Origin of the sequence: Umezawaea sp. NPDC059074 (assembly GCF_042738955.1) — a bacterium.
Lineage (GTDB): Bacteria > Actinomycetota > Actinomycetes > Mycobacteriales > Pseudonocardiaceae > Umezawaea.
Window position 1 is genome coordinate 1 of the sequence record NZ_JBHYHC010000038.1, and the last position, 57237, is coordinate 57237.

52 protein-coding genes (1 of these 52 only partly in view) are annotated in these 57237 nt (G+C 71.4%); 22 read left to right on the forward strand and 30 right to left on the reverse strand.

The annotated features are described in order from the left end of the window. Window positions 1-3010: glycoside hydrolase family 3 C-terminal domain-containing protein (locus tag ACFWW9_RS19020; RefSeq protein WP_390379060.1), on the reverse strand; the 3010-nt coding region annotated here is incomplete at its 3' end. Between the two features lie 273 nt (window positions 3011-3283). Between ACFWW9_RS19020 and ACFWW9_RS19025 the strand changes: the two genes are divergently transcribed. Genes ACFWW9_RS19025 through ACFWW9_RS19045 form a run of 5 tightly spaced genes read left to right on the forward strand, consistent with a single transcriptional unit; the run spans window position 3284 to window position 9271 of the window. Continuing rightward, a complete protein-coding gene (locus tag ACFWW9_RS19025; protein ID WP_390379064.1) occupies window positions 3284-4285 on the forward strand; it encodes a LacI family DNA-binding transcriptional regulator in 1002 nt (333 codons plus the stop codon). A gap of 28 nt (window positions 4286-4313) precedes the next feature. After that, entirely contained in the window at window positions 4314-5546 is a 1233-nt protein-coding gene (locus ACFWW9_RS19030; RefSeq protein ID WP_390379067.1) for an ABC transporter substrate-binding protein, read from the forward strand. Window positions 5547-5563: 17 nt separating this feature from the next. Further along, window positions 5564-6442, forward strand: coding sequence for a carbohydrate ABC transporter permease (locus tag ACFWW9_RS19035; RefSeq protein WP_390379254.1), 879 nt, complete (start codon window positions 5564-5566; stop codon window positions 6440-6442). Continuing rightward, complete coding sequence (locus ACFWW9_RS19040; RefSeq protein ID WP_390379069.1) at window positions 6439-7245, forward strand: carbohydrate ABC transporter permease; 807 nt, start codon at window positions 6439-6441, stop codon at window positions 7243-7245. Before ACFWW9_RS19035 ends, ACFWW9_RS19040 begins: the two co-directional genes overlap by 4 nt. Window positions 7246-7264: 19 nt before the next feature. After that, window positions 7265-9271 (forward strand): TIM-barrel domain-containing protein, encoded by a 2007-nt coding sequence (locus tag ACFWW9_RS19045; protein WP_390379072.1) that lies wholly within the window; start codon window positions 7265-7267, stop codon window positions 9269-9271. Between the two features lie 3 nt (window positions 9272-9274). Here ACFWW9_RS19045 and ACFWW9_RS19050 read toward each other — a convergent pair whose 3' ends face one another. After that, the gene (locus ACFWW9_RS19050) at window positions 9275-10267 is read right to left on the reverse strand and encodes a LacI family DNA-binding transcriptional regulator (RefSeq protein ID WP_390379075.1); all 993 of its coding nucleotides are present in this window, start codon (window positions 10265-10267) and stop codon (window positions 9275-9277) included. A 181-nt stretch (window positions 10268-10448) separates the two neighbouring features. On the opposite strand from ACFWW9_RS19050, the gene ACFWW9_RS19055 reads away from it, so the two are divergent. Next, entirely contained in the window at window positions 10449-12128 is a 1680-nt protein-coding gene (locus ACFWW9_RS19055) for a carbohydrate-binding module family 20 domain-containing protein (protein ID WP_390379078.1), read from the forward strand. Window positions 12129-12182: 54 nt separating this feature from the next. On the opposite strand, the gene ACFWW9_RS19060 is transcribed toward ACFWW9_RS19055, so the two are convergent. The 13 genes from ACFWW9_RS19060 to ACFWW9_RS19120 form a co-directional block, all read right to left on the reverse strand. Further along, a complete protein-coding gene (locus tag ACFWW9_RS19060; protein WP_390379081.1) occupies window positions 12183-14456 on the reverse strand; it encodes a M4 family metallopeptidase in 2274 nt (757 codons plus the stop codon). An 815-nt stretch (window positions 14457-15271) separates the two neighbouring features. Continuing rightward, window positions 15272-16459, reverse strand: coding sequence for an alginate lyase family protein (locus ACFWW9_RS19065; protein WP_390379085.1), 1188 nt, complete (start codon window positions 16457-16459; stop codon window positions 15272-15274). A gap of 157 nt (window positions 16460-16616) precedes the next feature. After that, window positions 16617-17300 (reverse strand): GntR family transcriptional regulator, encoded by a 684-nt coding sequence (locus ACFWW9_RS19070; RefSeq protein ID WP_390379089.1) that lies wholly within the window; start codon window positions 17298-17300, stop codon window positions 16617-16619. Between the two features lie 121 nt (window positions 17301-17421). Then, window positions 17422-18576 (reverse strand): mandelate racemase/muconate lactonizing enzyme family protein, encoded by a 1155-nt coding sequence (locus ACFWW9_RS19075; protein WP_390379092.1) that lies wholly within the window; start codon window positions 18574-18576, stop codon window positions 17422-17424. 378 nt (window positions 18577-18954) lie between these two features. Then, window positions 18955-19692 carry an SRPBCC domain-containing protein gene (locus tag ACFWW9_RS19080; RefSeq protein ID WP_390379095.1) on the reverse strand — a complete coding sequence of 246 codons (738 nt, stop codon included), beginning with the start codon at window positions 19690-19692 and terminating at the stop codon, window positions 18955-18957. 4 nt (window positions 19693-19696) lie between these two features. Beyond that, the gene (locus ACFWW9_RS19085) at window positions 19697-20110 is read right to left on the reverse strand and encodes a VOC family protein (protein WP_390379098.1); all 414 of its coding nucleotides are present in this window, start codon (window positions 20108-20110) and stop codon (window positions 19697-19699) included. Beyond that, on the reverse strand, window positions 20107-20703 hold the full coding sequence (locus ACFWW9_RS19090; RefSeq protein WP_390379100.1) for an ArsR/SmtB family transcription factor: 597 nt from the start codon (window positions 20701-20703) through the stop codon (window positions 20107-20109). Before ACFWW9_RS19090 ends, ACFWW9_RS19085 begins: the two co-directional genes overlap by 4 nt. A 43-nt stretch (window positions 20704-20746) precedes the next feature. Then, on the reverse strand, window positions 20747-23848 hold the full coding sequence (locus ACFWW9_RS19095) for a BTAD domain-containing putative transcriptional regulator (protein ID WP_390379103.1): 3102 nt from the start codon (window positions 23846-23848) through the stop codon (window positions 20747-20749). A gap of 30 nt (window positions 23849-23878) precedes the next feature. Beyond that, the gene (gene speB / locus ACFWW9_RS19100) at window positions 23879-24862 is read right to left on the reverse strand and encodes an agmatinase (protein WP_390379106.1); all 984 of its coding nucleotides are present in this window, start codon (window positions 24860-24862) and stop codon (window positions 23879-23881) included. Between the two features lie 25 nt (window positions 24863-24887). Beyond that, complete coding sequence (locus ACFWW9_RS19105) at window positions 24888-26252, reverse strand: NAD-dependent succinate-semialdehyde dehydrogenase (RefSeq protein WP_390379109.1); 1365 nt, start codon at window positions 26250-26252, stop codon at window positions 24888-24890. Beyond that, the gene (locus ACFWW9_RS19110) at window positions 26249-27379 is read right to left on the reverse strand and encodes an alcohol dehydrogenase catalytic domain-containing protein (protein WP_390379112.1); all 1131 of its coding nucleotides are present in this window, start codon (window positions 27377-27379) and stop codon (window positions 26249-26251) included. The genes ACFWW9_RS19105 and ACFWW9_RS19110 overlap by 4 nt, the downstream gene beginning before the upstream one ends. Before the next feature lie 13 nt (window positions 27380-27392). Continuing rightward, complete coding sequence (locus ACFWW9_RS19115; RefSeq protein WP_390379115.1) at window positions 27393-28835, reverse strand: purine-cytosine permease family protein; 1443 nt, start codon at window positions 28833-28835, stop codon at window positions 27393-27395. An 89-nt stretch (window positions 28836-28924) separates the two neighbouring features. Next, window positions 28925-30181: a TetR family transcriptional regulator gene (locus ACFWW9_RS19120; RefSeq protein WP_390379118.1), complete on the reverse strand. Its 1257-nt coding sequence runs from the start codon at window positions 30179-30181 to the stop codon at window positions 28925-28927. Window positions 30182-30329: 148 nt separating this feature from the next. On the opposite strand from ACFWW9_RS19120, the gene ACFWW9_RS19125 reads away from it, so the two are divergent. Continuing rightward, window positions 30330-31448: an ROK family protein gene (locus ACFWW9_RS19125; RefSeq protein WP_390379121.1), complete on the forward strand. Its 1119-nt coding sequence runs from the start codon at window positions 30330-30332 to the stop codon at window positions 31446-31448. Here ACFWW9_RS19125 and ACFWW9_RS19130 read toward each other — a convergent pair whose 3' ends face one another. Further along, the gene (locus ACFWW9_RS19130; protein WP_390379124.1) at window positions 31449-31955 is read right to left on the reverse strand and encodes a carbonic anhydrase; all 507 of its coding nucleotides are present in this window, start codon (window positions 31953-31955) and stop codon (window positions 31449-31451) included. It lies immediately after the preceding gene. A gap of 12 nt (window positions 31956-31967) precedes the next feature. Further along, window positions 31968-33137 carry an MFS transporter gene (locus tag ACFWW9_RS19135; RefSeq protein WP_390379127.1) on the reverse strand — a complete coding sequence of 390 codons (1170 nt, stop codon included), beginning with the start codon at window positions 33135-33137 and terminating at the stop codon, window positions 31968-31970. 110 nt (window positions 33138-33247) lie between these two features. On the opposite strand from ACFWW9_RS19135, the gene ACFWW9_RS19140 reads away from it, so the two are divergent. Then, entirely contained in the window at window positions 33248-33757 is a 510-nt protein-coding gene (locus tag ACFWW9_RS19140; RefSeq protein WP_390379130.1) for a winged helix-turn-helix transcriptional regulator, read from the forward strand. Window positions 33758-33764: 7 nt separating this feature from the next. Here ACFWW9_RS19140 and rfbB read toward each other — a convergent pair whose 3' ends face one another. Both rfbB and ACFWW9_RS19150 read right to left on the reverse strand, forming a co-directional pair. Further along, window positions 33765-34760, reverse strand: a complete 996-nt coding sequence (gene rfbB / locus ACFWW9_RS19145) for a dTDP-glucose 4,6-dehydratase (RefSeq protein WP_390379133.1) — start codon at window positions 34758-34760, stop codon at window positions 33765-33767. A 1-nt stretch (window position 34761) separates the two neighbouring features. Beyond that, window positions 34762-35529, reverse strand: a complete 768-nt coding sequence (locus ACFWW9_RS19150) for a GntR family transcriptional regulator (RefSeq protein ID WP_390379136.1) — start codon at window positions 35527-35529, stop codon at window positions 34762-34764. A gap of 64 nt (window positions 35530-35593) precedes the next feature. Between ACFWW9_RS19150 and ACFWW9_RS19155 the strand changes: the two genes are divergently transcribed. Next, on the forward strand, window positions 35594-36307 hold the full coding sequence (locus ACFWW9_RS19155) for an NAD-dependent epimerase/dehydratase family protein (protein ID WP_390379139.1): 714 nt from the start codon (window positions 35594-35596) through the stop codon (window positions 36305-36307). 7 nt (window positions 36308-36314) lie between these two features. On the opposite strand, the gene ACFWW9_RS19160 is transcribed toward ACFWW9_RS19155, so the two are convergent. Then, window positions 36315-36542, reverse strand: coding sequence for a three-helix bundle dimerization domain-containing protein (locus ACFWW9_RS19160; protein WP_390379142.1), 228 nt, complete (start codon window positions 36540-36542; stop codon window positions 36315-36317). Between the two features lie 215 nt (window positions 36543-36757). Between ACFWW9_RS19160 and ACFWW9_RS19165 the strand changes: the two genes are divergently transcribed. Further along, window positions 36758-37186, forward strand: a complete 429-nt coding sequence (locus ACFWW9_RS19165; RefSeq protein WP_390379145.1) for an ATP-binding protein — start codon at window positions 36758-36760, stop codon at window positions 37184-37186. 4 nt (window positions 37187-37190) lie between these two features. On the opposite strand, the gene ACFWW9_RS19170 is transcribed toward ACFWW9_RS19165, so the two are convergent. Then, window positions 37191-37946: a hypothetical protein gene (locus ACFWW9_RS19170; protein ID WP_390379148.1), complete on the reverse strand. Its 756-nt coding sequence runs from the start codon at window positions 37944-37946 to the stop codon at window positions 37191-37193. Between the two features lie 36 nt (window positions 37947-37982). Further along, window positions 37983-38834 carry an IclR family transcriptional regulator gene (locus tag ACFWW9_RS19175; protein ID WP_390379151.1) on the reverse strand — a complete coding sequence of 284 codons (852 nt, stop codon included), beginning with the start codon at window positions 38832-38834 and terminating at the stop codon, window positions 37983-37985. A gap of 111 nt (window positions 38835-38945) precedes the next feature. Here ACFWW9_RS19175 and ACFWW9_RS19180 point away from each other — a divergent pair, with 111 nt between their 5' ends. The 11 genes from ACFWW9_RS19180 to ACFWW9_RS19230 are packed head-to-tail and all read left to right on the forward strand — an operon-like array spanning window position 38946 to window position 49428. Beyond that, window positions 38946-39611 carry an ABC transporter permease gene (locus ACFWW9_RS19180; protein ID WP_390379154.1) on the forward strand — a complete coding sequence of 222 codons (666 nt, stop codon included), beginning with the start codon at window positions 38946-38948 and terminating at the stop codon, window positions 39609-39611. Then, window positions 39604-40596, forward strand: coding sequence for an ABC transporter ATP-binding protein (locus tag ACFWW9_RS19185; RefSeq protein WP_390379157.1), 993 nt, complete (start codon window positions 39604-39606; stop codon window positions 40594-40596). Before ACFWW9_RS19180 ends, ACFWW9_RS19185 begins: the two co-directional genes overlap by 8 nt. Beyond that, window positions 40593-41333, forward strand: a complete 741-nt coding sequence (locus ACFWW9_RS19190) for an ABC transporter permease (RefSeq protein WP_390379160.1) — start codon at window positions 40593-40595, stop codon at window positions 41331-41333. The genes ACFWW9_RS19185 and ACFWW9_RS19190 overlap by 4 nt, the downstream gene beginning before the upstream one ends. Window positions 41334-41378: 45 nt before the next feature. Continuing rightward, window positions 41379-42317, forward strand: a complete 939-nt coding sequence (locus tag ACFWW9_RS19195) for a glycine betaine ABC transporter substrate-binding protein (RefSeq protein WP_390379163.1) — start codon at window positions 41379-41381, stop codon at window positions 42315-42317. A 2-nt stretch (window positions 42318-42319) separates the two neighbouring features. Then, entirely contained in the window at window positions 42320-42829 is a 510-nt protein-coding gene (fae, locus tag ACFWW9_RS19200; protein ID WP_390379166.1) for a formaldehyde-activating enzyme, read from the forward strand. Beyond that, the gene (locus tag ACFWW9_RS19205) at window positions 42826-43731 is read left to right on the forward strand and encodes an NAD(P)-dependent oxidoreductase (RefSeq protein WP_390379168.1); all 906 of its coding nucleotides are present in this window, start codon (window positions 42826-42828) and stop codon (window positions 43729-43731) included. The genes fae and ACFWW9_RS19205 overlap by 4 nt, the downstream gene beginning before the upstream one ends. Then, entirely contained in the window at window positions 43728-45227 is a 1500-nt protein-coding gene (locus tag ACFWW9_RS19210) for an NAD-dependent succinate-semialdehyde dehydrogenase (protein ID WP_390379171.1), read from the forward strand. The genes ACFWW9_RS19205 and ACFWW9_RS19210 overlap by 4 nt, the downstream gene beginning before the upstream one ends. Next, the gene (locus ACFWW9_RS19215) at window positions 45227-46003 is read left to right on the forward strand and encodes an SDR family oxidoreductase (protein WP_390379173.1); all 777 of its coding nucleotides are present in this window, start codon (window positions 45227-45229) and stop codon (window positions 46001-46003) included. Before ACFWW9_RS19210 ends, ACFWW9_RS19215 begins: the two co-directional genes overlap by 1 nt. 31 nt (window positions 46004-46034) lie before the next feature. Next, window positions 46035-47522: an FAD-binding oxidoreductase gene (locus ACFWW9_RS19220; protein ID WP_390379176.1), complete on the forward strand. Its 1488-nt coding sequence runs from the start codon at window positions 46035-46037 to the stop codon at window positions 47520-47522. Beyond that, window positions 47519-48988 carry an FGGY-family carbohydrate kinase gene (locus tag ACFWW9_RS19225; protein ID WP_390379179.1) on the forward strand — a complete coding sequence of 490 codons (1470 nt, stop codon included), beginning with the start codon at window positions 47519-47521 and terminating at the stop codon, window positions 48986-48988. Before ACFWW9_RS19220 ends, ACFWW9_RS19225 begins: the two co-directional genes overlap by 4 nt. After that, a complete protein-coding gene (locus ACFWW9_RS19230) occupies window positions 48985-49428 on the forward strand; it encodes a nuclear transport factor 2 family protein (RefSeq protein ID WP_390379181.1) in 444 nt (147 codons plus the stop codon). The genes ACFWW9_RS19225 and ACFWW9_RS19230 overlap by 4 nt, the downstream gene beginning before the upstream one ends. A 49-nt stretch (window positions 49429-49477) precedes the next feature. Here the strand turns inward: ACFWW9_RS19230 and ACFWW9_RS19235 are convergent, their stop codons facing one another. Both ACFWW9_RS19235 and ACFWW9_RS19240 read right to left on the reverse strand, forming a co-directional pair. Continuing rightward, complete coding sequence (locus ACFWW9_RS19235; protein ID WP_390379185.1) at window positions 49478-49672, reverse strand: ferredoxin; 195 nt, start codon at window positions 49670-49672, stop codon at window positions 49478-49480. A 13-nt stretch (window positions 49673-49685) separates the two neighbouring features. Then, on the reverse strand, window positions 49686-50906 hold the full coding sequence (locus tag ACFWW9_RS19240; protein ID WP_390379188.1) for a cytochrome P450: 1221 nt from the start codon (window positions 50904-50906) through the stop codon (window positions 49686-49688). Between the two features lie 258 nt (window positions 50907-51164). Here ACFWW9_RS19240 and ACFWW9_RS19245 point away from each other — a divergent pair, with 258 nt between their 5' ends. Then, window positions 51165-51800 carry a TetR/AcrR family transcriptional regulator gene (locus tag ACFWW9_RS19245; RefSeq protein ID WP_390379191.1) on the forward strand — a complete coding sequence of 212 codons (636 nt, stop codon included), beginning with the start codon at window positions 51165-51167 and terminating at the stop codon, window positions 51798-51800. A gap of 6 nt (window positions 51801-51806) precedes the next feature. Here the strand turns inward: ACFWW9_RS19245 and ACFWW9_RS19250 are convergent, their stop codons facing one another. The 6 genes from ACFWW9_RS19250 to ACFWW9_RS19275 all read right to left on the reverse strand — a co-directional run. Beyond that, window positions 51807-52988, reverse strand: a complete 1182-nt coding sequence (locus tag ACFWW9_RS19250; protein WP_390379193.1) for a cytochrome P450 — start codon at window positions 52986-52988, stop codon at window positions 51807-51809. Between the two features lie 23 nt (window positions 52989-53011). After that, complete coding sequence (locus ACFWW9_RS19255) at window positions 53012-53791, reverse strand: ABC transporter permease (protein WP_390379196.1); 780 nt, start codon at window positions 53789-53791, stop codon at window positions 53012-53014. Beyond that, a complete protein-coding gene (locus ACFWW9_RS19260) occupies window positions 53788-54729 on the reverse strand; it encodes an ATP-binding cassette domain-containing protein (RefSeq protein WP_390379199.1) in 942 nt (313 codons plus the stop codon). Before ACFWW9_RS19260 ends, ACFWW9_RS19255 begins: the two co-directional genes overlap by 4 nt. 17 nt (window positions 54730-54746) lie before the next feature. Then, the gene (locus ACFWW9_RS19265; protein WP_390379201.1) at window positions 54747-55592 is read right to left on the reverse strand and encodes a DUF4097 domain-containing protein; all 846 of its coding nucleotides are present in this window, start codon (window positions 55590-55592) and stop codon (window positions 54747-54749) included. Window positions 55593-55646: 54 nt separating this feature from the next. After that, a complete protein-coding gene (locus ACFWW9_RS19270; RefSeq protein WP_390379203.1) occupies window positions 55647-56156 on the reverse strand; it encodes a DUF1778 domain-containing protein in 510 nt (169 codons plus the stop codon). Between the two features lie 343 nt (window positions 56157-56499). Next, window positions 56500-57237 carry the 3' portion of a class I SAM-dependent methyltransferase gene (locus ACFWW9_RS19275; RefSeq protein ID WP_390379206.1) on the reverse strand. The gene runs 105 nt beyond the window's last position, so the window shows 738 of its 843 coding nt (coding positions 106-843); its start codon lies off the right edge, out of view; it ends in the stop codon at window positions 56500-56502.

The following is a 57237-nucleotide window of genomic DNA, read 5'->3' on the forward strand; positions in this document are numbered from 1 at the left end:
TCGCGAAGATGTCGGTGAACTGGGTGCGCGACGCGCTCCGCTCGCTGGCGGGCAGCACGGACCACTGGACGTTCGTGTCCACGGTCTCGGTGTACACCACCGCCGGGGCGTCGAAGACCAGGTGGACGGTGTGCTTCCCGGACGCCTTCGCCAGGTCGGCGGTGACCGTGCGGAACGCGTACTTGTCGCCCGTGGCGGGGATCGTCACCGTGCCCAGCACCCGGCCGCGCACCGGGTCGTCGAGGCGGACCGTGAGACGGGCGCCCGCCGGGCTCGACGCGGTGACGGTGATCCCCTTCGTCGCCGGGTCGAGCCGGACGTCGCGGTAGGCCAGCCACGCGCCCGCGACGGCCGACGCGGAGGTGCCGCTCGCCTTGCTGGTGTCGGTGAGCGTGACGCCCTGGTAGTCGTCGAAGTTCTGCGCCTGCGTCTCCCGGCCGAGGTCGCGGTCCGGGATGCGCTCGCCCACCACGTGGACCGGGACGGTGTGGGTGATGTCGGTCGCGGAGCGGCCGACGGAGAAGTCGTAGCGGCCCGTTTCCACGACGGACCTCGACCGCGTCACGTCCCAGGTCGCCAGGTCGGCCTCGCGGACGGTCAGCGTGACGGTCTTGCGCTGGTGCGCCCCGACCTCCACCTTCTCGAACGCCCGCAGCCGCTTCGACGGCTGGGGCTCGCGGCCGTCGCGGGCGCTGGTGTAGAGCTGCACCACGTCCGCGCCCGCCCGGTCGCCGGTGTTGGTCACGTCGACCCGCACGCGGACCGTCCCGCGTGACCGGTCGACCCGGACGTCGTCGTAGCGGAACTTCGTGTAGCTCAGGCCGTAGCCGAACGGGAACAGCGGCCGTCCCCGGTAGTACTGGTAGGTCATGCCGGTCTTGGCGATGTCGTAGTCGAGGATGCTCGGCAGCCCGGCGTCGGAGGCGTACCAGGTCTGGGTGAGCCGCCCGCTCGGGTTGTGGTCGCCGAACAGCACGTCCGCGACCGCGTGCCCGGTCTCCTGGCCCGCGTGCGTGGTCCACAGCAGACCCGGCACGGTCCGGGTGTCCCAGCCGGTCGTGGGGTAGCTGTTCTCCACCACCACGACGGTGTTCGGGTTGGCCGCCCGGACGGCGTCGACCAGCGCGGCCTGCGCGGGGGCGAGTTCGGTGCTCGTGCGGTCGTTGTCCTCACGGCCGTTGATGAACGGCATGCTGCCCACCACGACCACGGCGGTGTCCGCGCCCCTCGCCGCCGCCACGGCCGTGTCGACCCCGCTGGTGAGCACCTCGCGGGAGAACTTCGTCGCACCGGCCGCGTCCGGCGAGGTGAACCGGAGCACGCCGTCCGCGCCGACCACGGCGAACCGGTTGGGCCCGAACCAGGGCTGGGTGACCTCGTTGCCCGCGTACTCGACGACGGAGGTCCCGTCGGGCTGCCGGTCGAGCTTGAGCTGCTGCTGCACGAACCAGCCGTTGGGCTGGGCCGCGTTGTTGACCAGCGCCCCACCGGCGTAGGTGAGGTACTTGCCGTTGGCGACCGTGCGCAGGGTGGTCTTGTCCGCGCCCCAGTCGAACACGTCGAACGACTGCCACGCCCCGGCCGAGGTCCCGCTCTCGACCAGCTGGCCGCCCGCCGGATCGGTCGACGCCGTGAGGTACCGGCCGGTCGCGGGGTTCCGCAACGCGATCCGGTCCACGCCCTCCGCGGACGCCACCTCGCCGCCGAACCGCTCGCGCACGCCCTGCAACGGGGTCACGCGGTAGGGCATCGTGCCGCTGTACCAGTCCTCGTACAGCGTGTCGGCCAGCGGACCGACGACGGCGATCTTCTTCGCCCGGTCGTCCAGCGGGAGGACGTTCTTCTCGTTGCGCAGCAACACGACCTGCTCGTCGGCGGCCCGACGCGCGAGGGCCCGGTGCTCCGCCGAGCCGATCACGTCGGGCGTGATCCCGGAGTACGGGTCGCGGCCGGGCGGGTCGAACTCGCCGAGCCGGAACCGCAGCGACAGCAGGTGCCGCACGGCGTCGTCGACGTCGGCCATCGTCAAAAGCCCTTGTGCCAGCGCGTCTTTGACGGCCGTGGTCGTGATCGACCCGTTGACGCCGTCGTCGGTGAAGCTGTCCAACCCGGCCTTGATCGCGGCCGCCGCGGCTTCCGCCTTGGTGGCGTAGTAGTGCTCCGAGGTGACCAGGTTCGTCGGCGCTCCGGCGTCGCTCACCACGGCGATGTCGCGCGGGGCCCACCCGCGCACCACACCGTCGAGGTCGGGTTCCACGGTGCTGGGCCTGCCGTTGACCAGGTTGTACGACGGCATGACCGCGTTCGCCGCGCCCGCCCGCAGCACGGGTTCGAACGCCTGCTGGTCGTAGTCGTGCAGGATCCGGGGCGGCACGGAGGAGTTGCTGGTCGCGCGGTCGACCTCGTTGTTGTAGGCGAGGTAGTGCTTGAGGGTCGGCGCGGTGCGCAGGTGGTCCGGGTCGTCGCCCCGCATCCCGCCGCCGTAGGCGATGGCGATCCGGGACGTCAGCAGCGGGTCCTCGGAGTAGCCCTCCTCGTTGCGGCCCCAGCGCGGGTCGCGCAGCAGGTTCACCACCGGGGCCCACAGGTTGAGGCCCCACACGGTCGGGTCCTGCGCGTGGAACCCGCGGGCCTCGGTGCCGACCGCCGTGCCGACCCGCTTCACCAGGTCCGGGTTCCAGGTGCTGCCCAAACCCAATGCCTGGGGGAACACGGTTCCGTTGGCGTACACGACATCGCCGTCGTGGTGGTAGTCGGTCGACCAGGCCACGCCGTGCAGCGCCTCGGTGCCGGTCTTGAACACCGCCATCCCCAGCCGCGGGATCGCGGGCTGGTACTGGTGCAGCAGCGACACCTTCTCGTCCGCGGTGAGGCGGCCGAGCAGGTCGTCGACCCGCGTGGCGAGTGGCAGGTCGGGGTCGCGGAACGGGAGCGGGGCGGCCGACGCGACCCCCGCCGGAACGGTCAGCGCCGCGGCCACCAGCAGGGTCAGCAAACGTGCTCCGCGCATCGCTCCACCTTCGCCGAAGATCGCTCGTCGAATCGGTTCGACGAATGCCGAACGGGATCGGACGGCACTATGACACCGGCGTCGCAAACAGGTCAAGGAGCACCGGCGGTAGGCCATTCAGACGCCTCTGACCTGCACTGGAGACGCCACCTGGGCGTTCGATGAATTCGACAGTCGAATAGCCGTCGAATTGTCGAAAAAGGTTGTGCGCACTTCGTCGCTCACTTACCTTCGGGGAGAAATCGATGCGCTTCGACGACGAGGAGCACGACGGTGGTCACGATCAACGAGGTCGCCAGGGCGGCCGGTGTCGCCCCCAGCACGGTCTCGTACGTGATCAGCGGCAAGCGCTCCATCTCGCCGAAGACGAAGCGGCTCGTCGAGGAGAGCATCCGCAGGCTCGGCTACCACCCGCACGCCGGGGCGCGGGCGTTGGCGAGCAGCAAGACCAGCGTGCTCGCGCTGGTGGTGCCGCTGCGCACCGACCTGAACGTGGCCGTGGTGATGCAGTTCGTCGCCGCGGTCGTGAAGGCGGCGCGGGACGCCGACCACGACGTCCTGCTGCTCACCAAGGACGAGGGACCGGCGGCGCTGCAACGGGTCGCGTCCTCGGCGCTGGCCGACGCGCTGATCGTCATGGACGTGGAGAGCGACGACCCGCGCGTGCCGATGCTGCTCGCGCTGGACCGGCCGGTGGTCCTCATCGGGGCGCCGGACGCGCCCTGCGGCCTGCCGTGCGTCGACCTGGACTTCACCGCCGCGGGCGCGGTGTGCGTCGGCCACCTGGCCGACCTGGGCCACCAGTCGATCGCGCTGCTCGGCCCCTCCCCCGCGGTCTACCGGCGCGGCACCAGCTACGCGGCGCGGTTCCTGCGCGGCTTCACCGACACCGCGCGGGCCCGCGGCGTCACGGCCGTGACCCGGTCGTGCGCCCACTCCTACGACGCGGTCAGCTCCGGCCTCGACGAGCTGTTCGCCCGGCACCCCGAGGTCACGGGTCTGGTGGTGCACAACGAGGCCGTGCTGCCCGCCGTGCTCTCGGACCTGCGCCACCGCGGCAGGCGCGTGCCCGAGGACGTCTCGGTCGTCGCGGTCTGCCCGGACAGCATGGCCGAGAACCACCCGGTCGCCCTCACGACGGTCGCGATCCCGGCCGAGGAGGTCGGCGCGCTGGCCGTGGAGACGACGATCCGCAGCCTGCGCGGTCGTTCCAGCGCGGAAACCCGTCTGCTCGCCCCTCGGCTGACCGTGCGCGGCAGCACCGCGCGCGTCTGAGCCAACCCCGTTCCCAGGAGAGATCAGCATGAGCGCAACGAAGCGCGGCTGGACGCTGTCCATGACCGCCCTCACGGCACTGGCCCTGACCGCGTGCGCGCCCACGCCCGCCCCCGGTGGCGGGTCCGACGCGGTCGCCACGACGATCACCGAACTCGACTACTACGCCGACGAGCAGGGCTCGGCGGCGTGGCAGAAGATCCTGGACGCCTGCTCGAAGCAGACCGGCATCACGATCCAGCGGCAGACGGTCCCGACCGCGCAGATGCTGCCGAAGGTGTTGCAGGGAGCAAGTTCCCGCACGCTGCCGCACCTGCTGTTCACCGACAACCCGACGCTCCAGCAGGTCGCGGCGACCGGCGCGCTGACGCCGTTGACCGATTACGGCATCGCGACGGACGGCTACTACGAGAGCATCATCAAGGCAGGCACCTACCAGGACAAGGTGTACGGCCTCGCGCCCGGCGTGAACGGGCTCGCGCTGATGTACAACAAGGACCTCCTCACCGCCGCGGGCGTGCAGCCGCCGACGACGTGGGACGAGCTGAAGGCCGCCGCCACGAAGCTCAGCGGCGACGGCAAGTACGGGCTCGCGTTCTCCGCGCTGCCGTCCGAGGAGGGCACGTGGCAGTTCCTCCCGTTCTTCTGGAGCAACGGCGCGGACCTGGCCCAGTTGGACTCGGCGAAGTCCGCCGAGGCGCTCAAGTACGTGACGGACCTGGTGAACTCCGGCGCGGCGTCGAAGTCGGTGGTGAACTGGAGCCAGAACGACGTGGCCGACCAGTTCGTCGCGGGCAACGCCGCCATGATGGTCAACGGCTCGTGGAACCTGGCCCGCCTGGACGCCGAGAAGGCGCTGAAGTACGGCGTGGTGCCGATCCCGGTGCCGAAGGCGGGCGGGAAGCCGACCGTGGCGCTCGGCGGCGAGGTCGGCGCGATCCCCGCGTCCGGCGGCGGGACCCAGCAGGCGGCGGGCAAGGTCCTGTCCTGCGTCCTGGCCGAGCCGACCATGGTGGAGTGGAGCAAGGCCCACGCCTACGTGCCGTCCAAAGTGGACGTGGCGAAGAAGTTCGGTGAGCAGATCCCCGCCATGCAGGCGTTCATCGACGAGGTCGGCACGGCCCGGTCCCGCACGGCGGCGCTCGGCGAGAAGTACCCCAAGGTGTCCGCCGCGCTCGCCGCCGCCCTCCAGTCGGCCCTGACCGGGCAGCAGCCCGCGGAACAAGCCCTCGCGCAGGCCCAGCAGGCGAGCGGGTCGTGACGCCGACGGCCACCGGGATGCGCCGAACCACGGCGGGGTACGCGTTCCTCGCCCCGGTGCTGCTCTACGTCGTGGTGTTCTTCGGCTACCCGCTGGTCGCGAACCTGGTGATGAGCGCGCAGGACTACACCGTCCGGTCCTTCTACACCGGCGAAGCGCCGTTCGTGGGCTTCGCGAACTACGCGGCGGTGCTGGCGAACCCGCTGTTCACCACGGCGGTGCTGAACACGGTCCTGTTCACGGTCGGGTCGATCGCGTTCCAGTTCGGCATCGGGCTGGCGCTGGCGGTGTTCTTCAGCGGCCGGTTCCTCGGCAGCGCCACGCTCCGCTCGCTGCTCCTGCTGCCGTGGCTGCTGCCGCTGGTGGTGAGCGGCGCGGTGTGGCGGTGGATGTTCGACCAGGACCACGGCGTGCTCAACGCAGCGCTGCGGTTGGTCGACGCGCCCGTGCCGTGGCTGACCAGCACGGAGTGGGCGCTGCCCGCGGTGGTCATCACGAACATCTGGATCGGCATCCCGTTCAACCTGGTCGTGCTGCACGGCGGGCTGAAGGCGATCCCTCCGACGCTGCACGAGGCGGCGGAGCTGGACGGGGCGAGCGGGTGGCAGCGGTTCCGGTTCGTCACGTGGCCGCTGCTGCGCCCGGTGACCGGGATCGTGCTGATGCTCGGGCTGGTCTACACGATCAAGGTGTTCGACGTGATCATGGTCGTCACCGGCGGTGGGCCCGCCAACGCGACCCAGACGCTCACGACGTGGTCGTACGCCCTGTCGTTCCGCGACTTCGCGTTCGGCCAGGGCGCGGCGGTCGGGAACCTGCTGATCCTGGTCGCCACGGCGTTCGGGCTGCTCTACCTGCGCTCCCTGCGGGCCACGCTCGCGGAGGCGGCGTCGTGAGGCACGCCAGGACCGCCGCGGGGGTGCTGATCGTCGCCGTCCTGCTGTTCCCGCTGTACTGGATGGTCAACGCGTCCCTGCAACCGAGCGGCGCGCTGCTCAAGCCGTCGCCCGACTGGTTCCCGGTCGGGGGCACGCTCGACGGCTACCGCAAGGCCCTGACCAGCCAGGGCGGGCACCTGCTGTCCAGCGTGCTGATCGCGCTGGGCACGGTCGTGGTCTCGCTGGCCGTCGCCGCGCCCGCGTCCTACGCGCTGGCGCAGCTCAAGGTCCGCGGCGGCACGTCGATCGTGTTCGCGCTGCTCATCGTGCAGATGATCCCCGGCATCGTGATGGCGAACTCGCTCTACACGGTGTTCGGCAACCTCGGGCTCATCGACAGCTACCTCGGCTTGGTGCTGGCCGACTCCACCGCCACGATCCCGTTCGCCGTCCTGCTGCTGCGGGCGTTCATGGTGTCCATCCCGCGCGAGCTGTCCGAAGCGTCCCGTGTGGACGGAGCGGGGCACTGGCGGACGTTCTTCTCGATCATCGTCCCGGTCAGCCGCAACGCGCTGGTCACCGCCGGGCTGTTCTCGTTCCTGTTCGCCTGGGCGGACTTCCTGTTCGCCGTCACCCTCACGACCGGCCAGGCGTTCCAGCCGATCACCGTCGGCATCTACCGGTTCGTCGGCAACCAGTCCGCCGACTGGAACGGCGTCATGGCCACCGCCGTCCTCGCCTCCGTCCCGGCCGCCGTCCTGCTCGTCGTCGCCCAGCGCTTCGTGGTCGCGGGCCTCACCAGCGGCGCCGTGAAGGACTGACCCCTTGGGAGCCACACGCATGATCTCCATCAGCGACGACGGTCGCGCGCTCCTCGTGTCCGTGCGCCACGAGGTGCTGCGGATCGAGCCGTGGGGCGCGGACAGCCTGCGGGTCCGGGTCGGGCAGCACGCGATCCGCGACGACGTGCCCGGCGCGCTCGTGCCGCCGAAACCCGCCCCGGCGTGGGTGACGGCCGACGGCCGCGCGGGCAGCGTGATCGCCGGGGCCATCACCGGGACCGCCGAGGTCGTGGCCACCGACACCGGGATCGACGCGCGGCTCCGGTTCACCCGCACCGACACCGGCGAGGAGCTGCTGGCCGAGCGGGCCGCGCACTTCTGGTGGCCCGGCCCCCGGCTGTTCCTGCCGTCCGGCGGCGGCTACGGCAGGCTGGAGCAGCGGTTCGCGGCCTACGACGGCGAGCGGATCTTCGGCCTCGGCCAGCGCACGCACGGCAGGCTCGACCAGAAGGGCATGGTGCTCGACCTGGTGCAGCGCAACGCCGAGGTGTCCGTGCCGTTCCTGCTGTCCAGCCGCGGCTACGGGTTCCTGTGGAACCTGCCCGCCGTCGGCCGGGTGGAGCTGGCGGCCAACGGCACCCGGTGGGTCGCCGACAGCGCCCGGCAGATCGACTACTGGATCACCACCGGCGACTCGCCCGCCGCGATCCTCGGCCACTACGCCGACGCCACCGGCCACGCGCCGATGCTGCCCGCGTGGGCGTCCGGGTTCTGGCAGTCCAAGCTGCGCTACCGCACCCAGGACGAGCTGCTGGCCGTGGTCCGCGAGCACCACGCGCGCGGGCTCCCGCTGGCGGTGGTCGTCGCCGACTTCTTCCACTGGCCGCACCTGGGCGACTGGCGGTTCGACGAGGCCGAGTGGCCCGACCCGGAGGCCATGGTCCGCGAACTCGACGAGCTGGGCACCAAGCTGATGGTGTCCATCTGGCCCACGGTGAGCCCCTTGTCGGAGAACTTCGCCGAGTTGCGCGACCGAGGGCTGCTGGTGGGGGCGGAACAGGGACTCGCGGTGCACGCGCCGTGGAAGGACAAGGGTTTCGGGACCGAGATGCCGGTCGCGCTCTACGACCCGACCCACCCGGAGGCCCGGCGGTTCCTCTGGGACACGGTGAAGCGCAACTACTACGACAAGGGCGTCCGGGCGTGGTGGCTCGACGCCTGCGAGCCGGAGATCCAGCCCGGCCACCCGCACAACCTCCGGTTCCACGCCGGGCCGGGCGCGGAGGTCGTGAACCTCTACCCGCAGGCGCACGCCAGGGCGTTCCACGAGGGCCAGCTCGCCGAGGACGACGACGAGGTGGTGCTGCTCGGCCGGTCGGCGTGGGCGGGCAGCCAGCGCTTCGGCGCGGCCGTGTGGTCCGGCGACATCCCGGCCACCTGGGACTCGCTGCGGGCGCAGGTCCGGGCGGGGCTGAACCTCGCCGTCGCCGGGATCCCCTGGTGGACCACGGACATCGGCGGTTTCCACGGCGGCGACCCGGAGTCGCCGGAGTACCGGGAGCTGATCGCGCGGTGGTTCCAGTACGGCGTGTTCTGCCCGCTGTTCCGGCTGCACGGCTACCGCGACCCGCGCACGGGCTTCGGCCCGGAGATGACCGGCGGTCCCAACGAGGTGTGGTCCTACGGGCCGGAGGCGCTGGCGTCCATCGAGGACTCGCTGCGGATGCGTGAACGGCTGCGCCCGTACGTGCTGGACCAGATGCGGGTGGCCCACGAGTCGGGGGTGCCGCCGATGCGCCCGCTGTTCGTCGACTTCCCGGACGACGAGCGCGCGTGGGAGGTCGACGACCAGTTCCTCTTCGGCCCGGACCTGCTCGTCGCCCCGGTGCTGCACGCCGGGGCCGAGTCGCGGCACGTCCACCTGCCCGCGGGGAGCGCGTGGACGGACGCGGCCACCGGGGAGCGGCACGACGACGGCGGCGGGTCGATCGAGGTCCCGACCCCGCGCACGCGTATCCCGGTGTTCCTCCGCGACGACGCGGACGTGCCGGTGCACCTCCGGTGACGGCTACCGGGGCCTCGCGCCGGTCGACCCGCGCACCACCAGCTCCGGCTGGAACACGAACTCGGCGTGCGGGGCGGGCGTGCCGCCGATCTCCTCCAGCAGCGCGTGCACGGCGGCCTGCCCCATGGCGTCCACGGGTTGGCGCAGGGTCGTCAGCGGCGGGTCGGCGAACACGATGAGCGGCGAGTCGTCGAACCCGACCACGGACACGTCGCGCGGCACGTGCAGGTCGCGGTGGCGGGCCGCCCGGATCGCCCCGAACGCCATCAGGTCGCTGCCGCACACGATCGCCGTGCACCCCTTGTCCAGCAACGCGTTCCCGGCCGCCTGACCGCCCTCGACGGTGAACAGCGAGTGCTCGACCAGCGCCTCCGCGCCCGGTCGGGCGAGCGTGAAGCCCTCCACCATCCGCTGGGTGGGCACGTACCGGGAGGGCCCGACGGCGAGGCCGATCCGCTCGTGGCCGAGTTCCACCAGGTGGGAGACGGCGAGCCGGGCGGCGGCGCGGTGGTCGACCGACACGAAGGGCGCGGACACCTTGTCGGTGAAGCCGTTGACCATCACGAACGGCACCCGCCGCCCGGACAGCTTCACGTAGCGGTCCATGTCGGCGGTCGTGTCGGCGTGCAGGCCGCCGACGAACACGATGCCGGTGACGCCGTGGTCGACGAGCAGTTCGGTCAACTGGTCCTCGGACGACCCGCCGGGCGTCTGGGTGCACAGCACCGGCGTGTAGCCGTCCCTGGTGAGCACCTGCTCGATGACCTGGGCGAACACCGGGAAGATCGGGTTGGTCAGCTCGGGGATGATCAGCCCGATGAGCCCCTGGCTGCGCTGCCGCAGCTTGGGAGGGCGTTCGACGCCGAGGACGTCCATCGCGGCGACGACGGCCTGCCGGGTCGACGACGAGACGCCCGCCTTGCCGTTGATCACCCGGCTGACGGTCGCCTCGCTGACGCCTGCCTGGGTCGCGATGTCACTGAGCCGAGCTGTCACAGCCGGTCACTCTACGGGCGCGTGAGCCGCCCGGTCATGATCGGCGGTTCGGGTACCCGTCCGAGGTTGGGCCGCCTTGCCGAGTCCGTGCGGCCGAACCGCGTGAAAGATGTTGCGGGCGTTTTCCGCAACTTCCCGAGCTGGTATGACGTAGGACACACCCTGCACCCAAGGAGACATCGTGGTCCCCTCAGCTCGTGGGGCGCTGCTCGCCGTGGCGACCCTGCTCCTCACCCTGCTCGCGAGTCCGCTCGCCGCCCCGCCGACCGCCACCGCCAGTCCACCGGGCTCCAAGGACGTCACGGCGACCCTGTTCCAGTGGTCGTTCGACCGCGTGGCCACCGAGTGCACGACCGTCCTCGGCCCGAAGGGCTACGGCTTCGTCGAGGTCTCCCCCGCGTCCGAGCACGTCCAGGGCGGCCAGTGGTGGACGTCCTACCAGCCCGTGAGCTACCGGATCGCCGGACGGCTGGGCACCGAGACCCAGTTCCGGAACATGGTGAACACCTGCCACGCGGCGGGCGTCAAGGTCATCGCGGACGCGGTGGTGAACCACATGTCGGCCGGGTCGGGCACCGGAACGGGCGGCACCAGCTACTCGAAGTACACCTACCCCGGCTACTACGGCGACCAGGACTTCCACTCCTGCCGCAGCCAGATCAGCGACTACCGCAACCGCGACAACGTGCAGAACTGCGAACTGGTCGGCCTGTCGGACCTGAACACCGGCAGCGACTACGTGCGCGGCACGATCGCGGCGTACCTCAACAGCCTGCTGTCGATGGGCGTGGACGGCTTCCGGGTCGACGCGGCCAAGCACATCGCGGCCGCCGACCTGGCCGCCATCAAGTCCCGGCTCAGCAACCCGAACACCTTCTGGGTGCACGAGGTGATCTACGGCGCGGGTGAGGCCGTGCAGCCGAGCGAGTACACCGGGTCCGGCGACGTGGACGAGTTCCGGTACGCCTACGACGTCAAACGCGTGTTCACCGGCGAGAAGCTGTCGTACCTGAGCAACTTCGGCCAGTCGTGGGGCTACCTGGCGAGCAACCAGGCCCGACCGTTCGTGGACAACTGGGACACCGAGCGCAACGGGTCGACGTTGAACTACAAGAACGGCTCGACCTACACGCTCGCCAACGTGTTCATGCTGGCGTGGCCGTACGGCGCGCCGCAGGTGTACTCGGGCTACGAGTTCTCCGACAACGACGCGGGGCCGCCCGGCGCGGCCGCCTGCTACGCCAACGGCTGGAAGTGCCAGCACAAGTGGCCGCAGATCGCGAACATGGTCGGCTTCCGCAACGCCGTGGCGGGCACCGCCGTGACCAACTGGTGGGACAACGGCAACAACGCCATCGCGTTCGGCCGGGGCGGTCGCGGGTTCGTGGCCATCAACAAGGAGTCGACGGCGCTCACCCGCGCGTTCCAGACCTCGCTGCCCGCTGGGAATTACTGCGACGTGCAGCGCGACGGGTGCGCGGTGTCCTACGCGGTCGGCTCGAACGGCCAGTTCACCGCCACGGTCGGGGCGGGCGACGCGGTGGCCTTGCACGTGGGCGCGACCACCCAGCAGCCCGGCAACGGCACGGCGTCGTTCTCGGTCACCGCCACCACGTCGGTGGGGCAGAACATCTTCGTCGTCGGCGACAACGCGGCCCTCGGCTCGTGGAACCCGGCTGCGGCGATCCCGCTGTCCTCGGCGGCCTACCCGGTGTGGAAGGGCTCGGTGGCGCTGCCCAGCGGCACCGCCTTCCAGTACAAGTACCTGCGCAAGGAGTCGAACGGCGCGGTCACGTGGGAGAGCGGGGCCAACCGCACCGCCACCTCCCCCGCCACCCTGACCGACACCTGGCGGAACTGAGGAACGCCAACGGGGAGGCCGGAAGTCCGGCCTCCCCGTTGGCGCGTCAGGACGTCAGCTCAGGGTCACCGCCCCGTCGTCGATCACGAAGGACGTCTGCAACGAGGCGTCCTCCACGCCGGTGAACTTCAGCGCGAGGGTCGAGCCCGCGAACGAGGACACGTCGATCGTCTTCAGGACGTAGCCGGTCGCCTTGTTGAGGTTCGAGTACGAGGCGAGGGTCGTCGTGCCGCCGGTGACGGTCAGCTTGTCGTAAGCCGTGGTCGTCGTGGTCTCGGCGGAGTCGATGTGGACGTAGAACGTCAGGCTGGCGTGGCAGCCCGCCGGGATGGCCACCGACTGGGACAGCGTGTCGGTGTGGGTGGAGCCGTAGCCGTCCAGCCACGCGCTCCAGGTGCCGCCGTGAGCGGCCTGGCCGTCAGCGCTGTGCTGGCCGATCACGCCGCTGCTGGCGGTCCACGAGGTGGCGCCGGACTCGAAGCCGGGGTTGAGCAGCTTCTGGCCGGAGCAACCGCCGGTGGTGCCGACGGTCCAGCTGAACGACGCCGTGCCGCTGTGGCTGGCGCTGTCCGCCGCCGTCACCGTGACGCTGGACGTGCCCGCGGTGGTGGCGGTGCCGGAGATGGTGCCGGTGCTGGAGCTGATGGAGAGACCGGCGGGCAGGCCCGTGGCGGACCACGTGTACGGCGCGGTGCCGCCGCTGGCCGACAGGGGCAGGCTGACGGCGGAGCCGACGGTCGTCGACTGGTTGCCGGGGTTGGTGACCGTGACCGTGCCGGTCGCGGAGCACGTCGGGTCGGCGGACTGCGCGGGAACGCTGACCGCGTCCCAGGCGGCCTTGACCGTGTTGAACTCGGCGCAGCTGCCGGGGAAGAGGTTCTTCGCGGCGGTCAGCGTCCAGGTCCGGTACTTCAGGTACGAGCTGCCGGTGGTCTTGATCAGCATCGCGTTGTAGAAGATCTTCAACGCGGTCTGCACGCCCAGGCCGGAGACCGTGGAGCTGTTGCAGGTGCTGCTGGTCGGCTGGCCGTTGGTCGGGTTGGACCCGTTGGCCAGCAGGTAGAACCAGTGGTTGCCGGGACCGGCGGCCGCGTGGACCTCGGAGCCGGGGACCGAGCTGGAGTAGCAGTTGGCGTGCCCGAGCGCGGACGGGTTGTACATGTTGCGGATCGGGCCGCTGCCGACGAGGTTGATCGTCTCGCCGACCAGGAAGTCCGGCACGTCGTACGGGGAGGGCTCGTTGGCGAACGACTCGGTCGAGGCGCCGAAGACGTCCGCGACGAACTCCTGCGTGCCGCTGCCGGAGATGCCGCCGGGGGTGTGGTCGTCGATGCCGTGGCCGAGTTCGTGCGCCACGACGTCGAGGGAACCGATCCACTGGTTGTTCTGGTTGTGGCCGATCTGGACCTGGCTGCCGTCGTAGTAGGCGTTCAGGTCGTTCAGGCCGACGCGCATCGGCCAGCCGCCGCCGGAGCCGTCGAAGCCGTTGCGGCCCAACCACTGCGTCAGCATCTTGCTCTCGGTCTGCGCGGCGAACAGCACGTCGACGCAGCCGGTCTCGCGGTTGGTCGCGGTGCCGTTGCCCCACGCGTCGTCGGTGCCGCTGAACGTCGTGTTGTTGGCGGCGTCCTGGCAGCTGACGTTGGTCAGCGTCGGGTCCTTGAGGGAGTACGTGCTGCCGACGTGGGTGGTGTTGAGGGCCACCGGGTTCGGGCCGTTCCACGCGCTGGTGCCGGTGCCGTGCAGCACGTGCTCCTGCGTGGTGAGCACCTTGCCGGTGGCGGCGTCGACGATCACGTCGAGCTTGCTCGGGCCCTCGGCGTTGCGGCCGACGACCTGGCTCTTCCACGCCAGCTTCGGCGTGCCGACGGCGTAGGTGACCAGCTCGGCGCCGCCGACGCTGTCCACAGTGGACAACTGCTGCCTGGCGACCGCCTCGGCCCGCGCCTTGGAGATGGCGGGCGTGGTGCTCGCGAGGTCGATCGTGGTGTCCTGCGCGACCGAGGTGGTGACGACCTGCCCGGTCGAGTTGGTGACGACCACGAAGTCACCGCCGACGACCTGCATGCCCTTGTAGGTGCGGTCGTACGGCACGTACTTGAGCCCGCCGCTCGACGAGATCACGTCGTGCTGCACGAAGCTGTCGTTGGCGCTGGCGTGCAGCTCGGCGGGCTTGGCGGCCACGAGGCTGCTCGCGGCGCTGGCGGCCATCACGTCGGCGCTCTGCACACCGGTGGCGGTGGGCTGGGCTTGGACGGCGGTGGGGGTGAAGAGAGCGGCGACCACGACACCTGTCGCGGCCAAGACGAGTGGACGTCTCAACTCCATCGGTGGATCTCCTCATGCAGGGCGAAGCCGACCCGTGGTGTCAGGGTTTGGGTCGGCTCCGGGGGTGAGGTGTTGGCGTTCCGAAGAACAGGGATCAGGATCCGTCCACCGACGCCCGAGAAACAACAGACGACCGCGCTAACTTATTAACAGACCGGAATACGTCCGATATCCGGACACGAAAAAGGCGCGACCAGCCCGGCCACCAGGGTGATGACCAGGCAGGACACGCCGAGGCGGGATCCTCTACCCGTGACCCCTATTTTGGAAATACGCCAAGCGGGTCAACGCCGAAAAATGCTCCGTTTGCCATTCCGTCAGGCGGCGCGAAATAACCGAAAAAGGACAAGTCGCCACCGGGGGCCGGAAAAGGGAATGGGCGATGGGGGACATCGGGGCTGGGCGGTGAGCACCGCGCAACACCCCTGCGGCCACGATGACACACGCCGGAAACACCCGACCGCTCCCCCGCCGACCGGACCGACAGGCCCCACGCCGCGGGAGGCAGATCGGGAACAGGGCGGCGCGGAGGGGTCCGGCGCGATCGAGCGCGGGGCGGGCCGACCCGCAGCAGTCGAGCGGGCAGGTCCCGAGCGAGCAGGGAGGCACTGGACGTCGCGGCTGGGACTGGCGGCTCGTCCATCGTGCTGATCGCCCGCGAGGCGAAGTCCGGTGAACTCGGGGTCGGCATCGGCGTGACACCCGAGTCGACCGAAAACCGCCACCCGAACCCGAGCGGCGGTGGAAGCGAGCGGCTCGCTCTGTGGCACGCCGCCCTGGGCCCGGCGCGCCCGAAGGCGCACCGGGCGGTGGGGCTAGTTCGGGTTTTCCGCGTGGGTCAGGGTTTCCCAGGCCACGAACAGGTTGTCGCTGCCCGCGGGCCTGCGCTGCTCGGTCAGCTTCTGCGTGTTGGCCATCGCGATGCCCAGCCTGGTGTGCAGGGCGTTGAAGCCGACCTCGGTCACCGGGCCGAGGCTGCCGGACTTGGTGCCACCGCACAGGTTCGACGGCATGGCCGTGCCGAGCTGGTACTGGGAGTGCAGGCCCAGTGCCTGGCGGAGGCGTTCGCCGACGTCCGTCGAGTACAGGTCGGTGCCCTGGATCCTGGACGTCTCGGCCACGTCGGAGATCGACGCGAGACCGTACCCGGTGTGGGTGAAGTCGCGGCAGGTCTCCTGGGTGAGGCCGTTCATGAAGGTGCCCTGCCCCTGCCAGTAGTTCACGATCGCCGTCCGACCGCTCAGGCCGCTGCCCGGCGCGACCTTGGGCAGCGATCCGTCACTGGTGAGGTAGATGAACGCGGGCACGCGACCGAGGAACTTGGTCATGGCCTTGTCGTAGCTGGTCTTGTCCTCCAAGAAGACGGAGATGCCGATCGCCGCCTCCATCATCACCAGCTCCCAGTTGCCGTTCATTGACACGGCTCCCGGCAGCAGCGTCGGCAGGTAGACGGTGCGCAGCATCGTGGAGAACTTGCCGATGCTCGACGCCGACCACCCGGTGTAGCTGTACCGGATGATCTCGGCCGCGCGCGGCCAGGTCGCCCCGGCCCAACCGGTCTGCAAGCGGGCGTTGCTGTTGGTGTGGCTGGTGATCGTGCCCGACCAGGCGTCGAAGATCGCGACGGCCTTCTGGGCGTACCGGGTGTCCCTGGTGATGTACCAGGCGAGCGACATCGTGTACGCCGCGATGGCGTCCTCCCGCTCGTCGGTGCACCCGTTGTTCGGGTTGGACGTCGGCCCGCACTCCACCACCGCGCGCGGCTTCGGCGCACGGGTCAGGGAGCCGTACTTGCTGGCCATCATGCTGTCGTACGCGGACTTCCACGGCTGCGCGCCCGCGTTCACCTTGGTGCGGATGAAGTCGAGCGAAGCGGCGCTGTTGAGCACGCCGGGATGGGCGAAGACGGCGGGAGCCGCCTTCACCGCGGGGGTGATCGCCACCATGGTGAGCAGCAGGGGGATCACCACCGAGAACACCTTCAACGATCGCAAACGAGACATCTATCTCCTCCGGATTGGCGGCCTTGCCATTTCCCGTTGAAGAGCAGGGGACTTCAGTTTGCGAGCATCGAGAAGAATTTGTCAACAGTGGAATAACGACCGTTTTTCGCACACGGCAAAGAGACTCGACGCATTTCGACGAGCCTGGACGGAATAGCTATTCGACTGTCGGCAGGACGTGCAGGAGATGCGTTCGGGCGGTGGCGATGTGGGCGCGCATCAGGTCGGTCGCGAGTTCCTCGTCGCCCTGTTCGAACGCGGCCAGGATCGCCGCGTGCTCGGCCGCCTCCTCGCGGTCCGTCCGCCCCTGCCGCCACCCCACGGTCGCGGCCAGCGCCGTGAGGTCGCGGAGCTGGTCGAGCTGGTCGACCAGGAACCGGTTTCCGCACTCCGCGTAGAGCAGCCGGTGGAAGCGGCGGTTGGCGAGGCTCGCGGTCGCGAGGTCGTCAGCCGACGCCGCCACCACCGCCTCTTCCAGCGCGGTTCTGGCTTCCGGAAGAGGTGTCCGGCCCCGGCCGTGGGCGGCGAGGCCGACGGCGTGCGGCTCGATCACCAGTCGCGCGTGGTACAGCTCGCTGACCAGCGCGCTGTCCACGCGTCGGACGGTGACCTGCTGGTACGCGCCGAGTTCGACGAGCCCGGTCGAGCGCAGGAGCTTCAACGCCTCCCGCACGGGCGTCTTCGACACGCCCATCCTGGCGGCCAGGTCGCGTTCGGACAGCGGGTGCCCCGGCGGCAGGGAGCCGTCGAGGATCGCCACCTTGAGCGCGTCGACCACCAGATCGGTCCTGGTTCGCGGTTCGCCCAGCGGCGCGAACCGCGGTTCTCCAACAGGGGTCACGACACTGCCCTTCCGGTTGTCAGGACTCCTCGACGGCCTGATCGAGTTTCCTTGCGAATAGCGTCACCGCTGCGGCCGTGTCAATTCTGGACCATCTCCGAACAACTGGTGTTCCTCGCTGTCACAAGGCCGGATTTCCGCTTTCTTGTTCACGACGGTGCAGCACGGGGAAATCGTCGCGCAGCGCGATCCCGAGACCGGGCGCGGTCGGAGCGCGCAATCGGCCATCGACCACCACGGGCTCCCCGTCGACCAGGGTGTGGAAGTAGCCCGACACCGGGTCGTGGTGGACGCGGTGGGTCTCGGCGGGACCGGCGTTGCGGACCGACGTGAGCACGTGCGCGGACGACCACAGGGTGACCGGCCCGGAATTGCCATGTGTCGCCAGCGGAACGCCGTGCAGGTCGGCGAGGTCGGCCGTGCGCCGCGCCTCGGTGATGCCGCCGGACCACGTGACGTCGCTGATCAGCACGTCGACACCGCCGACGTCGAGCAGGCCGCGGAGCTGGTTGCGGGTCAGCAACCGCTCGCCTCCCGCGATCGGCACGGTGCTCTTGGCCCGCAGCCGCGCCCACTCCACCGGGTTGTCCGAGGAGACCGGGTCCTCCAGCCACCGCACGGGCAGCCCGTCGAGCGCGCGCACGATCTGCGCGGCGCACCCCGGACTCCACGCGCCATGGGCGTCGATCATGACCTCCACCCGGCCGCCGAGCGCGGAGGCGATCTTCTCGATCCCGGACACGCCCTCGGCGAGTTGCATGGTGGTCAGGTACTGGCCGTGACTCTCCTCGGCGTACCGGTCGAACGGCGACCACTTCAGGCAGGTCACACCCTGGGCCAGCAGTTCCTCCGCGAGACCCACCGGATCGGCCACGACCCGATCGTCGTCGGAGACGCCGCCGTAGTTGCCGCAGGTGTTGTAGATCGGCACGGAGTCGTGGACGGCCCCGCCGAGCAACGCCACGACCGGCAGGCCCGCGGCCTGGCCGACGAGGTCCCAGCAGGCGATGTCGAACGCCGAGATCGCGCGGATCTCCGCCCCGGCGTAACCGTGGTAGGCGACCCAGTCGACCATGCGGTGCCACAGCGCCGTGACCCGCCGGGGGTCCGCGCCCAGCAGGAACCGGCGGCCCAGGTCGTGGATGACGTCGACCGTGCGGAGGTCGACGGTCTGCCCCAGCCCGACCAACCCCTCGTCGGTGTGCAGGCGGACGAACGTGAAGGGCCTGCCCAACGGCAGGTCCGGCACGACGGTCTCGATCGAGGTGATGCGCACGACGCCCCCACCGTCCTCAGTGGACTCGGGTGGACTTGCCGTCCACCACGTCTCCTCACTCGCGCAACGTCGTGGCGTCCGGCGGGTACGTCACCGCAACGGGGGCACGCACACCACGCCCTCCCCGTCACCGACGAGCACGTCACCGGGGTGAACGGCGACTCGCAGCAGCCTGGCATACCGGTATACCAGCTGGCAAGAGCGGAGTGGGATCGGGTGGGCTCCCCATGAACCGCCCTTCAGCCCGATCAAGGCCGAGATGTGGGGTCCCCTGCCACAGCACGCGGGAAGTCGCAGCCGCCGGGAGACTCACGCCAGAACGATCCCCGACGGACGAGACCAACCGCGAAGGGTGTCCACAGAGGACACCCTTCGCGACTAGCTGTTCCCGGCCAGCCCATCGATCCACGACTGCCAAGCGGCAGTCCGGGACGCCCGATCCACCGACACCCCGTAGAAGTACTGCGTCGTGTTCACCATGTGGTGCGCGTCGTCGACCATGAACCGGTAGAAGCCGTGCTCGGTGCGAACACCCACCACCGACTCGTCCCGCAGGTCCACCACACCCTCGATCGGCTCCACACCCTCGGGCGTCAACCGAACCCGTTCACCAAGAACAGGATCCGCCCCGAGCCGAGCGACCAGGTCCGCCCAGACCTCAACCCCGGCCCGAGCGGTGAACCCGAAGGCGACCACGCCGACCGCCGACAACCCGGCGAAGTGCCGGAAGTACGAGGCGAGGTTGTGCAGGAACATGTCCCAACCCCGGCCGAACCCGTCGTACTCGGCTTCCCAGTCCTCACCGAAGAATCCACTTTGGACCAACCGCAGCACGGTGGTCCCGTCGTCCTTGCCCTCGACCAGGAACTCGATCGCCATCGGCGGCACGCCGTCCGGGCCGGGGGCCCCGTAGACGACTCGCCTGCCCGGCTCCTGCTCCAGCACCAACCCGGCCTGGGTGTTGCCGCCGCCGAAGTCGGCCTCGACCTCGCCGTCGACCTGCTCGTGCGGCACGAACCAGAGCGACATGCCCTCCGGGGTCGAGATCGCCTTCCACACCTCGTCCGGGGTGGCGGCGAGCTCGACCTCCTTCGCCAGGCTCCTGCGCTCCTCCACGCGGTCAGCCCTGCTGGGTGAGGACGATGAGGTTGCCGCAGGTGTCGTCGAACACCGCCATGGCCCCGAAGTCGGTCTTCATCGGCTCCTGGGTGAACCGGACGCCGCGCTCCTTGAGCCGCGCGTAGTCCTTGTCCAGGTCGGTCGTGCCGAGCATCGTGTACGGGACGCCCGCGTCGTAGAGCGTCTTCTTGTACACCTGCGCGGCGGGCTTGCCGTCGATCACGATGCCGGGGTTGCCGTCGGGTTCCAGCAGCAGTTCGACGCCGTCCGGCGCGTCGGGCGAGACGACGGTCAGCCACTTGGCGTCGCCGACGGGGATGTCGGTCTTCTTCACGAAGCCCAGCACGTCGGTGTAGAACGCCAGGGCCTTCTCCTGGTCGTCGACCGGGATGCTGCTCACCGGAACGAACATCATCGCTCCCTCTCTGCTCGTTGAACTGTCGGGTGCACGGCGATCACGACCCGGTGCGCCCGTCCGCCAGCGGCGGTCTCGTCGTGGTACTTCGCCACCAGCGACGTCACCGCCCCGGTCAGCTCCTCGGCGAACGCGGCGCGGTCGGCGGCGGAGGCGAACCGGATCTCGCCGTCCAGGGCGAACGTCGCGACCTCCTTGCGGGCCTTGCCCGCGCCGGTGATCAGGTCGCCCACGTCGCGGACCAGCCGCGCGGCCACCGCGAGCAGCCACCGCGCGGACAGCGGGTCGGGCGAGCGGCCCGGATCGGGCTCGACCGCGGCCAGCGCGTTCGGCGAGATCACGTACGAGGCCGCGGTCGCCCGCAGCACCCGTTCGGTGACGTTGCCCTTGCGCCGCTCCTCGACCAGCTCGACCAGCCCGTGCCGCTCCAGCGCGCGCAGGTGGTAGTTGACCTTCTGCCTGGTCAGCCCCACCTGCCGCGCCAACGTCGTCGCCGAGCCCGGTTCGGCCAGCTCCGCGAGCAGCCGGGCGCGCACCGGGTCCAGCGCGACCTCGGCCGCGCCCGGATCGTCGATCACCGCTACGTCGTGCACCGGCACACCCTCGCACCGACAACTTTTGTTGTCAAGGCGAGCGCTACCCCAAACGGGCGATCAGCGCGTGCCACTCGACCTCGTCGCGCAGCACTCCGTTCCCGGCCCGCCCGAGGGTGAGCAGCGTGTCGGCCTCGTCGAGCCTGCTGCCCGAGCGGCGCTGGACGTCGAGCGCCCGTTCGGCCAGCTCGGCGGACCGCTGCCGGTGCCCGGTCAGGAGATCCGCCGCCGCGGAGGCGACGAGGGCGCGCGCGTGGTGCAGGACGTACCCGGTCTCGTGCGCCCGAGCGCGGGCCATGAGCGCGTGGGTCGCGGCGGCCGCGGCCTCACCGCGGGACAGGTGCACGGCGGCGAGGCCGAGCAGCGCTTCCAGCTCGCCGTGCGCGAACCCGGACCGCCTGGCGTCGACCAGCGCGGAATCGTGCAGGTCCGCGGCCTCCTCCGGGCGGCCGAGCTTGCGCAGCACCCCGCCGAGCGCGTTGCGGACGTCCAGCTCGAACAGGTGGTGCCCGTCGGCCAGTTCCCGCGCCTCGGCCAGCACCTCCGCGGCCTCGTCGAGGTCACCGCGGATCTCGCGGGCCTTGGCCCGCATCCGGAGGGCGGCGGCGAGTTCGTGGTCGAACGAGTGCCGGGTGCAGTGCTCGACGGCTCGGTCGACGTGCTGGTCGGCCGTGACCAGGTCGCCGAGGTGCAGGTGGCAGTCCGCGAGGCACTCCAGGGCCATGCCCAGTCCTCGATCCGGGCCCCCGCGCCCGAACGCGAGCCGCGCGCGGTCGAGGATCGCCACGGCTTCGCCGATCCGCCCTTGACCCATGCGGGTGGCACCCAGGTTGATCAGCACGGTGCCGCGGTGGACGTCGATCCCCTCCTCCGCCCCGATCCGCTCGGCCCGGACCAGGTTCTCCGCCGCCGCGGACAGCGGACCCGTGCAGTAGCGCAGGATCCCGAGGTTGGACGACGCGACGAGCCGCCCGGTGGCCCAGCCCGCGGCCGTGCTGCGGGCGAGCGCCTGCTGGAAGTGGTCCGCAGCCGCCGAGTACTCCCCCTGCTGCCAGCGCAACGCGCCCAGGCTGTTGTGCAACTGCGTCTGCGCGTGAGCGTCACCGCCCTCCTTCGCCGCGCGCAGCCCGGCGCGGGTGACCGCCTCCCAGTGCACCGCGCCGCCGCGCGGGAAGTACCGGCGCAACGCGACGGCCAACCGCCAGGCGTGCTCGCGCACCCCGCGGTCGGCGGCGCGCTCGACGACCGCGACGAGCGTGGGCGCTTCGGCGGCCAGCCAGTCCAGCGCCCGGTCACCGCTCTCGAACGGCGGCACGGGTCGTCGGGCGTCCAGCGCCTCCACGGCCAGGTCCGTGGTCGCCGCGTACCAGGCTCCGAGCCGGTCCAACGCCGCCTCGCCGTCCGGTCCGTCCTCGGCGACGGCCCGCTCGGCGGCGTAGAGGCGCAGCAGGTCGTGGAAGGTGTACCGACCGGGCCCGTGCTCGGCCACGAGGTGCGCCGCCGTCAACTCCCGCAGCTCCGGGCGCACGTCCTCGGTGCCCACCAGCGCCGCGACGGCGGGCTCGGTGAGGTCCAGCCCCGGCATGAGCCCCAGCAGCCGGAACACCCGCCGTGCCCGCACGGGTAAACCGTTGTACGACAAGGTGATCGCGGCCCGGACGGCCGTCTCCGCGTCCCCGGTCACCTCCAGCTCGGCCAGCCGGTCCCCCGTGCGCAGCGTGGCCGCGTAGTCGGCGATCCGCAGTCCGGGGCGGCCCACCAGGTTCGCGGCGGCGATCCGCAACGCCAGCGGCAACCGCGCGCACAGCTCCACCACGTCCGCGGCGGCGGCCGGTTCGGCGGCGATCCGCGCCGACCCCACCACCTGTTCCAGCACCACCAGCGCGTCCTCGGGCGTGAGCACGTCGAGCCCGATCCGCCGCGCGCCCTCGCGGGCCACCAGCCCGTCCAGCCGGTCCCGGCTGGTGACCAGCACCAGGCAGCCTGGCGACCCCGGCAGCAGCGGGCGCACCTGGACGGCGTTCGCCGCGTCGTCCAGCACCACCAGCACCCGCCGTCCCGCCAGCGCCGACCGGTAGGCGGCCGCCGCGGCGTCCACCTCGGTGGGCACCTCGGCCACGCCCAAGTCGCTCAGCAGCCGGGCCAGCGCGTGCGACGGCGGCAGCGGCGACCCGGTCCCGCGCAGGTTCAGGTACAGCTGGCCGTCCGGGAACCGGGCGCGGACGCGGTGCGCCCAGTGCAGCGCCAATGCGGTCTTGCCCACGCCCGCCGCGCCCGTGATCGCGGCCACGACCACCGGTCCCGTCGCCACGGACAGGGTGTCCAGCTCGGCGAGCACGGCGTGGCGGCCCGCGAAACCGCCCAGCTCGGCGGGCAGCTGGGCGAGCACGACGGGCGTGGCCGGGACGAGGTCCGGTGCGGCGGTGAGGATCCGCTGGTGCAGCTCGCTCAGCTCCGGGCCGGGGTCGACGCCCAGCTCGTCCCGCAGCCGGGCCCGCACGAGCCGGTAGTGCTCCAACGCGTCCGCCTGTCGACCGTTGCGGTAGAGCGCGAGCAGCAATTGCCCCGCCACCCGCTCGTCCAACGGGTGCCGCTCGGCGGCCGCCACGACCGCGGACAGCACCTCCGCGTGCCGTCCGCTGCCCAACAGCAGGTCGACGCGGTCCAGTTCCGCGGCCGTCCGGTCCCGCTCCAGCCGGGCCCGGACGCCCTCGAACCACGGCCCGTCCAAGCCCGCCAACGGCCGGTCCCGCCACAGCCCCAACGCCGTGTCGAGCGCCGCGAGCCGCGCGGCCCCGTCGGTCGACGCCCGCGCGGCCGTCAGGGACCGGTCGAACCGGTGCAGGTCGACGAGCTGCGGGTCGACCACGGCCACGTACCCGCCCGACCGGCGGCGCAGGCCAAGCCCCACTGATTCGGGCAGGGCGGACCGCAGCCGGGACAGGTAGCTGTAGAGCGCGTTCCGGCCGGTCTCCGGCACGCGCTCGCCCCACACCCGGTCGACCAGCCGGTCGGCCGGCACGACCTGGTTGGCGTCGACCAGCAGCGCCGCCAGCACCGCGCGCTGCCGCGCGTGCCCCAGGTCGACCTCCCGCCCGTCGACCGTCGCCTCGACCTCGCCCAGCAACCGGAACTCCGCCCCCATCCCCCACTTGTAGCAGGCTCGGCGGCGGGCTCAGGGGACTTCGCGCGTTTCCCGGTCGGGCCCGGCCGCCCGGCCCCTGGTCAGGGCGATCAGCGACACCAGGTCGTAGGCCACGTGGGCGGCGGCGATCGAGGTGATCTCGGCGTGGTCGTAGGCCGGGGCCACCTCGACGACGTCGCCGCCGACGATGTCCAGGCCGTTGAGGCCGCGGAGGATCTCCAGGAGCTCCCGGCTGCTGAGCCCGCCCGCCTCCGGTGTGCCGGTGCCGGGGGCGAACGCCGGGTCGAGGACGTCGATGTCGATCGACAGGTACACCGGGCGACCCGCGACCCGCTCGCGCAACTGCTGGGCCACGTGGTCGACGCCGTTGCGGTAGACGTCGGCGGCCGTGACGATCCCGAAGCCGAAGCGCCGGTCGTCCTCCAGGTCCTTCTTGCCGTAGAGCGGACCGCGGGTGCCGACGTGGCACAGCGCCTCGGTGTCCAGCAGGCCCTCCTCGACGGCCCGGCGGAACGGGGTCCCGTGGGTGTAGTCCGCGCCGAAGTAGGTGTCCCACGTGTCGAGGTGGGCGTCGAAGTGGACGAGCGCGACCGGCCCGTGCCGCCGGGCGGCGGACCGCAGCAGCGGCAGGGTGACCGTGTGGTCGCCCCCGATGGTGACGAGGTTCTGCCCCTCCGAGGTCATGGCGAGCGCGGCGGCCTCGATGGTGTCGAGCGCCGAGCGGATGTCGAACGGGTTGACCGGCACGTCGCCCGCGTCGGCGACCTGCACGACCTCGAACGGGGCCACGTCCAGCGCGGGGTTGAACGGCCGCAGCAGCCGGGAGGCCTCGCGGATCCGGCTGGGCCCGAACCGGGCGCCGGGGCGGTAGGACACCCCGCTGTCGAACGGGATCCCCAGTACGGTGATCCCGGCGCGGCCGACCTCGTCGAGCCGCGGGATGCGCGCGAACGTGGCCGGACCGGCGAACCGCGGGACGGTGGAGCTGTCGACGGGGCCTTGCGGGGGGGTCATCGGGTCTCCGCGTGCTGGTGGGTGGTCAGAGCTTCACGACCCGGTCGTTCACGAACTCGGTGATCCCGGCCGTGCCCAGTTCCCGGCCGAAGCCGGACCGCTTGACGCCGCCGAACGGGATCTCGGCCCAGGAACCGCCCGCCTCGTTGAGGAACACCATGCCGGCGTCGATCCGCTCGGCCACCGCCCGAGCGCGGTCCGCGTCCGCGGAGAACACGCTCGCGCCGAGGCCGTAGGGCGTGTCGTTGGCCAGCGCGACGGCTTCCTCGACGTCGGCGGCGCGGTAGAGGACGACGACCGGGCCGAAGAACTCCTCGTGGTGCGACACCGTGCCGGGGGCGATCCCGGTCAGCACGGCGGGGCGGACGTAGGCGCTCGTGCCGTCCACGAGCGTGCCGCCGACGTGCAGGACGGCCCCGTCGGCGACCGCGCGGTCGATCCGCGCGACGAGCGCCTCGGCGGCCGGGCGCGACGACAGCGGGCCGACGTCGGTGGCCGGGTCGCGCGGGTCGCCGACGGTCAACGCGGACACGCGCTCCACGACGTGGTCGACCAGCACGTCGTGGAGGTCGCCGACGACGATGAGGCGCTTGGGCGCGTTGCACGCCTGCCCGGCGTTGTAGACGCGGGACAGCACGAGCGTGTCGGCGAGGGCGACGGGGTCGTCGCTGTCGAGGACGATCGCGGGGTCGGAGCCGCCGAGTTCCAGCACGACCTTCGTCAGGTGCCGCCCGGCCTGTTCGGCGACGGCGGCTCCGGCCCGCTCACCGCCGGTCAGGGACACGCCCCGCACCCTCGGGTCGGCGATCACGTCCCCGACCTGGGCGTCGGTGGCGTAGAGGGTGAGGTAGACGTCGCGAGGCACGCCCGCGGCGTGCAGCAGGTCCTCCAGCGCGGCGGCGGACCGCGGGCAGCCGGGGGCGTGCTTGAGCAGGATCGTGTTGCCCACCAGCAGGTTCGGCGCGGCGAAACGGGCCACCTGGTAGTAGGGGAAGTTCCACGGCATGATCCCCAGCAGCGGTCCGAGCGGCCGCTTCTGCACGACGGCGCGGTGCCGGGTCGAGTCGACCGGCCGGTCCGCCAGCAGGGCCTCGGCGTTGTCGGCGTAGTAGGCGAAGATCTCCGCGCACAGCTCGGCCTCCTCCCAGCCTTCGCGCAGGGGTTTGCCCATCTCCAGGGCGGCGGCCTCGGCCAGCGGGTCGACCTGTTCGAGGAACAGCTCCGCGACGCGGCGCAGCAGGCGGCTCCGCTCCCCCACCGGGGTGCGGGCCCAGTCCGCGTAGGCCGCGGCGGAGCGGTCGACGGCGTCCCGGACCTCCTCGTCGGTCGCGGTGGGCACGGTCGCGACGACCGTGCCGGTGGTCGGATCGGTTGTGGCGTAACGGGTCACCGCTGGGCACCAGTCCTGTCGTCGGGAATGAGGATCGAGCGGAGGCCGATGCCGCGGCGCAGCTCGTCGAGCGCGGCGGGGGCGTCGGCCAGCGGGCGCACGGACCCGAGGAGCAGGTCCAGCGGGAGCCGTCCGTCGAGGTAGAGGCGGGCCAGCCGCGGCACGTCGACCTCGGCGACGCTGGAGCCGTAGTTGCAGCCCAGCAACGACTTGCCCTGGTCGGCCAAGTCGTACGGGGTGAACGACGCCCGCGCCTCGAAGCCCGGCATGCCCACGAGGACACCGGTCCCGCCACGGCCGAGCAGCGCGGGCAGCAGCTCGATCAGCTCGACCCGGCCCGCCGCCTCGAACGCGTAGTCCGCGCCGCCGCAGAGGTCCGCGACGGCGGCCGTGAGGTCGACCGACCGCGTGTCGACGGTGTGCGTCGCGCCCATCTTCCGTGCGGTCGCCAGCCGGTGCTCGGAGAGGTCGGCGGCGATGATCGGATCGGCTCCCGCGAGCCGGAGGCCCATGATCACCGAGAGGCCGACACCGCCGCAGCCCACGACGACGGCGGACCGCCCCGCCACGACCCGAGCCGTGTTGAGGACCGCGCCGACGCCGGTGGTGACCGAGCAGCCGAGCAGCGCGCCGACCTCGAACGGGACGGCCGGGTCGACCGCGACGACGGCCGACTCCGGCACGACCACCCGACCCGAGAACGTGCCCAGCCCCAGGTAGGGCCAGACCTCGTCACCACGGGCGTCGGTGAACGGCGTGCCACCGCCGGGCAGCGTGTTGTCCAGCGCGGTCGTGCCGGTGCACAGCCACGCCCGCCCCTCCCCGCAGAACCGGCAGGCGCGGCAGGGGGCGTACCAGGACAGGACGACCCGGTCGCCCTCGGCGAAGGCCGTCACGCCCTCCCCTACCGCGCTGACCACGCCCGCGCCCTCGTGGCCGAGCACCAGCGGCCGGTCCACCGGCCAGTCGCCGGTGACGAGGTGGAGGTCGGAGTGGCAGACGCCGGTGGCGCGGACGTCCACCTGGACCTGGCCGCGGGCCGGGGGCACGACGTGGACGGTCTCGCTCACGGGCGTGCCGCCGGGTCGCAGCACGATCGCCGGTCCGGTGTGGACGGAGGCGGTCATCGACGGTCCTCCTTCACTGGTGCGGAACGGAGTCGCCCGCGGCGATCTCCGCGTCCACGTCGAGGGAACGGGCCAGGGCGAAGTAGACGACGCCGGTGACGGCCAGGCCGACCAGCCAGGCGATGTCGGCGTTGCCGAGCGCGGTGGCGACGACCCCGCTGTAGCTCCAGCCGTTGATGTCGGTCAGGACCATGAACGGGATCTGCGCGACGAAACCGACGGCGCACGCGGTGATCCCGCGCCACGACCACGTGCCGTACACGCCGTCCGGCCGGAAGAGGTCGCCCAGCGCGTAGCGGCCTCGGCGGACGAGGAAGTAGTCGACGAGGTTGGTCGCCGTCCAGGGCACCAGGACGTAGAGCATCAGGGTCAGCGACGACAGCACCGTGGCGACCGACCCGGCCTCCACGACCGAGGACACGGCGTACCAGACGACCGTGAGGGCGACGACCGTGACGATCCGCGCCCGCCTGCCGGGGGTGATGGGCTTGAAGGAGTCGACCATGGTCAGCACGGTCAGGGTGCCGCCGTAGGCGTTCATGCCCATCGTGGCCCACAGTGCGACCGCCGACAGCAGCGCCGCCGCGTCGCCCAGGTACGGGATGACGGTGTTGCCCGCGAGTTGCAGCCCCGCCAGCCCGTCCTGCGCGCCGAGGCTGATGGCCAGCCACGCCCCCAGCGCGATCAGCCAGATCGCGGAGGTCGAGGCGCCGAAGAACACGGCCGCGATCACCTTCCGCGGGGCCGTGGCGACGGGCAGGTAGCGGGAGTAGTCCGAGACGTAGGGCGCGTAGGTGATGTTGTAGGCGGCGGCCGCGCCGAGTTGCGCCATGAACGCGATCCAGGAGAAGCCGTACGCGCCCGGCGCGGGAGGCGTGCCGCCCGCGCCGCCGACCAGGACGCCGATGGTCAGGATCGTCATGACCGGCAGCGAGACGTAGAGCAGGGCGCGGAACGCGGTGTGCAGCCAGTCGTGGCCGAAGATCGCGAGCACGGCCGCGCCGAGCGCCGCGACGGCGGCCACCAGCTTCGGGTCCAGGCCGAACGAGCTGTGCAGCCCCTCGCTCAGCAGGATGGTGTCGGCGACGTTGAAGGCCAGGTAGGTGAAGAGGGTCCCGACCAGCGGGACGATCACACCCCGGTACCCGAACTGCGCGCGGGATTGGATCATCTGCGGCAGGCCCATGGCCGGGCCCTGCGACGCGTGGAACGCCATGAACAGCGTGCCGATGGCGATGCCGAGGACCCCGGCGACGACGGACCAGCCCAGCGACAAGCCGAGCGACGGGCCGATGAAGCCGATGGGGATGGAGAAGTACTGGAAGTTGCCGAGGAACCACAGCGGTCCCTGGTGCCACAGCTTGCCGGTGCGCTCGCCCTCCGGGACCCAATCGATCGATCGGCTCTCGATGAGCGTTCTCGCGGGAGGGGCCGAGGTGTCCGGGTGCGATGTCATGCAGTTCTACCGCCTCACAACAGTGGAGTGCCCCCTCGCTGCGATGAGACTAAACAGACAGTGGCCCGCTAGGCAACAGTTGTTTTCTACTAGTTCGACGACGGCAGAACCTCCGACGCCCGCGCCCGGCCCCCGCCGTCCGGCAGCGCCGGGCTGAGCACCCACAGCACCCGCGCCGCGGCGGCCGTCGTGCCGGAGCGGAAGACGTGCGGCGTGCCGGGGTCGAAGGTGAACGCGTCGCCGGTGGACAGCGTCATCGTGGAGTCGGCCCCGCTGGTCGGGAACTCCAGGACCACGGTCCCGGCCAGCACCAGCACGAACTCGACGTCGCCCGGCAGCACGTGCGGCTCGTTCCCGCTGGTCCCGCCAGGCGCGATCTCGCTGAGGATGGCCTGGAACCGCCGTTCCCCCCGCGGGGTCAGGGCGTACTCCCGCAGGCCGTCGCCGCCGAAGGCGATGGACGGGTATGCGCCGCCGCGCACGACCTCGCCGGGCGGCGGGTCGTCGAACAGGCTGCCGATCGGCAGGTCCAGCACCGCGCACAGCCGCACGAGCGCCGCCACCGAGGCGTTGGCCAGGTCGCGTTCGATCCGCGACAGGAACCCCTTGGTGAGGCCCGCCGCCTCCGCGACCTCGGCGACCGTGCGACGGCGGGCCTCCCGTTCGGCGCGCAGGCGGGCGCCGACACGGGGGTGGGTGTCGCCCGGCGGGAGCACCGCGGGCAGGGCTTCGGGGACGCGGTCGGGGCGCAGTCGACCGGCCGCGGCCCTGACCTCGGGCAACAGCTCCGGGCGGGCCAGCGCGCCGCGCACCACGAGGTCGGCGAGCGCGAGCGCGTTAGGCGCCACGACCAGGTGCCGGGAGGTGGCCCCGCTCAGGTGGGAGACGACCAGCGCCGTGAGCACCTCGGGGTCGGCGGCGAGGTCACCGGCGCGGACACCGGCGTCGACCATGCCCCTGACCAGCGCGAACAGCCGGTGCAAGAGACGACGTTGATCGGCCAGCTCCGGCTCGGCGACCACGGCGTCGCCGAACAGCGGGCGGACGTCGGGGTCCATCGCCTCCAGTTCGGCCGCCAGCAGGGCGTGCAGCTTGACCGGGCTCGGCGCGGCGAGGCCCGCCAGGTGTTCGACCCGGTCGAGGGCGGGCGCCAGCTCCGCGTCCAGGAGTGCCGCCGCGACCAGCTGCTTCGACGGGAAGTGCGCGTACAGCGAGGGCTGCCGGATGCCGGCGGCCTCGGCGATGTCCCTGGTGGACGTGCCGTGGAACCCTCGCCGGGCGAAGAGGCGAGCCGCCTCGGCGAGCACTCGCGTCCGGGTGCTCCGCTCGTCGTGCGTGCCGACCATGGTCCTCCTCGATCCCGCTCGTCTATCGAACGATAGGTCATCCGCGCCGGGGATCGGGCACCTTTTGGCCGGCGGCGCGAGCCGGATCCGGTGATCACCGCAACTAACCTCGACACGACTCGCCGACCCCCATGGATCAGGACAGGGCATGAACCCCTCACCCGTGAACTCGCACTCGACCACGCGAGCCCTCAACCTCCGCACGGTGATGGACGTGATGCACGCCCTGCGCCGGGCGACCCGGCCCGAGGTGGTCCGGGGCACGACGCTGTCGCGGCCCACCGTGCACTCGGCGCTGGACGACCTGGAGTCGTTGGGGCTCATCCGGGCGTGCGGCCACCGCACCGGCGGGGTCGGCGCGAACGCCGCCGTGTTCGAGGTCGACCCGACCGCGGGCTACGTGCTGGCCGTGGACGTCACCCGCGCGGAGATCCGCGGCGTGGTCATGGACTTCACCGACCAGGTCGTCACCCGCATCAGCACGCGCAACACCGCCCGCTCCGGTCCGACCTCCGTCGCCGCGCTCGGCCGGTTCACCCGCGACCTGCTGGAGGCCGCCCGGATCGACGAGCGGGACGTGGTGGTGCGCCTGGTGAGCAGCCCGCTCACCGTGGACCCGGACCGCCGCTGCTTCAGCGCCGCGGAGCACTTCCCCGGCTGGGCCAAGGCCGGGTTCCTCGACCGGATCGAGGAAGCGGTCGGCCCCGACGTCCACTTCCGCACCGCCGCCGACCTCGCCGCGTTCGCCGAGGCCCACTCCGCCACGACGTCGGCGGCGTTGCACGCGAGCGTCCTGGTCGACGACGGGTTCGGCGTCGGCCTCGCGTCGCGGTTCGGCGCGCACCGCGGCGCGACCGGCACCCCCGGCGCGGACCGCTACCTCACCGTGCCGGGCATGCCCTCGGACGACTCCGCCACCTCGGCCTTCCTCGCGGGCGGCGGCACCGTGCCGCACGACCTGTACCACCGCGCCGAGGCCGGGGAGAGCGACGCGGTGGCCGCGGTGACCGCCCTCGCGGGCGCGCTCGCCACGGTCGCCGCACTGGTCGTCGCCGTCGTCGACCCGGAGGTCGTGGTGCTCGCCACCCGCTCCGACCTGCTGTTCGAGCAGGTCCGCGACCGCGTTCCCTACCCCGACAAGCTCCGCCAGGGCGAACTCGGCAACGACTCCGCCCTGACGGGCGCGCTGGTCGAGGGCGGCCGGGTCGCGCGCGACCGCGTGCTCGACCGGTGGCACCCCGCGTCCTTGCCCCGTGCCGGGGCGTGATCAGGGCTCGACGACGGTCTCGACGAGCCCGGTCGTGATGTCGTAGACGAGCCCGGAGACGCGGATCCCGGCCAACCGGGTCTCAGCGCGCAGCACGCCGACGTCGTGGGCGACAGCAGCCCGCGGATCGTCGACCGCCTTGCCGTCCAGACGGCGGACGTCGACCTGGAAGTACGGGCTGAGCAGGTCCGGCCGGTCGCGGATCAGCGTGATGCCGCACTGGGTGTGCTGGAGGACGACGACGTCCCACCCGTCACCGAGACCGGACCCGTTGGCCCGCCCCACTTCCCGGAGCATCACCAGTTCCAGCAGCGTCCGCTGGGTGACACGACCGCCGACGTTGCGCAGCACGAGGACCTCCCCCTGCTCCGCACCGAGAACCACGGCGGGATCCACCCGCGGGTCGACGCAGCCGATGACGATCGTGGCCGAACTCGGCCTCATGCGCAGACCGGGATCGAACCGCGTCTCGGCGAACACCTTGTTGCGGTCGAGGAACTTCTCCACGGGGTTCTCCCTTCACCCGGCGCGACGGGCCGCTGTGGCGAGCACGCCCGCCAAGGCGACGAGGGCGAGGATGACGCCGAAGCCGATGGCCATGGTCGTCACGCCGACCACGCCGACGAACAGGCCCGCGACGATCGCGGAGACGCCCATCGCCAGGTAGGCGACGAGGTAGAGCGTGGCGAACAGGCCCGCGCGTTCGTGGGGTTCCACCTCGGGCACGAGGCCTCGGGTGGCGCCGGAGAAGAACGCGCCCAGGCCCGCCCCGCCGAACAGCGCCGCGCCCCACAGCAGGGGCAGCGACACCGTGCCGACGCTGCCGACGAACAGGATCGCGCCGACCGCCAACCCGGTCGCGCCGAGGAGCCGCAGCCTGCGCGGGTGGACGGCGCTCGTGAACGCCGACACGACCGTGCCCGCGCCGAACGCGACGAACGCGCCCAGTGCTCCGACGAGCGGGCTGCTGATCTTGAACACCGCCGCCAGCACGGTGGGGACCAGGCCCATGTACAGGGTCATCGTCATGAACACGCCGATCATCCCCGGCAGGGTGGACGCGAACAGCGTCCGCACCCGCGGCGGGACCGAGACGCGCGGGACCAGCGAGGCCAGCGCGCCCGGCTTCGGCGTCGCCGTCTCCGGTGTGACCAGCGTGAACACCGTGCCCGCCGCCATGACCACCACCAGGACGAGCCACACCGCGAACGCCGCGTCGGACGCGAACTGGGCCAGCACGCCCGCGAACAGCGCGCCGATGCCCAGGCCCGCCAGCGGCGCCATGCCGGTCATCAGCGCGCCCAACTTCTTGCGGTGGTCGGGCGCGAGTTCCACGACCGCGGCGCTCAACGTGCTCGACGCGGCGCCGGTGGCGATCCCCTGGACGACGCGCCCGACGACGATCCAGCCGATCGACGGCGCGACCAGGAACACCACCATCGCCACGAGTTCGAGGCCGAGCGCCCCGACCATGACCGGCCGCCTGCCGACGTGGTCGGACAGCGACCCGACCACCAGGATCGCGATCAGCAGCGCGATGGCGTAGACGCCGAACGCGAGCGTCAGCATCCACGGCGGGAAGCCCCACGCCTTCTCGTAGATCGGCAGGAGCGGGGTCGGCGAGCCCGCCGCGACCAGGATCGCCACCATCGCCGCCGAGATCCCCGCGAAACCGACCGGGCGGGACACCCGCCGGGCACGGGGAAGAGCGCCATTTAGTTCTATCATAGAAGTAGTCACATCGGTCACCGTACCAAAAAGTTGGTTCAGTGACCGAACCAAGAGGTAAAGTGGGAGCTATGGCACTCGGCACCGGCTACCGGAACCAGGACTGCCCGACCGCGCGATCCCTGGAGGTCGTCGGCGAGCGGTGGACCCTGTTGATCATCTGCAACCTCTTCTACGGGCTGCGCCGCTACACCGACATCCGCACCCGCATCGGGGTCTCCCCCGCGATCCTCACCCAGCGGTTGAACCGGCTCGTGGAGGAGGACATCGTGGCCCGCGTGCCCGGCATCGGGGCGCACGAGGAGTACGAGCTGACCCCGAAGGGCGAGAAGCTCTGGCCCGCGCTCTCCGGCCTGGTGCAGTGGGGCAACGAGTACTACCTGGAGCCGGAGTCGCGTCAGCTCCTCACCCACCACCAGTGCGGCGACGCCCTGGACAACGCGGGCTACTGCGCGCGGTGCCGGGTCGTCCCCCCGCCCCGCGACGTCGTCCGGACCCGGCCGGAGAGCCCCGCCGACGCCGACCTCCCCGGCCCGCGAGCCCGTGGCCCGCACCGCCTGCTCGAACCGTTGAAGCGCTGAGCGGGGGTCACGACCGGGCCCACGCCCCTTCCACGACCGGGGAACGGTCGCGCAGCGGCTCCCACCAGTCGCGGTGCTCGGCGTACCAGCGCACGGTGTCGCACACGCCCTCCTCGAACCCCACCAGCGGTTCCCAGCCGAGTTCGCGGCGGATCCTGGTGGAGTCCAGCAGGTAGCGCCGGTCGTGGCCGGGGCGGTCGGGCACCTCGTGCTTGAGCGACGACGGCAGCCCCAACTCGTCGAGCACCAGGTCCGCGATCCGCTCGACGCTGGCCTCCACGCCCGTGCCCACGTGGTAGGTCTCGCCGATCCGGCCGCGGTCGAGCACGGCGTCGATCGCGCGGACGTGGTCGCGGACGTGGATCCACTCGCGGCGGTTGTCCTTGGACGCGTAGACCGGCAGCGGACGGCCGTCCAGCGCGTGGGTGGTGAACAGCGGCAGCACCTTCTCCGGGAACTGGTGCGAGCCGTAGTTGTTGGCGCAGTTGGTGATCGTGACCGGCAGCCCGAACGTCTCGTGGTAGGCGCGGACCGCGTGGTCGGCGCCCGCCTTGCTCGCGTTGTACGGCGTGCGCGGCCGGTACGGGGACTCCTCGGTGAACGCCCGCTCGGCGTCGAGCGCGAGGTCGCCGTAGACCTCGCAGGTGGAGATGTGGTGGAAGCGCGCGACCCCGACCTGCCGGGCGGCCTCCAGGAGGGCGTGCGTGCCCAGCACGTTGGTGCGGAAGAACCTGCCGGGGTCGAGGACCGCGAGGCTGTTGTGCGACTCGGCGGCGAAGTTGACCACCACGTCCACGTCGTGCTCGCGCAGCACGCCCTCGGCGTCGGCGATGTCCGCGTGCACGAAGGTGATCCGGTCGCGGACGTCGGCCAGGGTCGCCTCGGTGCCCGCGTACGTCAGGGCGTCCAGCGCCACGACGGTGTCCTCCGGGTGGTCGCGCACCCGCTCGCGGACGAAGTGCGACCCGATGAACCCGGCCGCGCCGGTGACGAGGAGACGCATGTCAGCCTTCCTGTTCGGTGATCGGGGCGACGCCGGGCGGGTCGGCGGCGGGCCAGCCGTGGAACTCCACGTCCAGCCGGAACCGGTGCCCGAGGTAGCGGTGCTCGGACAGGGCGACGGGCCGGTCGTCGGGTCCCACGGCGAGCCGGCGGACCAGCAGCACCGGGGTGCCCGCGGCCACCTCCAGCAGGTCCGCGACCCGGTCGGTGGCGGCCGTGGCGGCGATGCTCTGCCGGACCACGGCGATCGCCTGTCCTTGACGGCGCAGGGTTTCCCACGTTCCGGGGTCCTCGGCGTCCGCGCGGCTGACCGGCGCTGCCAACTCCAGGGGGACCCACTCGGTGACGACGTCCAGCGGTGTCGCGCCCGCCCGCCGCACGGTCTGGACGCGCAGCGTCTCCGCGTCGGCGGGAAGTGCCAGCAGGTGCGCCGCGCCCACAGGCGTGGGGCCGTAGCCGTATTCGACGACCGAGCGCGCGAGCGGCACGCCTGCCTCGGCGACCGCCGAGCCCGCGTGCTGGAAGGTGCCCAGCGCCAAGGACTGCCCGAACGACGCGCCGGCCACGACGTACCAGCCCGCGCCCTTGCGCGACGCCAGCAGCCCTTCCTCGCGGAGTTGTTCCAGCGCCCGCCGGACGGTCACCCGGCTCACGTCGTAGCGGCGGCCCAGCTCGGCCTCGCTGTCCAACGCCCCGGACGACCCGTAGTCGCCGAGCGCGACCCGCTCCCGCAGTTCACCGGCCAGCCACGACGTCCGAGAATCTGTCATAACCTGTATCATACAGGAGTCGACAGGGCTTCCCGCGGTCCCGCCGGTGGGCCAGGCTGAAGGGATGCTGATCGTGACCGGCGGCCTGGGCCGGGTCGCCACCGTCCTGAGACCCGTCCTGCCACCGGACACCCGCCTGGTCGACGCCCGTCCCGGCGCGGAGCACCTGGAGCTGTCCGACCCCGACCAGGCGGCGGAGGCCGTGCGCGACGCCGACGCGGTCCTCCACCTCGCCGCGAATCCCAGCCCTGGCCAGGACCGCGCCACGGCGTGGCGGGCCAACGTCGACGTCACGGAGGTCCTGCTCCGCGCGTGCGGGGACCGGGTGCCGCGGATCGTGCTGGCCAGCTCGGTGCACGCGACGGGCTGGTACCACGGGGCGGGCGAGGAGTTGATCAGTCCGGAGTGGACACCCCGGCCGTGCTGCGCCTACGGCGACAGCAAGGTCGCCGTCGAGGACCTCGGCAGGCGGCACGCCGAGCGGCACGGCGTGTCGGTGGTCTGCCTGCGGCTGGGGTCGACCGGCTACCCGCTGCTCGAACGGCGGTACGCGAGCATGCAGCTGTTCGACGACGACGCCCGCGCCCTCGTCCTGGCCGCGCTGACCGCCGACGTCCGGTTCGGCGTCTACTTCGGGGTCTCGGCCAACACCCCCGCCCGCTGGGACACGGCCAACGCCCGGACCGACCTCGGCTACGAGCCGGTGGGCGACAGCGCGGTGCTCGACGTCCCCGAGGACGGGCCGTACCCGTTCCCCGGCTGCCGGATGTTCGGCTAGCCCCCGATCAGGAGCCCGCGGGACGGCCCAGGCGGGCGCGCACCGAGCGCTCGACGAGCACCGGCACGAACGAGTGCACGCTGGCGTCGGCGAACCGGTCGCGCTCCTGCTCCACCGCGTGGTGCACAACGGCTTCCGCCGTGTCGCCGTAGTCGTCCACCAGTCGTTGCTCGAGCTTGGCGTACTGGACGTGCTCGTCCGCGGTCAGGTCGTCCATCGCGGGTGTGGTGGTCATCGTCGGCCCCGTTCGCTCGCGGATTCGGATTGGTCCTGGATGCCCGCATCACATTGCCGATGAACGACTTCGCGATGAACACGAGATGAACGAGCGCGAGGGATTTCACCTGATCGACTCACGTCCCGGCGGCCGTTTGGAGTTGAACCGGAGGCAAAGCTGCGGTGTACTCGACACGACGCCGCCGCGGGTGTCGACCTGAGCGAAGGAGTGCTGTGGTAAGCGTTGTCCGTGGTGTCGGGGCCCTGCCCCACGTCGGCAGGCTCGGGTTGGCCGCCAGGCCGGATCGCCGGGAGATCCGCCGCTGGATCCGGGGTGTGTGCGCCGCCCGACTGGACGTCCGCACGCTCGTCGACGTCCTGCTCGTCACCACCGAGCTGATCGAGAACGCCTACCGGCACACGTCCAGCCCGATCGAGGCGCGCATCGCGTGCGCGGACTTCGGCGTCATGGTCGAGGTCACCGACGGCGACGCGGACCACCCCGAGGAGATGGCGACCTCGGACCGCACGTGGGGCGGCCGGGGCGTCCAGGCGATGGTGGAGCTGGCGATCTCGTGGGGCGTGCGCGAGGAGGGCGCGGGCAAGACCGTGTGGGTGCTGCTGCCCATGGTGGTCCCCAAGGTGACCCCGCGCTCCGGCTGACCCGCTACACCAGCAGGAAGATCGCGACGGCCGACACCGCCGTGACGACGGTCCCGGCCACGCCGAGCGCGCGGGCGAGCTGACCGGACGACGCCGCTCGCTCACGGGTCCGGCGCAGGACCGCCGCCGCGTCGTCGGTGGTGAGGACCGAGTAGTGCCTTGTCCGCCGGAGGGCGACCGGGCCGCGACCGACGCCCGCCACGACGTAGACCACCCGGCCCACGGGCAGTCGGACTTCCTTGAGCTGCACCGATTCGTGGGACCGCTTGTCCTCCAGCAGCCCGCGCGGGATGAGCGACGGCCAGTCGGCCGCCGAGCCGCCGTGCAGCAGGCGCAGCACCTGCTCCGTGGCGACGGGGTCGTTCAGGTTCGGCGGCTCGGCCAGCAGGCCGGGGTCGATCAGCACCGCGCCCGACCGGTCGACCAGCGCGGGCGGCGTCGGCGAGGCCACGTCGAGCAGGACGTCCTCTCCCCCGTCCTCGTCCGCGCGGCGCGAGGGCGACCGGGTGAGCCACACCCGGAACCACGCGCACTCCTCGCCGCTGACCGGGCCCACGACCGGGCCGCCCGGCCCGAACGCGGTCGTGCCGACGACGGCCACCCGCGACTCCCCGCCGCGCAGCTCGCCCACCGCGATCGTCGGCGTGCCCTCGACGATCCGCCGCTCGCGGAGTTCGCCGACCTTGAGCAGGACGGCCGTGAGGCAGGCGACGAGCAGGCACACGCCGAACAGCAGCACCAGCACCGCGAAGGTCAGCACGCGCCCACGGTAGGCGTCGTGGGTGAACGGCGGACGTCAGCCCGCGTGCCCCAGCGCGGCGGACAGGTCCCGCGCGGCCGCGGCGACGATGCGGCCGAGCTTGTCGAGTTGGGGGCCGATGCGCTCCTTGGGGGCGGAGACGTTGAGGGCCGCGACGACGCGCGCGCTGAAGTCGTGGACCGGGGCCGAGGCGGCGACGACTCCGCGTTCCAGCTCCTCGTCGGACGTGCTGTAGCCGCGGTCGCGGATCTTCACCAGCTCGGCGCGCAGGGTGTCCAGGTCGCGGATGGGCGAGTCGGCCGTGCTGGGGCGGGGCAGGACGGCGAAGCCGGAGTGCGTCGACCCGACGTGCTCGCGCGGTTCGAGCACCGGTTCGTCGCGGCCGTGCTCGGCGTACCAGAGCGCCAGCGACTCGGGGTCCCAGTCGCTGAGCAGCACGCGGCCCGACGGCGTGCACCACGCGGCGGTCGTGACGCCCTCCCACCCGGTGGTCTTGAACTGGTTGGGGCTCAGCTCGCTCATCAGCGTGAGCACGTTGCCGCCGCGCAGGACGCACAGGTGCGCGGTCTCCCTGGTGACCTCCGCGACGTGCTTGAGGTGCACCCTGGCCTGCCGGGCGAGCGTGCCCTCGGCCGTGCGCGCCGCCAGCGCGTAGAGCCGTGAGCCCAGCCGGTAGGTGAGCGTCTGGGCGTCGCGGTCGACCAGGCCCGCGTCGGCGAGGGTCGCCAGGGTGCGCGACACGACCGCCTTGTCCCGACCGGTGAGGGACGCGATGCGGACCACGCCGAGCCCTCCCGCCTCGACCGCCTCCGGTCGGGCGAGCACCTCCAGGACCTCGATGTCCCTGGCCAAACCCGCCGAGTTGCGCCGTGAGCCGCGCTGTTCCATGGTGGCAGCGTAAGTCGCGGTTGCCATACTGACAACGCCCGTTGTGCATAAGACCACGGCCTCCTTATCGTCCCGGTCCATCGGCAACGCGGCCGAGAAGGAGGGCACCCCGTGACCGGACTTCACCTCGTACGACTCGACGAATTCCTGGCCCGCCGCTGGGAGGACGTCGTCGACCTGACGCTGCAACACCTCGCCGCCGTGGCGATCTCCCTGGCGCTGGCCACCGCCATCGGTGTCCTCATCGGACTGCTCGTCTGGGACCGCCCGGTCCCCCGCGCGGTCTCGCTCACCGCGGCGGGCATCGCGATCACGATCCCGTCGCTCGCCCTGCTGGCCCTGCTGAGCCCGGTGCTCGGGCTCGGGTGGGTGCCGACGATCGTGTCGCTGGTCTTCTACTCGCTGCTGCCGATCGTGCGGAACACCGTCGTGGGCCTGCGGGAGGTGCCCGGCCACCTCGTGGAGTCCGCGCGGGGCATGGGGATGACGTCGACCCGCGTGCTGCTCACCGTGCAGCTCCCGCTGGCCTGGCCGGTGATCGTGACCGGCGTCCGGGTCGCCGCGCAGCTGACCGTCGGCATCGCGGCGATCGCCGCCTACGTCGCCGGTCCCGGTCTCGGCGTCTACATCTTCCGCGGCCTGTCGTCGCTCGGGTCGGTCAACGCCCTCAACTTCGCCTTGACCGGAACGCTCTGCGTGGTGCTGCTGGCACTGCTCATCGACGGCGTCTTCGTCCTCGTCACCCGCTACAGCACGCCAAGGGGCCTCCGTGTCTGAACCCACCGCAGGCGTCGGCATCGAGCTGAGCGACGTCACCAAGCGCTACCCCGGCCAGAAGTCCGGCGCGGTCGAGAACTTCTCGCTGAAGGTCGAACCCGGCGAGCTGCTGATGTTCGTCGGGCCGAGCGGGTGCGGCAAGACGACCACGATGAAGATGATCAACCGGATCATCGAGCCGACCTCGGGCTCCATCACCATCGACGGCGAGGACGTGCTGTCGCTGAACCCCGACGAGCTGCGCCGCCACATCGGCTACGTGATCCAGCAGATCGGGCTGTTCCCGCACATGACCATCGCGGAGAACATCGGCACGGTGCCGAAGCTGCTCGGCTGGTCGAAGACGCGGATCGCCGAGCGGGTGGACGAACTGCTGCGCACGGTGGCGCTCGACCCGGCCGTGTTCGCCAAGCGCTACCCGAAGCAGCTCTCCGGTGGGCAGCAGCAGCGCGTCGGCGTGGCCCGCGCGCTGGCCGCCGACCCGCCGGTGATGCTGATGGACGAGCCGTTCGGCGCGACCGACCCCATCACCCGGCTGCGGTTGCAGGAGGAGTTCCGGCGGCTCCAGGCCGAGATCGGCAAGACGATCATCTTCGTCACGCACGACTTCGACGAGGCCGTCCGGCTGGGCGACCGGATCGCGGTGCTCAGCGAGCGCAGCCGGATCGAGCAGTGCGACACGCCCGCGAACATCCTCGCCGCGCCCGCCAACGACTACGTGGCCGGGTTCATCGGCCGCGGCGCCGGGCTGATGCGGCTCGCCCTGATCCCGATCGGCGAGGTCTCCCTGGAGGCGCCGTCCGCCGAGGCGCCCGCGCTGGGCGTGGACGGGTCGCTGCGCGACGCGCTGGACCTGCTCGTGCTCACCGGGGCCGAGCGGGTCAACGTCACCGACGCGGGCGGCGCGACGACGGGGTCGCTCACGCACGCCGGGATCTCGGCCGCCCTCGGCGCCTCCCGCTCCCCCGCGGGGTCGGCGTCATGACCGTCCAGCTGAAGCGCCCGAGCTCCCTGCGCCACTTCGTCACCCCGGTCGCGGTGGTGGCGGTGCTCGCCGTGATGTTCGCGTGGGTCGCCACGCTGGACCTCGACTCGATCGAGGCCCGCACGCTCAACGCGGGCTACCTGATCGACCGGACGCGGGAGCACCTCGTCCTCACGGTCGTGTCCTCGGCGCTGGTGGCGGTGCTCGCCATCCCCACCGCCGTCCTGGCGCACCGGGTGCGGTCGCGGGTCGTCCGCGCGATCGTCGTCACCCTCGGCAACATCGGCCAGGCCACGCCCGCCGTCGGCGTGGTCATCCTCCTCGCCATCGTCTGGCAGACCGGGTTCACCACCGCGCTGGTGTCGCTGGTCGCCTACTGCTTCCTCCCGGTGCTGCGCAACACGCTCACCGGCCTGGAGCAGGTCGACGCCGCCACCCGCGAGGCCGCGCGGGGCATGGGCATGACGCCGAACCAGGTGTTGTGGCGCATCGAACTCCCCCTCGCCTCGCCGGTGATCCTGGCCGGGCTGCGGACCGCGCTGGTGTTCTCCGTCGGCGTCGCCACCATCGCGACGTTCATCAACGCGGGCGGTCTCGGCGACATGATCGTCAACGGCCTGAAGCTCCAGCGGTTCTCCGTCCTGCTCGTCGGCGCGGTGCTCGTCGCCGCCATCGCGGTCCTCATCGACTGGGCCGCGGGGCTCGTCGAGGACCGGGTCCGCCCCCGCGGTCTCTGACCCCCGACTCCTCCACCCTCCCCTCGCACAACCGAAGGATTCGCCATGCCCAGAAACACCTCGGCACTGCTCTGCGCGATAGCCGCGAGCGCGCTCGTCCTGTCCGCCTGCTCCGGCTCCACCTCCACCGGTGAGGGGTCGAGCAAGGGCGACGAGCTCAAGGGGCTCACCGGCCAGATCGGCTCGAAGGACTTCGCCGAGCAGTACATCCTCGCCCACCTGACGACCAAGCTGCTCAACGCCCACGGCGCGACGCTGGAGGCCAACACCAAGCTCGTCGGCTCCGCGAACGTCCGGCAGGCGTTGGAGAACAAGCAGTTCGTCGGCTACTGGGAGTACACCGGGACGTCCTGGATCACCTACAACAAGCAGACGCAGCCGCTCAAGGAGGCCAAGGCGCAGTTCGACGCGGTGAAGACCGCCGACGCCGCCAAGGGCATCGAGTGGGTCGCGCCCGCGCCGTTCAACAACACGTACACCTTCGCGATCCGCAGCGACAAGGCGAAGGAACTGGGCATCACCAAGATGAGCCAGGTCGCCAAGCTGCCCGCGGACCAGAAGACGTTCTGCATCGAGAGCGAGTTCTCCACCCGCGACGACGGCTGGCCGGGCGTCTCGTCCACCTACGGCTTCGACGCGCCGAAGGACAACGTGAAGCTGCTCGACACCGGCGTGATCTACACGGCGACCAAGGACGGCAAGGACTGCAACTTCGGCGAGGTGTTCGCCACCGACGGCCGGATCGCGTCGCTGGGGCTGACCGTGCTGGAGGACGACAAGGCCTTCTTCCCGATCTACCAGGGCGGGTTCACCCTCCAGGCGCAGGCGCTGAAGGACCACCCGAAGATCGCCGACGTCCTCACGCCCATGTCGGCGAAGTTGACCACCGAGGAGATGCAGAAGCTCAACGCCAAGGTCGACGTGGACGGCGACGAGCCGGACAAGGTCGCCGAGGACTGGCTGACCGAGCAGGGGTTGATCTAGCCATGCGGATCGGCGAGAGCTTCATCGGCGACGGCGTCAACGCCGCGCACGTCAACACCGTGGTCGGGCACCGGGACGGTCCGGCGGGCACCGCGTGGGCGACCGCGCTGGCCACGCCGAGCGCCGGGCACGTGCCGTTCGTCGCGGTCCTGCGGCCGTCGCTGCCGGTCAAGCCGCTGACGTTGTTCGTGACGAAGGCGGCTCCGAGCAGCGACGAGCACGGGCTGCTCATCTGGGGTCCGGCGCAGGCCGGGATCGCCGCGGGCGTGGCCGACGCCGTCGCCGCCGGGTCCATCCCGGAGGCCGACACGTCCACCCACGTGGTGATCGCCGCGGTGTGGGTCAACCCCGGCGCGGACGACGCGGACGCCGTGTACCGCAACAACCGCGAGGCCACGCGGACCGCGCTGGCCAACGGCGCGGCCGACCTGCCCGCGCTCGCCGACGTGCTGGCCGCGCGCGACGAGCCGTCCAACCCGTTCTACACGCCCGTGAAGGAGACCACCGCGTGACAGGCGACGCACAGCCCACGGTCGGGTTCATCGGCCTGGGCAGCATGGGGTCCGGCATGACCCGCAACCTGCAACGAGCGGGCTACTCGTTGGTGGTCAACGACATCCGCCGCGAGCAGGCCGACGAGCTGGTGGCGGGCGGCGCGAAGTGGGCGGACACGCCCGCCGAGGTCGCCGCCCTCAGCGACCTGGTGATCACCATGCTGCCCACGCCCAAGCACGTCGCCGAGGTGGTGACCGGCCCGAGCGGGATCCTGGCCGGGATCCCCGACGGCGGCACGTGGATCGACATGTCCACGTCGGTGCCCGAGGTGGCCGACGGCATCCGGCTCGCCAACCCCGGCCTGCGCGTGCTGGACGCCCCGGTGAGCGGGATGTCCACCGGCGCGGCCTCGGGGACGTTGCAGATCTTCATCGGCGGCGACGAGGCCGACGTGGTCCGCGTGCGCCCGGTGTTCGAGGCGATGGGGACCCCCGAGCGGATCCTGCACGTCGGCGGGCACGGCGCGGGGTACGTGGTGAAGCTGATGATCAACCAGCTGTGGTTCTCCCACCTCGTCGCGACCGCCGAGGTGCTGGCGGTCGGCGTGAAGGCGGGCGTGGACCTGGGCGTGCTGCGCGACTCGCTGGTGGCCAGCCCGGCCAACAGCACGTTCGTGCAGCGCGACGTGCTCTCGGTGCTGGAGCACGGCGACTACGACGAGGGCTTCGCCATCGCGTTGGCGTGCAAGGACCTCGGCCTCTCGATCGACCTGGCCCGCGCGGTCGGCGTGCCCACCGAGGTGTCCGCGCTGGTCGAGCAGGTGTACCGGCGTGCCCGTGCCAGCTACGGCGATCGGGCGGGCGAGATGACGCCGATGAAGCTGTACGAGGACCTCATCGAACGGGAGCTGCGGCTGTGACGACCGCCGAACAGGACCTGCTCGCCAGGGTCCCCACCGGGCTGCACATCGGCGGCGCGTGGAGCGCCGCCGACGACGACCGCGTGTTCGAGGTGCTCGACCCCTCCACGGAGGAGGTGCTCGCGAGCGTGGCCGACGCCGGTCCCGCCGACGGGCTGCGCGCGCTGGGCGCCGCCCACGCCGCGCAGGCGGCGTGGGGTCGGACCGCGCCGCGCGAACGGGCCGAGATCCTGCGGCGGGCGTTCGAGGCCGTGATCCGGCGGACCGAGGAGTTCGCGCTCCTCATCACCCTGGAGATGGGCAAGCCGCTGGCCGAGTCGCGGGCCGAAGTGGCGTACGGCGCGGAGTTCCTGCGCTGGTTCTCCGAGGAGGCGCCGCGGATCTCCGGCCGGTTCTCCACCGCGCCGGACGGCCGCAACCGCCTGCTGGTGATGAAGAAGCCCATCGGGCCGTGCCTGTTCGTGACGCCGTGGAACTTCCCGCTGGCGATGGCGACCCGCAAGATCGCGCCCGCGATCGCGGCGGGCTGCACGATGGTGCTCAAGCCCGCGGAGCTGACGCCGTTGACGGCGCTGCTGCTCGCGGAGGTGTTCGTCGAGGCCGGGTTGCCGCCTGGCGTGCTCAACGTCGTGCCCACCACCGACCCGGCCGCGCTGACCGGGCCGCTGCTGGCCGACCCCCGGCTGCGCAAGCTGTCGTTCACCGGCTCCACGGCCGTGGGCAAGCGGCTCATCGCCGGGTGCGCCGACCAGGTGCTCCGGATGTCGATGGAGCTGGGCGGCAACGCGCCGTTCCTGGTGTTCGAGGACGCTGACGTGGCCGCCGCCGTGGAGGGCGCGCTGGTGGCCAAGCTGCGCAACGGCGGTGAGGCGTGCGTGGCCGCGAACCGGTTCCTCGTGCACACGAGCGTGGCCGAGGAGTTCACCTCCCGGCTGGCGGAACGGATGCGGGAGTACCCGCTCGGCCGCGGCACCGAGGCGGCGACCCGGATCGGCCCGCTGATCGACGCCAAGACCCGGACCAAGGTGTCCGAGCTGGTGGCGGACGCCGTGGACAAGGGGGCGACCGCCGCGATCGGCGGGAAGTCGTTGGACGGCAAGGGGTTCTTCTACGAGCCGACCGTGCTGGTGGACGTGCCCGCCGACGCCCGGATCCTGGCCGAGGAGGTGTTCGGGCCGGTCGCGCCGATCACCACGTTCACCACCGAGCAGGAGGCCGTGCGGCTGGCGAACGCCACCGAGTACGGGCTGGTCTGCTTCGCCTACACCCGTGACCTGGACCGGGGTTTCCGGCTGGCCGAGGACCTGGAGACCGGGATGCTCGGGCTCAACACGGGCGTCGTGTCGAACCCGGCGGCGCCGTTCGGCGGCGTCAAGCACTCCGGGCTCGGGCGGGAGGGCGGCGCCGAGGGCATCGAGGAGTACCTCGAGACGGTCTACGTCGCCGTGGCCGACCCGTTCGCGACCCGGACCGACGAGAAGGCGGGGAACGCCTGATGGACCTCGACGACTTCGGCCTGGACCTGTTCTCCCTCAAGGGGAAGAACGCGATCGTCACCGGCGGCAACACCGGGCTCGGCCAGGCGTTCACGCTCGGGCTCGCCAAGGCGGGCGCGGACGTGTTCGTGCCCAGCGTGGTGTCCGACGACGGCGAGACCCAGCGGCTCGTGGAAGCCGAGGGCCGCCGGTTCGGCTTCACCACGGCGGACATCACCCGGCCGGGGGTGTGCGCGGAGGTGGTCGACCAGTGCGCCGCCCAGCTCGGGTCGGTCGACATCCTGATCAACTCGGCGGGCATCAGCCTGCTCGACGACGTGGAGTCGTTCGACCGGGCCAAGTGGGACCCGATGGTCGCGGTCAACCTCACCGCGGCGTTCGAGATGGCCCACGAGGCGACCCGGCACATGATCCCGCAGAAGTCCGGCAAGATCATCAACATCGCGTCGCTGTTCTCGTTCCTCGGCGGCCGCTCCTCCCCCGCCTACGCGGCGACCAAGCACGGCATCGTCGGGTTCACCAAGGCCTACTGCGACGAGCTGGCCGAGCACAACATCCAGGTCAACGCGGTGGCGCCGGGCTACTTCGACACGAAGATCACCGAGGCGACGCGGTCCGACCCCGACGCGAACCGGCGCATCGTCGAGCACATCCCCGCCGGGCGCTGGGGCAAGGTCGGCGACCTGATGGGTGCCGTCGTCTTCCTCGCGGGCCGCGCCTCCGACTACGTCAACGGGCACGTGCTCGTCGTCGACGGCGGCTACCTCGTCCGCTGAGCCACCCCCTCCACGAAAGCGAGACCGCACGATGACCACCCTCCCCGCCCCGACGCCGTCCACGGCGTCCGCGGCCGACCTGGACCGGTCCGAGATCGTCGCCGGGCTCGTCGAGCTGCTCGGCAGCGCGAAAGTGAGCGTCGACGAGCAGGAGCTGCGCGAGGCGAGCGTGGACCGCTTCCGCAAGTACACCGCCGTGCACGGCATCTTCGACGGCCCCATCCCGGCGGCCGTGGTCCGGCCGTCGAGCACCGAGGAGGTGGCGGCGGTGCTGGCGTTCGCCGACCGGCACCGGGTGAACGTCGTGCCGCGCACCGGCCGCACCGCCACCGAGGGCGGCCTGGAGACGGTCGTGGAGGACACGATCGTGCTCGACGCGTCCACGATGGACGCCATCCTGGCCGTCGACCCGGTGAACATGATGGCCACCGCGCAGTGCGGGGTTCCGTTGCAGCGCTTGGAGGACGCGCTGCGGGAGCAGGGGCTGACCACCGGCCACTCGCCGCAGTCCAAGCCGCTCGCGCAGATGGGCGGGCTGGTCGCCACGCGCTCGATCGGGCAGCTCTCCACGCTGTACGGCGGCATCGAGGACATGGTGGTGGGCCTGGAGGCGGTGTTCCCCGGCGGCGCGATCAGCCGGATCAAGAACGTGCCGCGCCGCGCGGCGGGTCCGGACATCCGGCACGTGGTGATCGGCAACGAGGGCGCGCTGTGCGTCATCACCGAGGTCACCGTGAAGGTGTTCAAGTTCCAGCCGGAGCACAACCGGTACTACGGCTACCTGGTCGACGACTTCGGCACGGCCGTGGCGGGCCTGCGCACGCTGATCACCGACGGGTACCGGCCCTCGGTGTGCCGCGCGTACTCGCCGGAGGACGCGAACCAGCACTTCGCCCACTTCTCCCGCGGCAAGAACGTCGTGGTGCTCGTCGCCGAGGGTCCCGAGGGCATCGCGCGGGCCACCGGGGAGGCGATCGAGGCCACGTTCGCGGCCGCCGAGGCCGTCGACCCGAAGCTGATCGAGGACTGGTTCGACAACCTCAACTGGGGCCAGGACAAGATCGACGCCGAGAAGCGGTCCATGCTCGACACCAGCCACCTCGGCTACACCACGGAGGTGTCCGTCGACTGGTCCCAGGCCGCGCCGCTGTACGACGCCGTCCTGCACCGGATCCGCACGGAGTTCCCGCGCGTGGACGACCTCACGATGCTCGGCGCGCACTCGTCGCACAGCTACCAGACCGGCACGAACCTGTACTTCGTGTACGACTACAACATCGACTGCCCGCCCGAGCGGGAGATCACCGAGTACCACATCCCGCTCAACGCGATCATCGTCGAGGAGGCGCTGCGGCTGGGCGGGTCGATGGTGCACCACCACGGGATCGGCAAGTACCGCACGCCGTGGACGCGCGTGGAGCACGGCACCGCCTACCGGATGCTGGAGGTGCTCAAGCGCGGCTTCGACCCCAACGGGATCATGAACGCGGGCACGATCTTCCCGCTGGAGAACGCGTGACGGCGTACCTGGTCGCGATCGACAACGGGTCGCAGAGCACGAAGGTGTCGATCGTCGACGAGACGGGGACCGTGCACGCCTCGGCGCGCCGACCGCTGCGGCCCTACGCCCACCCCGGTCCGGGCCGGGTCGTGCACCCCGACGACGACGTGTGGGACTCGATCGCGAGCACCTGCGCCGAGGCGATGCGGGCCTTCACCGGCGACGTGTCTCTCATCGCCGGGGTCGGGCTGTGCACGATCCGGTTCTGCCGGGCCCTGCTCGACGACGACGGTGGGCTGCATGAACCGTTGCTGAGCTGGATGGACGAGCGCCTGGCGCGCGCCCAGGACCCCGACCCGGCGATCCGGCACGTCACCACGTCCTCGGGCTACGCGACGTTCCGGATGACCGGGCGGCGGCGGGACACCGCGGGCAACTACCAGGGCGTCTGGCCGATCGACCACACGACGTGGCGGTGGTCCACCGACCCCGCGCGGTACGCCGCGACGGGGATGCGCCGGGAGCAGCTGTTCGACCTGGTCGACCCCGGCGACCTGCTGGGGCACGTGACTGGGGAGGCGGCGGCGGTGACCGGGCTGCCCGCCGGGCTGCCGGTGTTCGCCACCTCCAACGACAAGGCCGTCGAGGCGCTCGGCAGCGGACTGCGCCGCGACGACGAGGTGCTCGTGTCGCTCGGCACGTACATCGCCGCGATGACCACGGGCGACCACCACGCCGTGGACGACTCGGGCCGGTTCTGGACCAACTTCGCCTCGGTCCCGGAGAGGTACCTGTACGAGAGCGACGGCATCCGCCGGGGCATGTGGACGGTGAGCTGGTACCGCGACCTGGTCGGCGCGGACCTCGACGACCTGACGGCGGGCGCGGCGGCGGTCCCACCGGGCAGCGACGGGCTGATGACCGTCCTGGACTGGCTCGCGCCCACGGACCACCCGTACCGCCGAGGCGCGCTGCTCGGCTTCGACGGCAGCCAGGGCAGGCACCACGTGTACCGGTCCGTGCTGGAGGGCATCGCGCTGACCATGCACCGGCACTGCGCGGCGCTGGGAACGGCGCTGGGCCGGGACTTCACCGACGTCGTCCTGTCCGGCGGCGGCTCCCGCTCGGACCTGATGGCGCAGGTCTTCGCCGACGTCTTCGCCCGCCCGGTCCGCCGCACCAGGATGGCCGACGCGGCGGGCCTGGGCGCCGCCATCTGCGCCGCCGTCGGCAGCGGCGTCCACCCCGACTGGGACACGGCCGTGAAAGCGATGGCCACCACGACCGACCTGGTCACGCCGACCGCGGAAGGCGTCCGCGCCTACGCCGCCATCGCACCGGGCTACGCGCGGATCACTGAGTTCACCGACCCGCTGTTCGCCGCGCTGGCCGGTCGTCCCCCGCGGAGTGACGCCGCGGGGGTCGCCGATCGGGAGGATGGCACGCGCACGGCCACCGTCCACCGACCGGAAGTACCCCTGTGACCACTACAGCCGACACCATCGATCGCTTCGTCGACTGCTTCAACCGGCAGGACCTCGACGACGCCCTGTCGTTCTTCGCCGACGACGCCGAGTACCTCCCCGGAGACGGGAAGACCCACCGCGGGCTCGTCGAGATCCGGGCGGCGTTCGCGCCGCTGTTCTCCGGGAAGTTCGGCCTGATCACGTTCGACGAGCACGACCGGCTCATCGACGAACCGGCCCGGCGCGCGGCCATCCGCTGGACCTGCCGCCTCGACCTGGCCCCGGAGCACACCCGCGGCACGAGGTCCGTCCAGCGGTGGGTCCTGCGCACCGCGTACGGCAGGCGGATGAGCTGGGAGGGAACGGACCTCTTCCACTTCGACGACGAACTCCGGATCACCGGGAAGTACACCTACGGCAGCTTCCGCCGACCGATCATGGTCAGGGACGCCACCTGAGCCCGACCCGTGACGGCCACCCCGAGAAGGTGGCCGTCACGGGGACTTCTCACTCCGCCAGCGACAGCGCCTTGCCGGGGCAGATGTGCACGGCCTCCCGAGCGTGGTCGAGCTGGACGCCCTCCACCTCGTCGACGAGCACGACCACCGTGCCGTCCTCCTCGCTCTGGTCGAACACCGCGGGCTCGGTGAGCACGCACTGCCCGGCCCCCACGCAGCTGCCGGTGTCGGCGATGACCCTCATGCGAACTCCTCCCTCACCACGTGACCGGCAGCGAGTGCATGCCGTAGATCGCGGCCTCGTCCTTGAACGCCAGCTTCTCCACGGGCTCGGCCAGCGCGAGTCCGGGGATCCGGCGGAACAGCGTGTCGATGACGATCTGCAGCTCCATCCGCGCCAGGTTCTGGCCGAGGCACTGGTGCGCGCCGAAGCCGAACGCCACGTGGTGGCGCGCGCCGCGCTCGATGTCCAGCGCGTCCGGGTCCTCGAAGGCCTCCGGGTCGCGGTTGGCCGAGTAGCCCAGCCCCAGCACGCCCTCGCCCGCGCGGATCGTGACCCCGCCCAGCTCGACGTCCTCGGTCGCCACCCGTGCGGTGACGGTGTCGACGATGGTGAAGTACCGCAGCAGCTCCTCCACCGCCGACAGCGTCTTCGACGGGTCGGCCGTGACCTTGGCCAGCTGGTCGGGGTTCTCCAGCAGCGCCACGGTGCCGAGCGAGATCATGTTCGCGGTCGTCTCGTGCCCCGCGACCAGCAGCAGGAACGCCATGGCCACCAGGGCCTCGTGCCGGTAGTCGCCCTGCTCGCGGCCCTTGAGGATCTGCCTGCCCAGCAGGTCGTCCTCGCTGGGGTCCTGCTCCTTCACGTCGATCAGGTCGCTCAGGTAGCCCTCGATCGCCTGGAACGCCCCGAACCGCTGCGGTGCGGTCGCCACCCGGCTGATCATCGTCGAGGTGTGCTTCTGGAAGAAGTCGTGGTCGCTGTAGGGGACCCCGAGCAGCTCGCAGATCACCAGCGAGGGCACCGGCAGCGAGAGCTCCCGCACCAGGTCCACCGGACCGTCGGAGGCCAGGACCGCGTCGATCCGCTCGTCGACGATCGCCTGGATGCGCGGACGGAGGGCCTCCATCCGCCGCACGGTGAACTCCCCCAGCACCGCGCGGCGGGCGGGACCGTGGGCGGGAGCGTCCATCGAGATCAGGGACTTCTCGACCTTCTCGCCCTCCGGCCGCAACCGGCCGCCGGAGACCATGACCGGGAAGTTCGGGTTCTCCCGGTCGGAGCTGAACCGCGGGTCGGACAGCATCGCCCGCACGTCCTCGTGCCGCGAGACGGCCCACGCCCACTTCCCGGTGATCAGCCGGACCTTCGCGATCGGCTCCTGCTCGCGGAGTTCGGCGTACTCCGCGGGCGGCGAGAACGGGCACTCGCGGGCGAGCGGGAACTGCTCGGGCCGGATCGGGGCCGCTTGCGTCATCGGTGTTCTCCTCGTTCGCCAGGTGACCGGCAGTTCCTGCGGTCACGATCGGTCCACGGGGATCCCGTCAGGTCGTGTCCGCCCCCGTGCGAACCGTGAGTATGCGGAGGATTACCTTCCGCTTCCTTCGCCAGAGTAGCGAAGCGGACGAAAACCGTCCACCTACTTCGGGGTAAAACTGCGGGGTTTTCCGCTGTGTCCGGTTTCGATCCGCCGTGCGACAATCGGCCCCCGGTTCGATCGGAAAGGCACAGCCAGATGGCAGTCGACCCCGCCATGCCCCTCCGTGCCGACGCCCAGCGCAACCGCGACCAGATCATCGCGGCGGCCAGGACGATCTTCGTCGGCCAGGGGCCGGACACCCCCATGGAGGAGATCGCGCGCGCGGCGGGGGTCGGCGTGGGCACGCTCTACCGGCGGTTCCCCGACCGCGAGACGCTGATCCGCGAGGTCGCGCGGGACAACTTCGCACGGGTGCTGGCCGAGGCTCGGGCGTCCATCGAGGAGGAGCCGACCTCGTGGGACGCACTGGTCCGGTTCGTCCGCTTCTCCCGCGAACTCCGGCTCAGCCTGCACCTCGCGGTGATCTCCGAGCAGGCGGGCGCGATCATCCGCGACGACCCGGAGACCGAGCGGTTCCGCCGACTGCTGCTGATCGACCTCGACCACATGGTCAAGGGCGCCCAGGCGGAGGACCGCCTGCGGCCGGACGTCGGCACCGGCGACGTGGCGATGCTGTTCCTGCTGCTCATGCGGCAGCTGCCGACCAAGCTGACCGCGATCGAGAACGCCATGGACCGGTGCCTGGCGCTGGTGTTCGACAGCCTGCGGATCCACCCCGGCCACACCCCGCTGCCCGGCAGGCCGATCACCCACGACGACTTCCTCCGCTGAGGACCGTCAGGCCCAGGTGACCGGGAGGCTCTGAAGGCCGAGGATGTCCACGTTCTCGCGCGGCTCCACCTCGTCCGGCGCGACGGCGAGCCGCAGCGTCGGGAAGCGGGCGAACAGCGCGGGCAGGGCGACGCGGAGTTCGACGCGGGCCAACTGCTGGCCGAGGCACTGGTGCGCGCCGTGGCCGAAGGCGAGGTGGCCGGTGGCCCGCCTGGTCGGGTCCAGGGTGTCGGGCGCGGCGAACTTCACCGGGTCGCGGTTGCCCGCCTCGACGGAGAGCGTGACCGTCTCGCCCGCCCGGACGAGGGTGCCGTCCAGGTCGACGTCCTCCAGCGCGGTCCGCGCCAGGGTCGGGACGATGCTCAGGTAGCGCAGCAGTTCCTCGACCGTGCCGTCCGGGTCGTCGTGCAGCGCGGCGGTCTTCGAGGGTTCGGTCAGCAGGGCGAACGCGCCCAGCGCGATCATGTTCGCCGTTGTGTCGAGGCCTGCCCCCAGCAGCAGTAGGGCGATGGAGGTCAGTTCCTCTTCGGTGAGGTCGGTGGTCGCCAGGTCGCTGAGCAGGTCGTCGGTCGGGGTGGCGCGCTTGGCCAGCACCAGGGCGTGCAGGAAGCCGCCGATGGCGTTCATCGCCTCCCCCTGCTCGTCCGGGGTGGCGGTGTGGTCGTTGAAGGTCGCCGTGTGCCGCAGGAAGAACTCGCGGTCGTCGTAGGGCGCGCCGAGCAGTTCGCAGATCATCAACGCCGGGATCGGCATCGCGAACGCGGTCACCAGGTCGGCCGAATCCCCTTGGCGCGCCATGGCTTCCAGGTGGTCGGCGGTGACCTGCGTGGCGCGGTCGGCGAGGCCGCGCATGCGGCGGACGGTGAACTTCCCGGCGAGCAGGCGGCGGTAGCGGGTGTGCTCCGGCGGGTCGAGGCTGATGAACATGCCCGGCTGCACGGGCGGCGGGCCGTCGAGTCCCGGCCGCGGCACGGGCGAGTGCTGGAGCTCGGGCCGGGTGCTGAACCGCGGGTCGGAGAGGACCGCGCGGATCACGTCGTGGCCGGTGGCCAGCCAGCCGAGGTGGCCGTCGGGGTAGAGCATCGGGCGCAGCGGTGCTTCTTCGCGCAGCTCGGCCAGTTCGGTGGGCGGGTCGAACGGGCACCCGTCGGGGCGGGTGGTGGGCATGGTGGTGATCGGGTCGTGCATCTCTTCTCCCCCAAGGAGTGCGGTCAGGTGGTGCGGGCGTAGAGCTTCTTGGCCCAGAGGTAGCCGCCGAGGGCGATGGCGACGCACCAGGCGACGGCGAGGGCGGCGCTCGCGCCGATCGGGGTGCCGAGCAGCAGGCCGCGGAGCGTCTCGATGACGGGCGTGAACGGCTGGTACTCGGCGAACCAGCGCAGGCCGGTCGGCATGGAGTCGGTGGGCACGAAACCGCTGCCCAGGAACGGGAGCAGGATCAGCGGCATCGGGAGGTTGCTCGCCGTCTCGACGCTCTTGGACACCATGCCCAGCGCGACCGAGAGCCAGACCAGCGCGAACGTGAGCAGGGCCAGGACGCCGATCACCGCGAGCCACTCGACCGGCGAGGCCTCGGGGCGGAACCCGATCAGCAGCGCGACCGAGAGGACGATCGCCAGGCTGATCAACGTCTGGACGAGGCTGCCGAGCACGTGCCCGGTCAGCACGGAGGCGCGGGAGATCGCCATGGTGCGGAACCGGGTGACGATCCCCTCGGTCATGTCCATCGCCACCGAGATCGCCGTCCCCTGCGCGGCGGACGCCACGGTCATGAGGAGCACGCCGGGCACGAGGTAGGCGATGTAGTCGGCGCGACCGCCGGTCGGGCCGCCGAGGCCCGCTCCCAGCGCGCCGCCGAAGACGTAGGCGAACAGCAGCAGGAACACCACGGGCATCCCGGCGAGCATGAACGTCAGGGACGGGTAGCGCTTCATGTGCCGGAGTTGGCGCCGCAGCATCGTGGCGGAGTCGGCGAGGGCGTGCGCGGTCATGGCGTGAGTTCCCTTTCAGGCTGGGGCTTTCCGGTGAGGGCGAGGAACACGTCGTCGAGGTCGGGCGTGTGGACGGTCAGCTCGGCCACGTCGACGGCGTGGTCGTCGAGCCGGGCGAGCAGGCCGCGCAGCGACGCCACTCCCCCGTCGCTGGGCACGCGCAGCACGAGCGCGTCGTCGTCGCGGGGCACGTCGCCGAACGCGCGCACGGCCGTGTCGAAGCTGAGCGGGTCGGCGAACCGCAGGCTGATGTGCCCGCCGGGAACCAGTCGCTTCAGCTCCTCCGCGGTGCCGACGGCGACCAGCTTCCCGTGGTCCAGCACCGCGATCCGGTCGGCGAGCTGGTCGGCCTCCTCCAGGTACTGCGTGGTGAGGAAGATCGTCGTGCCCGCGGCGGCGAGGTCGCGGATGAGCTGCCACATGTCGCGGCGGCTGCGCGGGTCCAGGCCGGTGGTCGGCTCGTCGAGGAAGACGACGCCGGGGTCGCCTACCAGGCCCATCGCGAGGTCGAGCCTGCGACGCATGCCGCCGGAGAACGTGGAGGGCAGGGCCTTCGCGGAGTCGGCGAGGTCGAAGCGTGTGAGGAGTCCGGCCGCGCGCCTGCGGCCCTCCTGCTTGCCCAGGTGGTGCAGGTCCGCCATGAGGATGAGGTTCTCCTCGGCGGTCAGGAGGTTGTCGACGGCCGAGAACTGGCCGGTGACGCCGATCGCGGCCCGCACGGCGTCGGGCTCGCGGGCGGGGTCGTGGCCCGCGACGCGGACCTCGCCGCCGTCCGCGTCGATGAGGGTGGACAGGATCTGCACGGTGGTCGTCTTGCCCGCCCCGTTGGGGCCTAGCAGGGCGAAGATCGAGCCCTTCGGAACGTCGAGGTCGATGCCGTCTAGCACGACCTTGGACCCGTAGGACTTGCGCAGACCGGTGGCGGTGATCGCGTTCATGGGGAATCCCCTCGTGGTCAGGAGCGGTGGATCGTGATGTCGCCGAACGAGGTCTGCGCGCGGACCTCGACCGTCAGCGAGCGGTCGGGGCGGGCGGGCGACTCGTCGAGCGAGTTGCGGACGCGGCCGCTGGAGGTGTTGACGTCGAGCCAGGCCGCGGTGTCCTCGCCGATGCCTACCTCGATGTCGCCCATGGAGGATTTGAGGACGACCGAGCCGCTGCGGACCTCGCCGATGCGGATGGCTCCGTTGGCGGTTTTCGCGTCTACGCCCGCGGCGGCTTGGGTGACGGAGATGTCGCCGTTGGAGGAGCGGGTGCGGAGGTCGCCGCCGACGTGGCCGATGGTGGTGGGGCCGTTGGAGTTCTTGACGGTCGCGGTGCCGGAGACCTGGTTGACGGTGAGGGTGCCGGAGGCGGTGGAGATGTCGGCGTCGCCGGTGACCTCGTCGACGGTGACGTTGCCGGTGGAGGTGTGGAGGCGGAGGGGGCCGGTGTGGTCGGCCTCGACGTTGCCGAGGCCGGACTTGAGCCTGCACTCCCCCAGGTGGCCGGTGAGGCGGAGGTCGCCCATGCCGGTGTCGCCGCGGACCTGTGAACCGGTGGGGAGTTGGACGTGGACCTGGACGGAGCGGGTCTTGCGGAGGCTGGGGAGGGCGCGGGGGCGGGAGGACTTGATGAGGAGCTTGCCGTCCTGGAACTCGACTCGGGTTTGTTCGGCGGCGTGGATGTCGCTGGCGTCGGTGGTGTCGCTCGGGTGGATTTCCACGACGGTGTCGGTGCGGTTGGTGGCGGTTACTCGGACGTCGCCGCTGTAGAGGTCGATGGTGGCTTCGATGGGGGTTGGGGTGTCGAAAATGGGCATGGCTGTCCCCTTGGAGGGTGAGTTGTGGGTGTTTTGGCTGGTGGGAGGCTTGAACTACTGGACCCAGCCGGTGAAGCGGTTTTGGCCTCGTTTGCCGGTTGGGGTGTCGGGGCGAAGGGGCTGGGGGTTGAGGGCGGAGGTTGCTGCCCTTACCAGCCAGGCGTTGACCGAGCGGCCCTCTTGGGAGGCGGCTTCTTCGATCGCCGACTTGAGTTGTTCGGGGAGGCGGACGTTGATCCTGGATGTCGCGCCGTCTTCGGTGATCGTCAGTTCTTCTTGGCGTGGCGTTGCGGCGGGCTGCTGGTCTTGGGGGTGGTCGCTTGGGGGGAGGGTGACTACGAAGTTCGGGTCGCGGCCGCGGAGGCGGAGTTCCACTGAGCCTGGGGCCAGGTCGAGGGTGATTTCGTCCGCCGCTGCGGAGAGGGTTTCCAGGAGGGTCAGGCGGATGGCCGACTCCAGGGAGGTGCTCAGGCGCTCGACCAGCGCGCGGGCGTCTTCGCCGCCGCTCTCGGCTAGGAGGGCTAGTTCGCGGCCGAGGTTGTCTACGTAGGTGGTCAAGTCCATGGCGCTACTGTGGCACATCAGTGGCGCCATGTGCAAGCCATGGTGGTGCCACTTTGGCTCAGGTGGGGTGGTTCGCGTGCCGACCGTGAGCTGGGTCCGGCGTTTGGGCGAACCCCCGATTGCGCCAATTATCCCACCCTCTTTCGCTTTGTCAAGCCTGGAAAGACGGCTTGACAAAGCGAAAGAGGGTGGGGGCGCAAAAACAATCGGGGGTTGGCCGGGGTGGGGGTTAAAAGAACCTGCCGGCATGGTGCGGTTGGTGCGCGGTGCGAGTGGCGGCCGGGGGCCCAAAAGGGCCCAGGCAGTTGATCCCGGTGCGAGTTTTAGAGCAGAAGAGAGAGATTTAGGGGCGGCGGGCGGCCCAGATCGTTCGTTCGGTGCGTAGGGCCAGGTCGGGGCGGTTGAGGAGGCTGGTTGGGGCCTTGGTGTCCAGTAGGCGGGCCAAAGACTGCTGGTCGGCGGTGTCCAGGGAGTCTGAGACGTTGGCGCTTAGGCGCTTCAGGCCGGTTAGTGCGTAGTGGGCTACTGCGGGATTGTCTTTGGCGGTGATGGTTAGTGGGACTACGAGCTTGTTCTCCACTGTGAAACCGGCGGCTGTGAGCATTGGGGTCCAGTCTGCGCCTCTGTGGGGAACGTGGGTTGCGTCTTGGTGGGACCTTGCTGCGTGGCAGCGTTCTTCCAGGCCTGGGCGGTCTTCGGGGGCGTCTGGGGGGAGGAAGCGGGGGAAGCCTGCCATTTCCACCAGGGCGAACAGGCCGCCTGGGGGGAGGAGGTTGTGGATCTTGCGGAGGGTTTGGTCTGGGGTGGCTGCGTGGTGGAGGTAGCCGGAGGCCCAGATCAGGTCTGGTGAGCCGAGGGTGGGCCAGTCGGCGTCCAGGTCGGTGTGGATCGTGTGGACTCGGTTTGTCAGGCCTTGGGAGGCGGCCTTGTAGCGGAGTCTGGTCAGGTGGGGTTCTGAGGCGTCGACCGCTGTTACCTCGGCTTGGGGGAAGTGGGCCAGTAGGGCGAAGGTGCCCGCGCCTGTGCCGCTGCCCAGGTCCACCACGTGGCGCACGTCTTTGTTTACCGGGAGCCAGGCTGC

Bases quoted from the DNA above. Each gene is read 5' to 3' on its own strand.
- ACFWW9_RS19030 (WP_390379067.1), top strand. From the start codon at position 4,314: ATGAGCGCAACGAAGCGCGGCTGGACGCTGTCCATGACCGCCCTCACG.
- ACFWW9_RS19035 (WP_390379254.1), top strand. From the start codon at position 5,564: ATGCGCCGAACCACGGCGGGGTACGCGTTCCTCGCCCCGGTGCTGCTC.
- ACFWW9_RS19045 (WP_390379072.1), top strand. From the start codon at position 7,265: ATGATCTCCATCAGCGACGACGGTCGCGCGCTCCTCGTGTCCGTGCGC.
- ACFWW9_RS19060 (WP_390379081.1), bottom strand. From the start codon at position 14,456: ATGGAGTTGAGACGTCCACTCGTCTTGGCCGCGACAGGTGTCGTGGTC.
- ACFWW9_RS19065 (WP_390379085.1), bottom strand. From the start codon at position 16,459: ATGTCTCGTTTGCGATCGTTGAAGGTGTTCTCGGTGGTGATCCCCCTG.
- ACFWW9_RS19085 (WP_390379098.1), bottom strand. From the start codon at position 20,110: ATGATGTTCGTTCCGGTGAGCAGCATCCCGGTCGACGACCAGGAGAAG.
- ACFWW9_RS19095 (WP_390379103.1), bottom strand. From the start codon at position 23,848: ATGGGGGCGGAGTTCCGGTTGCTGGGCGAGGTCGAGGCGACGGTCGAC.
- speB (WP_390379106.1), bottom strand. From the start codon at position 24,862: ATGACCCCCCCGCAAGGCCCCGTCGACAGCTCCACCGTCCCGCGGTTC.
- ACFWW9_RS19110 (WP_390379112.1), bottom strand. From the start codon at position 27,379: ATGACCGCCTCCGTCCACACCGGACCGGCGATCGTGCTGCGACCCGGC.
- ACFWW9_RS19115 (WP_390379115.1), bottom strand. From the start codon at position 28,835: ATGACATCGCACCCGGACACCTCGGCCCCTCCCGCGAGAACGCTCATC.
- ACFWW9_RS19120 (WP_390379118.1), bottom strand. From the start codon at position 30,181: ATGGTCGGCACGCACGACGAGCGGAGCACCCGGACGCGAGTGCTCGCC.
- ACFWW9_RS19125 (WP_390379121.1), top strand. From the start codon at position 30,330: ATGAACCCCTCACCCGTGAACTCGCACTCGACCACGCGAGCCCTCAAC.
- ACFWW9_RS19140 (WP_390379130.1), top strand. From the start codon at position 33,248: ATGGCACTCGGCACCGGCTACCGGAACCAGGACTGCCCGACCGCGCGA.
- rfbB (WP_390379133.1), bottom strand. From the start codon at position 34,760: ATGCGTCTCCTCGTCACCGGCGCGGCCGGGTTCATCGGGTCGCACTTC.
- ACFWW9_RS19150 (WP_390379136.1), bottom strand. From the start codon at position 35,529: ATGACAGATTCTCGGACGTCGTGGCTGGCCGGTGAACTGCGGGAGCGG.
- ACFWW9_RS19155 (WP_390379139.1), top strand. From the start codon at position 35,594: ATGCTGATCGTGACCGGCGGCCTGGGCCGGGTCGCCACCGTCCTGAGA.
- ACFWW9_RS19160 (WP_390379142.1), bottom strand. From the start codon at position 36,542: ATGACCACCACACCCGCGATGGACGACCTGACCGCGGACGAGCACGTC.
- ACFWW9_RS19175 (WP_390379151.1), bottom strand. From the start codon at position 38,834: ATGGAACAGCGCGGCTCACGGCGCAACTCGGCGGGTTTGGCCAGGGAC.
- ACFWW9_RS19190 (WP_390379160.1), top strand. From the start codon at position 40,593: ATGACCGTCCAGCTGAAGCGCCCGAGCTCCCTGCGCCACTTCGTCACC.
- ACFWW9_RS19195 (WP_390379163.1), top strand. From the start codon at position 41,379: ATGCCCAGAAACACCTCGGCACTGCTCTGCGCGATAGCCGCGAGCGCG.
- fae (WP_390379166.1), top strand. From the start codon at position 42,320: ATGCGGATCGGCGAGAGCTTCATCGGCGACGGCGTCAACGCCGCGCAC.
- ACFWW9_RS19215 (WP_390379173.1), top strand. From the start codon at position 45,227: ATGGACCTCGACGACTTCGGCCTGGACCTGTTCTCCCTCAAGGGGAAG.
- ACFWW9_RS19220 (WP_390379176.1), top strand. From the start codon at position 46,035: ATGACCACCCTCCCCGCCCCGACGCCGTCCACGGCGTCCGCGGCCGAC.
- ACFWW9_RS19235 (WP_390379185.1), bottom strand. From the start codon at position 49,672: ATGAGGGTCATCGCCGACACCGGCAGCTGCGTGGGGGCCGGGCAGTGC.
- ACFWW9_RS19240 (WP_390379188.1), bottom strand. From the start codon at position 50,906: ATGACGCAAGCGGCCCCGATCCGGCCCGAGCAGTTCCCGCTCGCCCGC.
- ACFWW9_RS19245 (WP_390379191.1), top strand. From the start codon at position 51,165: ATGGCAGTCGACCCCGCCATGCCCCTCCGTGCCGACGCCCAGCGCAAC.
- ACFWW9_RS19250 (WP_390379193.1), bottom strand. From the start codon at position 52,988: ATGCACGACCCGATCACCACCATGCCCACCACCCGCCCCGACGGGTGC.
- ACFWW9_RS19255 (WP_390379196.1), bottom strand. From the start codon at position 53,791: ATGACCGCGCACGCCCTCGCCGACTCCGCCACGATGCTGCGGCGCCAA.
- ACFWW9_RS19260 (WP_390379199.1), bottom strand. From the start codon at position 54,729: ATGAACGCGATCACCGCCACCGGTCTGCGCAAGTCCTACGGGTCCAAG.
- ACFWW9_RS19265 (WP_390379201.1), bottom strand. From the start codon at position 55,592: ATGCCCATTTTCGACACCCCAACCCCCATCGAAGCCACCATCGACCTC.
- ACFWW9_RS19270 (WP_390379203.1), bottom strand. From the start codon at position 56,156: ATGGACTTGACCACCTACGTAGACAACCTCGGCCGCGAACTAGCCCTC.